At 36.4% G+C, this 57,671-nt stretch carries 53 protein-coding genes, 4 pseudogenes and 1 riboswitch (1 of these 58 running past the window's edge); of the genes and pseudogenes, 22 read left to right on the top strand and 35 right to left on the bottom strand.

All coding sequences use genetic code 11. From position 1 onward, the window contains the following. The 4 genes in view from D1B32_RS16670 to D1B32_RS16655 are tightly spaced (at most 57 nt apart) and all read left to right on the top strand, a layout consistent with a single transcriptional unit that may run on beyond the window. Positions 1-446, top strand: partial view of a PspA/IM30 family protein gene (locus D1B32_RS16670; protein ID WP_095314271.1) — the 3' portion only. The gene continues 331 nt to the left of window position 1, outside the view; the window shows 446 of its 777 coding nt (coding positions 332-777); its start codon lies beyond the left edge, outside the window; it ends in the stop codon at positions 444-446. A gap of 57 nt (positions 447-503) precedes the next feature. After that, positions 504-1,532 (top strand): TFIIB-type zinc ribbon-containing protein, encoded by a 1,029-nt coding sequence (locus tag D1B32_RS16665; protein WP_095314269.1) that lies wholly within the window; start codon positions 504-506, stop codon positions 1,530-1,532. Then, positions 1,529-2,326 (top strand): TPM domain-containing protein, encoded by a 798-nt coding sequence (locus D1B32_RS16660; protein ID WP_118889943.1) that lies wholly within the window; start codon positions 1,529-1,531, stop codon positions 2,324-2,326. The genes D1B32_RS16665 and D1B32_RS16660 overlap by 4 nt, the downstream gene beginning before the upstream one ends. A 40-nt stretch (positions 2,327-2,366) precedes the next feature. Beyond that, entirely contained in the window at positions 2,367-3,398 is a 1,032-nt protein-coding gene (locus D1B32_RS16655; RefSeq protein ID WP_095314266.1) for an SPFH domain-containing protein, read from the top strand. Positions 3,399-3,455: 57 nt separating this feature from the next. On the opposite strand, the gene D1B32_RS16650 is transcribed toward D1B32_RS16655, so the two are convergent. From D1B32_RS16650 to D1B32_RS16635, 4 genes are all read right to left on the bottom strand, one after another. Next, positions 3,456-4,586, bottom strand: coding sequence for a Ger(x)C family spore germination protein (locus D1B32_RS16650; protein WP_158586279.1), 1,131 nt, complete (start codon positions 4,584-4,586; stop codon positions 3,456-3,458). 1 nt (position 4,587) lies between these two features. Beyond that, the gene (locus D1B32_RS16645; RefSeq protein WP_158586278.1) at positions 4,588-6,036 is read right to left on the bottom strand and encodes a spore germination protein; all 1,449 of its coding nucleotides are present in this window, start codon (positions 6,034-6,036) and stop codon (positions 4,588-4,590) included. Then, a complete protein-coding gene (locus D1B32_RS16640; RefSeq protein WP_158586277.1) occupies positions 6,026-7,117 on the bottom strand; it encodes a GerAB/ArcD/ProY family transporter in 1,092 nt (363 codons plus the stop codon). The genes D1B32_RS16645 and D1B32_RS16640 overlap by 11 nt, the downstream gene beginning before the upstream one ends. A gap of 272 nt (positions 7,118-7,389) precedes the next feature. Next, entirely contained in the window at positions 7,390-8,124 is a 735-nt protein-coding gene (locus D1B32_RS16635; RefSeq protein WP_158586276.1) for a YqjF family protein, read from the bottom strand. 245 nt (positions 8,125-8,369) lie between these two features. Between D1B32_RS16635 and D1B32_RS16630 the strand changes: the two genes are divergently transcribed. Together D1B32_RS16630 and D1B32_RS16625 are read left to right on the top strand one after the other, a co-directional pair. Beyond that, positions 8,370-8,672, top strand: coding sequence for an AbrB/MazE/SpoVT family DNA-binding domain-containing protein (locus D1B32_RS16630; protein WP_095314260.1), 303 nt, complete (start codon positions 8,370-8,372; stop codon positions 8,670-8,672). Between the two features lie 152 nt (positions 8,673-8,824). Continuing rightward, complete coding sequence (locus D1B32_RS16625; protein ID WP_095314259.1) at positions 8,825-9,067, top strand: hypothetical protein; 243 nt, start codon at positions 8,825-8,827, stop codon at positions 9,065-9,067. 280 nt (positions 9,068-9,347) lie between these two features. Here D1B32_RS16625 and D1B32_RS16620 read toward each other — a convergent pair whose 3' ends face one another. Beyond that, entirely contained in the window at positions 9,348-9,965 is a 618-nt protein-coding gene (locus D1B32_RS16620) for a flavodoxin family protein (RefSeq protein ID WP_118889942.1), read from the bottom strand. Positions 9,966-10,112: 147 nt separating this feature from the next. Here D1B32_RS16620 and D1B32_RS16615 point away from each other — a divergent pair, with 147 nt between their 5' ends. The 9 genes from D1B32_RS16615 to guaA all read left to right on the top strand — a co-directional run bounded on the left by D1B32_RS16615 (position 10,113) and on the right by guaA (position 23,904). After that, positions 10,113-11,666, top strand: a complete 1,554-nt coding sequence (locus D1B32_RS16615) for a spore germination protein (protein WP_118889941.1) — start codon at positions 10,113-10,115, stop codon at positions 11,664-11,666. A 2-nt stretch (positions 11,667-11,668) separates the two neighbouring features. Further along, on the top strand, positions 11,669-12,775 hold the full coding sequence (locus D1B32_RS16610) for a GerAB/ArcD/ProY family transporter (protein WP_118889940.1): 1,107 nt from the start codon (positions 11,669-11,671) through the stop codon (positions 12,773-12,775). After that, the gene (locus tag D1B32_RS16605; RefSeq protein WP_118889939.1) at positions 12,768-13,946 is read left to right on the top strand and encodes a Ger(x)C family spore germination protein; all 1,179 of its coding nucleotides are present in this window, start codon (positions 12,768-12,770) and stop codon (positions 13,944-13,946) included. The genes D1B32_RS16610 and D1B32_RS16605 overlap by 8 nt, the downstream gene beginning before the upstream one ends. A gap of 169 nt (positions 13,947-14,115) precedes the next feature. Continuing rightward, positions 14,116-15,555 (top strand): FMN-binding glutamate synthase family protein, encoded by a 1,440-nt coding sequence (locus D1B32_RS16600; protein ID WP_379600060.1) that lies wholly within the window; start codon positions 14,116-14,118, stop codon positions 15,553-15,555. 62 nt (positions 15,556-15,617) lie between these two features. Then, complete coding sequence (locus tag D1B32_RS16595; RefSeq protein WP_118889937.1) at positions 15,618-17,135, top strand: amidase; 1,518 nt, start codon at positions 15,618-15,620, stop codon at positions 17,133-17,135. Between the two features lie 245 nt (positions 17,136-17,380). Continuing rightward, positions 17,381-18,343, top strand: coding sequence for an AAA family ATPase (locus tag D1B32_RS16590; RefSeq protein ID WP_095312422.1), 963 nt, complete (start codon positions 17,381-17,383; stop codon positions 18,341-18,343). Then, positions 18,343-19,611 (top strand): DUF58 domain-containing protein, encoded by a 1,269-nt coding sequence (locus D1B32_RS16585; protein ID WP_095312425.1) that lies wholly within the window; start codon positions 18,343-18,345, stop codon positions 19,609-19,611. The genes D1B32_RS16590 and D1B32_RS16585 overlap by 1 nt, the downstream gene beginning before the upstream one ends. Beyond that, positions 19,608-21,812, top strand: a complete 2,205-nt coding sequence (locus D1B32_RS16580) for a transglutaminase TgpA family protein (protein WP_095312428.1) — start codon at positions 19,608-19,610, stop codon at positions 21,810-21,812. The genes D1B32_RS16585 and D1B32_RS16580 overlap by 4 nt, the downstream gene beginning before the upstream one ends. A gap of 225 nt (positions 21,813-22,037) precedes the next feature. Continuing rightward, positions 22,038-22,139, top strand: a riboswitch (purine riboswitch). 229 nt (positions 22,140-22,368) lie between these two features. Next, complete coding sequence (gene guaA / locus D1B32_RS16575; RefSeq protein ID WP_118889936.1) at positions 22,369-23,904, top strand: glutamine-hydrolyzing GMP synthase; 1,536 nt, start codon at positions 22,369-22,371, stop codon at positions 23,902-23,904. A gap of 56 nt (positions 23,905-23,960) precedes the next feature. Here guaA and D1B32_RS16570 read toward each other — a convergent pair whose 3' ends face one another. From D1B32_RS16570 to D1B32_RS16550, 5 genes are all read right to left on the bottom strand, one after another. Next, entirely contained in the window at positions 23,961-25,172 is a 1,212-nt protein-coding gene (locus D1B32_RS16570) for a tyrosine-type recombinase/integrase (protein ID WP_088053189.1), read from the bottom strand. Between the two features lie 38 nt (positions 25,173-25,210). Beyond that, a complete protein-coding gene (locus tag D1B32_RS16565; RefSeq protein ID WP_018709270.1) occupies positions 25,211-25,396 on the bottom strand; it encodes a DUF3173 domain-containing protein in 186 nt (61 codons plus the stop codon). Between the two features lie 589 nt (positions 25,397-25,985). Continuing rightward, complete coding sequence (locus tag D1B32_RS16560) at positions 25,986-26,168, bottom strand: helix-turn-helix domain-containing protein (protein ID WP_107589062.1); 183 nt, start codon at positions 26,166-26,168, stop codon at positions 25,986-25,988. 468 nt (positions 26,169-26,636) lie between these two features. After that, the gene (locus D1B32_RS16555) at positions 26,637-27,662 is read right to left on the bottom strand and encodes a sensor histidine kinase (RefSeq protein ID WP_095312434.1); all 1,026 of its coding nucleotides are present in this window, start codon (positions 27,660-27,662) and stop codon (positions 26,637-26,639) included. Further along, positions 27,659-28,330: a response regulator transcription factor gene (locus D1B32_RS16550; RefSeq protein ID WP_095239542.1), complete on the bottom strand. Its 672-nt coding sequence runs from the start codon at positions 28,328-28,330 to the stop codon at positions 27,659-27,661. Before D1B32_RS16550 ends, D1B32_RS16555 begins: the two co-directional genes overlap by 4 nt. 206 nt (positions 28,331-28,536) lie before the next feature. On the opposite strand from D1B32_RS16550, the gene D1B32_RS16545 reads away from it, so the two are divergent. Both D1B32_RS16545 and D1B32_RS16540 read left to right on the top strand, forming a co-directional pair. Continuing rightward, positions 28,537-29,304, top strand: coding sequence for an ABC transporter ATP-binding protein (locus D1B32_RS16545; protein WP_095312436.1), 768 nt, complete (start codon positions 28,537-28,539; stop codon positions 29,302-29,304). Continuing rightward, positions 29,291-31,216, top strand: coding sequence for an ABC transporter permease (locus D1B32_RS16540; protein WP_095312439.1), 1,926 nt, complete (start codon positions 29,291-29,293; stop codon positions 31,214-31,216). The genes D1B32_RS16545 and D1B32_RS16540 overlap by 14 nt, the downstream gene beginning before the upstream one ends. 712 nt (positions 31,217-31,928) lie before the next feature. Here the strand turns inward: D1B32_RS16540 and D1B32_RS16530 are convergent. From D1B32_RS16530 to D1B32_RS16510, 5 genes and pseudogenes are all read right to left on the bottom strand, one after another. Further along, positions 31,929-32,183 carry a helix-turn-helix domain-containing protein gene (locus tag D1B32_RS16530; protein WP_017795849.1) on the bottom strand — a complete coding sequence of 85 codons (255 nt, stop codon included), beginning with the start codon at positions 32,181-32,183 and terminating at the stop codon, positions 31,929-31,931. Next, positions 32,167-32,604, bottom strand: a complete 438-nt coding sequence (locus D1B32_RS16525; protein WP_088053195.1) for an RNA polymerase sigma factor — start codon at positions 32,602-32,604, stop codon at positions 32,167-32,169. The genes D1B32_RS16530 and D1B32_RS16525 overlap by 17 nt, the downstream gene beginning before the upstream one ends. 467 nt (positions 32,605-33,071) lie before the next feature. Next, positions 33,072-34,223: an acyltransferase family protein gene (locus D1B32_RS16520; RefSeq protein ID WP_088053196.1), complete on the bottom strand. Its 1,152-nt coding sequence runs from the start codon at positions 34,221-34,223 to the stop codon at positions 33,072-33,074. 103 nt (positions 34,224-34,326) lie between these two features. Beyond that, complete coding sequence (locus D1B32_RS16515; protein ID WP_057983495.1) at positions 34,327-34,548, bottom strand: hypothetical protein; 222 nt, start codon at positions 34,546-34,548, stop codon at positions 34,327-34,329. A gap of 24 nt (positions 34,549-34,572) precedes the next feature. Beyond that, a pseudogene (locus tag D1B32_RS16510) lies at positions 34,573-35,285 on the bottom strand (GAP family protein). A gap of 96 nt (positions 35,286-35,381) precedes the next feature. On the opposite strand from D1B32_RS16510, the gene D1B32_RS16505 reads away from it, so the two are divergent. Continuing rightward, positions 35,382-35,987 (top strand): TetR/AcrR family transcriptional regulator, encoded by a 606-nt coding sequence (locus tag D1B32_RS16505; protein WP_088053198.1) that lies wholly within the window; start codon positions 35,382-35,384, stop codon positions 35,985-35,987. Between the two features lie 650 nt (positions 35,988-36,637). Beyond that, positions 36,638-36,865 (top strand): annotated as a pseudogene (locus D1B32_RS16495) (LOG family protein); the annotation flags it as partial. A gap of 351 nt (positions 36,866-37,216) precedes the next feature. On the opposite strand, the gene D1B32_RS16490 reads toward D1B32_RS16495, so the two are convergent. Both D1B32_RS16490 and D1B32_RS16485 read right to left on the bottom strand, forming a co-directional pair. After that, positions 37,217-37,819: a hypothetical protein gene (locus tag D1B32_RS16490; protein ID WP_095312447.1), complete on the bottom strand. Its 603-nt coding sequence runs from the start codon at positions 37,817-37,819 to the stop codon at positions 37,217-37,219. A 323-nt stretch (positions 37,820-38,142) separates the two neighbouring features. After that, positions 38,143-38,264: pseudogene (locus D1B32_RS16485) on the bottom strand (TetR/AcrR family transcriptional regulator); the annotation flags it as partial. Positions 38,265-38,480: 216 nt separating this feature from the next. On the opposite strand from D1B32_RS16485, the gene D1B32_RS16480 reads away from it, so the two are divergent. Next, positions 38,481-38,693, top strand: a complete 213-nt coding sequence (locus D1B32_RS16480) for a hypothetical protein (RefSeq protein ID WP_088053201.1) — start codon at positions 38,481-38,483, stop codon at positions 38,691-38,693. On the opposite strand, the gene D1B32_RS16475 is transcribed toward D1B32_RS16480, so the two are convergent. Continuing rightward, a complete protein-coding gene (locus D1B32_RS16475) occupies positions 38,662-39,414 on the bottom strand; it encodes an alpha/beta fold hydrolase (RefSeq protein WP_088053202.1) in 753 nt (250 codons plus the stop codon). The two genes, D1B32_RS16480 and D1B32_RS16475, sit on opposite strands and share 32 nt — an antisense overlap. A gap of 325 nt (positions 39,415-39,739) precedes the next feature. Between D1B32_RS16475 and D1B32_RS16470 the strand changes: the two are divergent. Next, positions 39,740-39,889, top strand: a pseudogene (locus D1B32_RS16470) (TetR family transcriptional regulator); the annotation flags it as partial. Between the two features lie 34 nt (positions 39,890-39,923). Here the strand turns inward: D1B32_RS16470 and D1B32_RS16465 are convergent. From D1B32_RS16465 to D1B32_RS16395, 15 genes are all read right to left on the bottom strand, one after another. Then, positions 39,924-40,835 (bottom strand): conjugal transfer protein, encoded by a 912-nt coding sequence (locus D1B32_RS16465; protein WP_088053204.1) that lies wholly within the window; start codon positions 40,833-40,835, stop codon positions 39,924-39,926. Between the two features lie 15 nt (positions 40,836-40,850). After that, on the bottom strand, positions 40,851-41,861 hold the full coding sequence (locus tag D1B32_RS16460) for a bifunctional lytic transglycosylase/C40 family peptidase (protein ID WP_187393172.1): 1,011 nt from the start codon (positions 41,859-41,861) through the stop codon (positions 40,851-40,853). A gap of 8 nt (positions 41,862-41,869) precedes the next feature. Beyond that, positions 41,870-44,020, bottom strand: coding sequence for a CD3337/EF1877 family mobilome membrane protein (locus D1B32_RS16455; RefSeq protein WP_420814767.1), 2,151 nt, complete (start codon positions 44,018-44,020; stop codon positions 41,870-41,872). A 25-nt stretch (positions 44,021-44,045) separates the two neighbouring features. Continuing rightward, complete coding sequence (gene tcpF / locus D1B32_RS16450) at positions 44,046-46,502, bottom strand: conjugal transfer ATPase TcpF (protein WP_095312457.1); 2,457 nt, start codon at positions 46,500-46,502, stop codon at positions 44,046-44,048. Beyond that, complete coding sequence (locus D1B32_RS16445) at positions 46,486-46,878, bottom strand: conjugal transfer protein (protein ID WP_095312461.1); 393 nt, start codon at positions 46,876-46,878, stop codon at positions 46,486-46,488. Before D1B32_RS16445 ends, tcpF begins: the two co-directional genes overlap by 17 nt. A 61-nt stretch (positions 46,879-46,939) precedes the next feature. Continuing rightward, positions 46,940-47,440 carry an antirestriction protein ArdA gene (locus D1B32_RS16440; protein ID WP_095312464.1) on the bottom strand — a complete coding sequence of 167 codons (501 nt, stop codon included), beginning with the start codon at positions 47,438-47,440 and terminating at the stop codon, positions 46,940-46,942. A gap of 167 nt (positions 47,441-47,607) precedes the next feature. Beyond that, positions 47,608-47,829, bottom strand: coding sequence for a hypothetical protein (locus tag D1B32_RS16435; RefSeq protein ID WP_010097509.1), 222 nt, complete (start codon positions 47,827-47,829; stop codon positions 47,608-47,610). A 26-nt stretch (positions 47,830-47,855) separates the two neighbouring features. Beyond that, complete coding sequence (mobT, locus tag D1B32_RS16430; protein WP_095312466.1) at positions 47,856-49,058, bottom strand: MobT family relaxase; 1,203 nt, start codon at positions 49,056-49,058, stop codon at positions 47,856-47,858. Between the two features lie 227 nt (positions 49,059-49,285). Then, on the bottom strand, positions 49,286-50,626 hold the full coding sequence (locus tag D1B32_RS16425; protein ID WP_095312469.1) for a type IV secretory system conjugative DNA transfer family protein: 1,341 nt from the start codon (positions 50,624-50,626) through the stop codon (positions 49,286-49,288). Further along, complete coding sequence (locus tag D1B32_RS16420; RefSeq protein WP_095312472.1) at positions 50,626-51,006, bottom strand: YdcP family protein; 381 nt, start codon at positions 51,004-51,006, stop codon at positions 50,626-50,628. Before D1B32_RS16420 ends, D1B32_RS16425 begins: the two co-directional genes overlap by 1 nt. Before the next feature lie 12 nt (positions 51,007-51,018). Next, on the bottom strand, positions 51,019-51,333 hold the full coding sequence (locus D1B32_RS16415) for a YdcP family protein (protein ID WP_095312475.1): 315 nt from the start codon (positions 51,331-51,333) through the stop codon (positions 51,019-51,021). A 91-nt stretch (positions 51,334-51,424) separates the two neighbouring features. Further along, the gene (locus tag D1B32_RS16410) at positions 51,425-51,619 is read right to left on the bottom strand and encodes a hypothetical protein (RefSeq protein ID WP_240033817.1); all 195 of its coding nucleotides are present in this window, start codon (positions 51,617-51,619) and stop codon (positions 51,425-51,427) included. Positions 51,620-51,805: 186 nt separating this feature from the next. Beyond that, positions 51,806-52,756: a DNA cytosine methyltransferase gene (locus tag D1B32_RS16405; protein WP_240033816.1), complete on the bottom strand. Its 951-nt coding sequence runs from the start codon at positions 52,754-52,756 to the stop codon at positions 51,806-51,808. A gap of 90 nt (positions 52,757-52,846) precedes the next feature. Next, positions 52,847-54,460 carry a coiled-coil domain-containing protein gene (locus tag D1B32_RS16400; RefSeq protein WP_118889934.1) on the bottom strand — a complete coding sequence of 538 codons (1,614 nt, stop codon included), beginning with the start codon at positions 54,458-54,460 and terminating at the stop codon, positions 52,847-52,849. Beyond that, on the bottom strand, positions 54,450-55,487 hold the full coding sequence (locus tag D1B32_RS16395; RefSeq protein ID WP_095312488.1) for a hypothetical protein: 1,038 nt from the start codon (positions 55,485-55,487) through the stop codon (positions 54,450-54,452). The genes D1B32_RS16400 and D1B32_RS16395 overlap by 11 nt, the downstream gene beginning before the upstream one ends. Before the next feature lie 171 nt (positions 55,488-55,658). Here D1B32_RS16395 and D1B32_RS16390 point away from each other — a divergent pair, with 171 nt between their 5' ends. Further along, the gene (locus tag D1B32_RS16390; protein WP_095312491.1) at positions 55,659-55,916 is read left to right on the top strand and encodes a hypothetical protein; all 258 of its coding nucleotides are present in this window, start codon (positions 55,659-55,661) and stop codon (positions 55,914-55,916) included. Between the two features lie 661 nt (positions 55,917-56,577). Here the strand turns inward: D1B32_RS16390 and D1B32_RS16380 are convergent. Both D1B32_RS16380 and D1B32_RS24155 read right to left on the bottom strand, forming a co-directional pair. Then, positions 56,578-57,411, bottom strand: coding sequence for a hypothetical protein (locus D1B32_RS16380; protein ID WP_077735371.1), 834 nt, complete (start codon positions 57,409-57,411; stop codon positions 56,578-56,580). 30 nt (positions 57,412-57,441) lie between these two features. Continuing rightward, on the bottom strand, positions 57,442-57,671 hold a 230-nt coding region (locus tag D1B32_RS24155), incomplete at its 5' end, for a hypothetical protein (RefSeq protein ID WP_205126991.1).

Here is a 57,671-nt window from a genome sequence, read left to right as displayed (position 1 = left end):
CTTCTGCAAACGCCCTGCAGATGAGACAAATGCATGATAAGCTTGTTTCAGATATTGGCGAGCTTGAAGCAAGAAAGAATATTTTAAAAGGAAAAGCAGCTGTTGCAAGATCACAGAAGAAAGTAAATGAATTTGCTACTTCAATGGGCGGAGCAAATCGCTCGATGTCAGCCTTTGATCGAATGGAGGCAAAAATCAATCAGTCACTTGATGAAGCAAATGCGATGGCAGAGCTGAACAAAGGAACTGGTGAAGATATCAATGATCTAACTGCTAAATATGATTCGAATGCTCAAGTTGAGAATGAACTTTCTGCATTAAAGGCACAGCTAAATGTTGATGATGAACTGGAAGAGTTGAAAGCACAATTACATGGTCAAGAACCAGTACAAAGTGAAGAACAGCTTCAAAACAAAAAGGAACAAGTAAAAACTGAAGAACAATAAATTGCAGGCTACAGTATAAACTGTAGCCTGCCTATACATCGGAAGGAGGGGATAACATTGGTTATTCATTATAAATGTCCGAACTGCGGATCTGATATGGAGTTTGATGCTGTATCGGGAATGTTATCCTGTGGTAGCTGTGGAAGAAAAGATAATATTGAAGACTTCTCTGAGGAATTTATCACCACAACATTTTCTGAAGATGAAGCGAAGCAGTATAATTGTAATAACTGTGGAGCAGTTATCATTACAGAAGCAGACACTACAGCAACCAATTGCAGTTTCTGTGGAGCGGGTGTCGTTCTTGGAGATCGACTTTCAGGTGATTTGGCCCCAGCAAAGGTTATTCCCTTTACAATCAGTAAGGAAGAAGCAATGGCTGCATTCCGTAAATGGTGTCGCAACGGTCGTCTGACGCCTAAAGGATTTATGACGGCGGATCGAGTTAAGGGAATTACCGGACTATATGTCCCATTTTGGTTGTATGATTTAGATAGTAAAGCAGATGTAAAAGCTGTCGGAACAAGGGTGAGGACGTATACGCGGGGAAATTACATCTATACGGAGAAGAAATTTTATGATGTGTACCGTGATATTGATTTAAGCTATGTAAAAGTACCTGTAGACGCGTCTGAAAAGCTGGATGATACGTTAATGGATAAATTAGAACCATATGATTATCAAAAGTTTAAAGATTTCAAGACCCCATATCTTGCTGGGTACATTGCAGAAAAATATAATTTTAGTGATGAAGAATTGTTTTCTCGGGTAAAAACAAAAGTGCAGCCCTACATAGACTCCTATATTCGTTCAACCATCAGTGGATATTCTTCGGTAAATTATAAAAGTAAAAATATCCGTACGAAAAAAACAAAAGCACATTATGTTCTTTTACCTGTTTGGATGGTTTATTATGATTTTGATAAGCAAGAACATACCTTTGCGATGAACGGTCAGACAGGAAAGATAGTTGGGAAACCACCAATTAGTCTAGGAAAAGTAGCTAGCTGGTTTGGTGGAATTGCTGCAGCTGCATTCGTCACCTTGAAAATTATCTCCTATGCTGTTGGAGGTGTTCTTTGGTGAGCAGACGCTTTCTTACATTATCAATTTTATTTACGAGTTTATTTATTTTCACATCATTTTCATTACAAGTAGTGGAAGCAAGTTCGAAACAATATATTTATGATTCAGCTGAACTTTTATCAGAAGAACAAGTCATGGAATTGGAAGGTAGCATAAAAGAATTTGGTGAAAAACAAGAAACCGATTTTATTATTCATACTACGAATGATACAAGTGGAAAAAGTATCAAAACGTATATGGGTGATTTTTATGATGAACATGCTTTCGGCTATGACCAACCTAAAGGGAATACGATTTTGTTAACTGTAAGCGTGGATCCAACCAAGAGAGAGGTTTTTCTGGCAGGATTCGAGAGGGGGGAGGAGTACTTAGATAATGAAAGAATCGAGCTAGTACTTGATAAGATTACTCCCCATCTCTCGGATAAGAATTTTTATCAGGCATTCCAACAAGCAATAAGTACGTCTAATGATTATATGGAGTATAGACCTGGAGTAAATCCAGAAAGTGTACTGTTAAAAACGTGGTTTCAACTCGTGGTTGCTCTAGCTGTTGGTGGTATTATAGTTGGTACCATGGTTTATAATTCAGGAGGGCGCGTCACAGTTACCTCCCGCACGTATTTTAACGAGAACAATACAAGAGTAAACAGCAAAAGGGATATGTTTGTTAATAAAACCGTTACGAAACGTCGAAAGCCTTCCAATAATAATAAAAGTAGAGGTGGAAGAGGTGGTGGCGGAGGAATTACCGGAGGAGGTAGTTCATTTAGTGGCGGTGGCCGCAGTTTTTAATTAAGTTTTATAGAGTAAGTTTAGAGAAAGGAATGATCAAATGTCTTTTTTTAGAAGTCAGCTCTCAGATGTAGTGGAATGGGAAGAATTTAGAGATGATATGATTTTTTGGAAATGGAGCAATCGTGAAATAAAAAAGGGCAGTAAGCTTATTATTCGCCCTGGTCAGGATGCTATCTTTTTAAATAGTGGTCGAATTGAAGGAATTTTTGAAGATGATGGAGATTATGATATTGAATCCCAAATTATTCCTTTTCTATCAACGTTAAAAGGGTTTAAATTTGGTTTTAATAGTGGCATGCGTGTGGAAGTACTATTCGTCAATACGAAAGAGTTCACCGTTAAATGGGGAACGAAAAATGCAATTAATATCCCTACCCCCACACTTCCAGGAGGCATCCCGATTCGAGCAAATGGGACGTTCAACTTTAAAGTAAATGATTATATGGCTTTGATTGATAAGATTGCTGGTGTGAAGCAAAGCTATCTGGTTGAAGATATAAAAATAAGAATTACGGCAATCCTTGATCAGCTTCTGATGAAATGGATAACACGAGAAGGAAAGGATATCTTCAACCTGCAGGCGAATGCATTTGAGATTTCACAAGGAATCAAAGAAGACCTTGACATGCAGATTATGGATAACGGCATGAGAATTACCGGATTCAATATTATGAGCTTTAATTATCCGAAAGAAGTGCAGGACATGGTTACGAAAAGCGCCTCTCATGGAATGGTTGGCGATGTAGCGAAGTATCAGCAAATAAAAATGACAGATGGAATGGCTTCTGGTAAGGTTTCTGGATCTGGTACAGCCTCTGATATGGCTGGGATGATGATGGGAATGAATATGGCAAATCAAATGATGCAAAACATGAATCAGAATACAGGGCAGCAGTCCGGGCAGCAGCAACAGCCAAATCAAAGCAACAATTTCAATCAGAATAACCAATCAAATTCATCTAATCAACAAGACTCCAGCAATAAGCAAATACCAAATTTCTGTCCGAATTGCGGACAAAAAACAACTGGAACAAACTTCTGTCCGAACTGTGGGCATAAGTTTATCTAAAATTAGAAGCAAGGGACATTCTCTTGCTTCTTTTGAATTTCGTTAGTATCAAACTTTTCAATCATATACGCCCTTACTTTCCACATGAACTGTAACCGAAATCTCATTAAGACTATCCATTGAAAGTTGATAATTGTTGACTTCTTCAAGAGTCATCCCGTTACGAAATAACCAATGCTTTAAATTATATACATCAATATCCTTATCTACACTAGCTTGAAATGTCTGCATAATATCATCTTTAACTTGTTGCGAGATTATTTTTTCTATTTGTTCTGAAGACATCTTTTCCTCGAGATCTGCAACATGTCCTCTCATTTTTAACTGGAATTGAAACATTGCCTCTTCCCCATCATTTACTTGTTTTATGGTTGCCTTTGGACTTGTAATTTGCACTACTCCTATGTGCTCACCATCCACGATAATATCAACCGGTGTATTTTTGACTTTAGCATCCATCCATCTTAGACCTATTAGTTCTTCATAGGACATCCATTCCGTAAGTTTACCTTGGTCTATAGGGAAGCTCCCATTTATTCTTAATGTTTCTTTTTGATCTTCTTTTGCAGCTATCTCCTGCCAAGCATGTGTATCAATCGATATAGAAGGGAGCAGAGCGGTGCCACCGGGCTCATTATATGTTGAAATAAACCGATGCATCCGCAAAGGCTTAATATAGGAATATACGTTATAAATTTGCTCGGGCTGAAATAAAATTGTGTAGATTGGTGGTAAATGGAAGAATCCAGAAACGCCAAATATTTTCTCAATGGATTCCTTTGTTCCGTATACCCAAGGTGTGTATCGAAACTCTCCATTTCTTCGGATTGCTTGATCAACCTTTTTGATGCCTTGTTCTAAGACTGATTCTGAATAAATAATAGATCCAACCTGCCCCCAATTAATGGGTGCTTGAGCAGTTTTATATAAATTATTCATTGCTTCATTAAAGGTTTTTCCTGAACTTTGTCCGACAAACAATGGTGCATCTGCAGATTGTTTCGCTCCCTCTTGTTTGGCTACATTGGAAAAGTCCATCATTTGCACATAAAGTACATAGTTTTCATCAACAAAATCGATTCCAATAGCGGTAGCGAAATTAACTTCCCCAATTTCCTTTTCATCCCAGCACCCGCTTAATAGGAGTAATAGTATAATCCCTAACGATAAAGCATGACATACCTTCAATTTATTTGTCCTCCTGCCTATCATCGTCCTCTGTTTTGAGAATTTTAGCACGTTCATCTTGCTGTACAACAGGAATCTTTAAAAGTGATTTAGCAAAATCTCCTTTAACAAATGGAGAGACAGGACTTAAATATGGAATTCCAAATGACTCAAGCTTTGCTAAATAGCCTACGATTAAAAATAGACTAAGGAAAAATCCATACATCCCCAGCACGCTCGCACAAAGGATGGAAAAGATTCGTAAAATCGTTACCGTTCCAAATAATGATTGATTACCTAAGGTAAACGTTGCAACGGCGGTAATGGAAGAAATCACTAGCATCGTAGGAGATGTCAAACCAGCTCGAATAGCAGCATCACCCACAATTAATCCACCTACTACAGCAACAGTCTGTCCGACAGCCTTAGGCAATCGGACACCTGCTTCACGAAAGAGCTCAAAAAGACCAATCATTAATAATAATTCAACAGTAGTGTTAAACGGGATTCCTAAGCGTGAAGCTCCAATTGTTGCAAGTAGTGAAAAAGGGATTTGATCTACATTATATGCAGATAAGGCAACCCAAAATGCTGGGAGGAAAATAGATATTCCCAATCCGATCACCCGAAGAAGAATTTCAAATGAAGCATAATAAAATGGCATATGTGTATCCTCTGACGACTTTAATAGATACCCTAAATTAGCAGGTCCCACAATGACGTTAGGGACATTATCGATAAATATTGCAAATCGTCCACGTACCAAACCGCTGACAACGCCATCAGGACGAGAAACACTTTTTAGTAATGGAAATATGGAGTAACGGGAGTCTGTTAATAGCTCTGCTAATTGATTGTCACTGTTTAAAGCGTCTAAATCAATGTTATTTAATCGTGCAGTTACCTCATTAATTATCTCTTTACTTTGGATATCCGTCATATAAACGAGACTAACCTTTGTATTACTGCGTTTTCCAATTGTAAATGACTTTGTAACGAAGGAATCTGTTTTCAGCCGTTTACGAACTAATGCGATATTGGAGCTAATATCCTCGATAAAAGCATCGCGAGGTCCCTTCACGGAGACTTCCGTAGTCGATTCCTCAGGAGACCTTTTTGGAGGACTAGATGTATTAAAAAAGTATACTGTTTTTGCTATTACAATGGCTGTGTACCCATTAAAAATCATATCTTTTATAGAGTTCTTAAAAGAAGGGTTGTCCGGATTCCAAGGGATTGAAATTGAATCACTTAATTCATTAAGGTCATTAGTATGGTGGCATTTTCGAATTTCCGGAAGGATGCTTTCTACTAATAAATCACTATTAATTAGGCCTTCGCAATAGGTAATGACAATTTCTTTATCTTTTTTTTCACGTGTTAACGGATATCTTTGAACTTTTATATCAGAAGAGTGTTGAAATAGATGTTTAAAATATGTTTCTTTTAATGCTACATTATTATTTTTCATCTGTTTCCATTCCATTCTTTGAAGTTTTGATAAGCAGTGTTAAAAATAGAATCATGACTACGGCAAAAGCGCCAGTTCCTGGATAAAAATAGTCTTTTAAAAATAAGGAAAAATGTTCATCTGATATAGGAGCTAAAACTAGCATTAAATAAAGGATACAAATGACAGCTTGAGCGATAATTCGCTGTTTCTTTTTTTTGAATGGGAAAGCTCGTGTGATTAAATACAAAATAAGAGCTAAACGAATAAATGATCCAGACAGCCATTGATAAATAGATAAAAAGTCGACATGATTAAAGTACTGACCAATATTAAGGATTCGCCATTGCAGAAATGCTGGATAGCGAAGTCTTCCAGCCTCATCCGCTCCAAAAACAGCAATACTTCCTATTAGTGGTCCTAATGTTAAAATGAACAGAAAAAAGGAAAGCAGTAAAATGTGCTTGAATGTTACTCTTCTTGCGATTTCATGCTGGATCATAATTAGCAGAAATATTTCTAGTAATGAACCAAAAACAAATATAGAGCCGTTTATGATATCGACCCAGCCATTTTCAACAAGTACAGGTGTAATGAGTGAGTAATTTTTATTTGGTATCGTACCAATCGTGACAAGCAAACCAAATAAAACGACAAACGGAAGTAGGACACCAGCACATATGGCAATAACATTTAATTTTCCATAAGAAATATATAGTGAGGTTGCAAGAATGGAAATCCCCACGACAAGCATAGGAGTATCTTGCAAATAGGTCTCATGCGTCCAGGTAACGGTTTCTTTTAATGTAATAAACCCAGTGATAAATAGGAAAATACTAATGAGAACGGCAATTATACGACGAAATGCTTTATTATAATTTGTTTCAAGCCATTCAAAAATGGATATGCTTTTGAAGTGTTTTGTAACATATACCATTAAAAGAAGGATTGGGATACTAATAAAATATCCAACGAAAACACTGATCCAAGCATCACGTCCAGCAGCATCGATTAGTAAAGGGATGACTAGTACATGATTGCTCAGACCAGTACTGATTAGGAAAATAAAAAAGAACTGGGAAACGCTAATAGGATTTTTCATGATACCTCCGCGGAATGGTGTACTTATCATATATTGTGTAAAGAAAATCTTTCGTTATGCATGCGTTATATGAAGAAGTTCTGTTAATTGAAGATAGATGGAGGGAGAGGTATAAATTAGTGTAAATAAGCGGCTGCAATATATAATTCGTTTCCAAATCCATGGATTTAGCTGAAGGAGTTTGAGGGTGGGGAGGTACGATAATCTTCAAACTTTAACCAGCTGAAAAATAGGGATATCGTAAATAGGGTCATGTCTGGGGGACAGAAAAGCTATTCAACCCTCCGAATTGGCCAAATCAAAACACGCTTGCATGAAGCGTAATGAAATAGTTGTATTTCACCATTATCATCAAAAGGGAAGGGTAACATAGTATTCTTTTCAATTATGACTTCTGCGTCATGAACTTCCAATGGTGTATGATGAATATCACCTCTGAAAAGCACCCCGTATTTGTATGTCCATAAGGCATAGCGTTCGAGCAGCCAGTTACTAAGACTGTGTTTTTCCGGATAATAGGGCTTGGAAATAGGTTGGTAACTTCCATTAAAACTATATTCAGAATGACTTTTTCGATTGGATTCAAAATAAAAAAGATCTTTCTGTTTTTTCATTTTCATATTTGCGTGAAAATACGGTAACGTAATCATTCTGGCACCAAGAACCGGAAGCAGTTTATCAGCATCCAAGCTAAAAAAGTAAACACCTGATGTTCCTTCTCGCTTTACATATGTTCGAACATTTAATTCTAAATACGCGCTTAAATAAGGAATGGCTGGCATATTGCGCAGACGCATTCCAGTTACCTTGAATGGAATAATACTAATCCATGCCATTCCGTCGTACGTATCTAATTCCAATCCTTCTGGAAGGTGGGCTTTGATTGCGTCTTTAGGGAATGGCAGGTGAATGAAAAGCAAATGATGCCACCGCTGTGTCAAAATCCAAGATCGATTAGGGAGCGGGAACTCCCGATGCTTTGTGCTTTTTAAAATAGCTTGATACAAATTTGTCACTTCCCCCAACATAATCTTAAGTTTAGTATGCGAAGGTGAGTATTCTTCATACAGGTTTAATAAGAAGAAGTAATTTGTTAAGATGGTACTATTACATGGCTGAAGTTTTTCATAATCGATAACCCAACTTGTTTAAGCAATAGAACTTGAAAAATTTACCTTAAGCTTGGTTTAATAAAAAATTTAATTCTATTCTATGAATCTGAAAAGGAATACACATGTAGGAGGAGAGTGGCATGTATTTCCTTGTGAATTATAAGTCTATTAATAAATTAGGAATGGTAAATCTACCAAAAAAATGGCGTGCTGCATTAGGATTTCAGGATGGGGAGCGCGTAGAAATACGAATGTTAAGAAACGAAATATGGATATTTCATGGAACGAATGAAAATTACGAGAACCAGCGCTTTATATCTTCAAGAGGGATGGTTAATATACCAGCCGAATTTAGAAGAATATTGGAAATTGATACAGACACAGAGCTTTGTATGTATGCAGAAGTGACACAAAATGCATTTATTATTAAGCCGTATTCTTAACATGAAATTGTTGCCCTATCTGCTTTGGTAGGGCTTTGTTTATCTTAATGTTATAGGAAACGTAGAACATATACCTCATCATAAAAAAATGGCTATCCTGCCGTTACTGGGAGGACAAGGCATTCATAAGCTATGGTGAGGAGGTGTTACCAATGTTTGAAGTCTATGATGTTGCTTTGATCGCTCTTATTGTAGGTCTAGTAGAGATTTTAAAAACTGCTGGTCTGCCTAAGAGGTGGCTTCCTATTGCGTCTGTCCTATTCGGTTTAGCTGGAGGTATCTTTTATGTGAGCCCTGGCGATTTGAAAAGCGGTATAATAATCGGACTGATATTGGGGCTTTCTGCAAGCGGACTATATTCTGGGAGTAAAAATATAGTTGTAAGGAAAAAATAACCTCCAATGAATATGAAGGCATTCGCCAATTCTTCTGGCGAATGCCTTTATTCATGCATAGGAAACTATAAAATTTGAATGCTGTGGATAACTTAGTTACCTAAACGGCTACGTCCAGCTCCAGCGCCCAGCGACTAGCGAGACTTCCCTCACCTCCGTACGATAAGTCAACATCGGCTCCCTGCGGTCGCCGTGTTTCCTTTATCTCCTCCGGATCAGTCCAGTCCGTACGTCGCTAACCGGGCGCTTGCGCTTTTGTTCATGAATTTATTGCCTTCCTTTATTCACTGACATTGCCCTCTGCAGGAATCGGATTATCCGCTAGAATCCTTGCTAGGTGTACAAGGTTATGGCTGGCAATTTGTGCATTTTTTTGGGTGAATTCATTGTTTTGTCCCTCTGCCTCAATATAGGAAGCTCCTGGACCTGCCTCACCGACCCAATAAGATAGAGGGTTAGGTGGTAAGGAGAAACCAAAGTGCCCTAAGCTAAAGAGAATATCTCTAGCTGCATGTTTGGCACCATCCTCATTTCCGGTTACCACGGCTCCGGCTACTTTATTGTAGTAGATCGGTTGGCCTTTATCGTTCGTTTCTGAACCCGATCCACTAATTCGTTCCATGACCATTTTAGCCACACTGCTCTTTTCACCAATCCATAAAGGTGTGCCAACGAGCAGGATATCTGCCTCTTTTATCTTATCTGCTATTACTGGCCACTCATCACCATTCCCCATATCTCCTTCAACACCGAACGCTATGTTGTAATCAGCCACCCGAATGGTCTCTGTAACTACTTTCTTTTGATTGAAGACATCGATGAATTCTTGTAACAAAGCGTTTGTATTGGAAACTTCATCAGATGATTTTAGAGAACAATTTAAGATAATTGCTTTCACAAAAACACTCCTTTTTTATGCTGTATAGTGTCTTTTCCCTATTTCAGCAGGATCTAATCCTATTGCCTGGTATCCCCAGATGTATAGAAAAATACTGATTTGGGAAAAAGAAAAGGAGTGACTATTTAAATGACTTGAGGGGATTAAATGGTAAGTCGGTATTTTTTTAGAAAAAAAGAGAAACAGGAAAGGAAGAATAAAGAAGAAAACTTTTCTGTGAAAAAGATTGCAAAAAAAATAGAGAATAATCTGGATAATTTAAAGGAAATACTGGATAAACCAAACGACCTTGTTATTCGAGAGTTTACAATCAAAGGATCTAAACATAAGTGTGCAATTGCTTATATTGACGGAATGGTCGATAGTAATTTAGTACATAACAATATAATGAAAAATGTGCAGCTAATTACAGGCAGAGATTCGTTGCCTAAAGCAGAATCTGAGCTGTTTGAGGAAATTTATCAGGAAATACTCTCAGTCACCAGTATTAAAAAAGGGTCTACACTAGACGATATTTCATATGCAATTCTCAGTGGGAGCACAATTTTCTATCTAGATGGCATTGATAAAGTAATTATAATGGATACGAAAGGCTGGAAGACCCGCTCAATTGAAGAACCGATTACAGAAACGGTTATTCGAGGATCAAGAGAAGGGTTTATTGAAAATATACGTACAAATATGGTTATGATTCGTCGGTATATTCGAGATCCTAATTTGCGTTTTAAGACATATCAGGTAGGAAGACGCTCGAAAAAAGATCTTGTTCTATCGTATATAGACGGAATTGTAAATCCAGATATTGTAAAAGAGGTTAATCGAAGGCTGGAAACGATTGATATGGATGATGCACCAGAATCAGGCTATATTGAAGAATGGATTGAAGACAGTTTTTTATCTCCATTTCCACAAGTCTTAAATACAGAAAGACCAGATAAAGTAGCTGCAGCACTGTTAGAGGGAAAAGTTGCAATCTTATTGGATGGTACTCCATTTGTATTAATAGCACCAGCAACCTTGGGAAATACCTTGCAATCGCCTGAGGATTATTATGAACGCTGGACAATTGGAACCTTGCTTCGAGCTTTACGTTATCTTGCTGCTTTTATTGCCATGTTTTTGCCCGCATTATATATTGCACTCGTTTCTTTTCATCCGGGAATGATCCCATCAGATTTGGCCTTTTCTATTGCTGCTTCAAGAGAGGGGGTTCCTTTTCCTGCATATGTTGAAGCATTGCTAATGGCGTTAACAATGGAGCTTTTGCGTGAAGCTGGAACAAGATTACCAACACCAATTGGACAAACAATTGGTATTGTTGGTGGTCTGGTAATAGGAGAAGCTGCGGTATCTGCTGGATTAGTAAGTCCTGCCATGGTAATTGTTGTTGCACTTAATGCTATTGCATCATTTTCACTACCATCCTATAGTGTTGCTATTTCGTTTCGAATTCTTTTATTTGGTATGATGCTTGCTGCTGCAACATTTGGACTTTATGGAATTATTCTCAGTTATATTATGCTCAATGTCCATCTTGTGAATTTGAAAAGCTTTGGGGTTCCGTACACTACTCCTTTTGCACCAAATTTCTTAAGTGACTGGAAGGATCTTATACTACGTGCACCAATTACTACAATAAAGAGACGTCCAACTTATATGCAGCCATTGGATAAAAAGTCATTGAATAAAGGAGACTCCTGACAGTGAAAAGTTTTAAATATGCAGATGAAAAAATCGGTGAGAAGGAGATTATGATTGCTGTACCATCCATGGTAATTGGTGTAGGAATTCTTTCTCTGCCCAAAGATCTGGCTTCAGCTACAGTAGCTTCTGATGGATGGATACCTTTAATAATCGGTGGTTTCATTGCAATACTTATGACATGGCTAGTAGCTAAATTTGCATCGGGTTTTGTTAATCAAACATTTCTTACCTATGCATCCAGTATAGCAACTAGACCTGTAGCAATCGTTCTAACGTTTCTATTTGCCATTCTATTCTTATTGATAACTGCATTTCAAGTTCGGCAAATTGCGGATATATCCAAGCAATATTTATTTGATCGTACGCCACTAGAAATCATCTCACTCGCATTTCTACTTGTTGTGATGTATGCGGTTTCGGGATCGAGAGCAGGTTTGTTTCGTTTAAATGTGATGTTTCTGCCGATTATTCTCTTTATAGCGCTTTCCGTTTTTGTATTTAATTTAGGTTGGTTTGATTATGAGAAATTATTTCCAGTATTCAAGACGGGCTTTAATGATTATGTAAAGGGATTAAATACAAGTGTTACTTCATACCTTGGCTTTAGTATTCTATGGTTCTACATAGCATTAGTAGATAAACCAAAGAAGGCACCGAAAATGGCTGCAATTGGCATGTGTATACCAGTTGTATTATATATCATGCTGTATCTCCTGTGCATTGGGGTGTTTGGTCGTGAAGTAACAGCAAATTTGCTTTACCCAACGGTAGAATTGGCGAAAGTGGTCGATATTCCGGGTGGTTTTTTTGAACGATTTGAATCCATTTTTTTTGTCATTTGGATTATGGCTATTTTTAATACGGCATCGATGGCTTTAGATGTAGCAGTTCTAGCTATTAACTCTATCTTTAGCAAGATGCTGAAGGCAAAGATACTTTTTATTTTAGTTCCAATTGTATATATCATCAGTATGTTACCTCAAGAGATAGTTGAAGTGAATTCATTTGGAGCGGCGATGAGCATATCCATGTTATTTTATAGTGTACTTGTTTTTGCTCTGTTGTTTGTTATCGCTAAAGTCAGGGGAGTGAAGCGGGATGAATAAACGATTACTTATCCATTTATGTTGGATGATGCTTTTGCTTTCAGGGTGCTGGGATGAAAACGATATAGAAGAGCGTGGATTTGTGATTGGTACCGCTATTGACTTAGTTGAAGATCAGCAAGCAAATGACAATCCTACGCTGAAAATGACCAATCAGTTCGTCGTGCCAGCGGGAATAGGCCTGCCCACTGGAGCTGGTAGTGAAAAAAAAGCATTTACCAATTTATCAAAAACCGGTGAAAGTTTGTTTGAGATCATCCGTTTGATGTCTACGGCAGTAGGCCGTGCACCTTATTATGAGCATCTAAAATTAATTGTTGTTTCTGAGGAAGTGGCACGCCAACCTGATTTATTTGCAGGCATAATGGATTTATTTATTCGTGATCAGGAAATGCGGAGAGAAATGAGGGTAGTTATTTCCGAGGATAAGGCTCAAAAGATACTTGAGATAGAGCCCGAAACTGAAAATCTTCCTGTCATGTATATTACGAATGTTATGGAAAACACTACTAAATTAGCGGGGTTAATTGATCCTGCCAGAATTGGAGAGATACATGAGCATTTATTGGAGCCGCAAAGTTATGTTATCCCAAGGGTCTTTTCTTCTGATGATAAAATAATTTTCAACGGGGGAGCCGTCTTTCATGGGGAAAGTAATAGACTGGTTGGAACAATAAATCTTGAGGAAGCAGCAGGATTGAATCTAATAAAAAATAAAATAGAGGGTGGATATTTCAAAATTGAAGTGGATAATAAATTAATGGTTTATGAGTTGAAGAGGGTAAAAAGTAATATAGAAATCAATGCAAACGACCCAGAGGATATTAATATAGAAATAACAATTGATGCAGAAGGTAATATTGGTGAGATGTTTGGGCAGAAAAGCCTTTTAGATAAAGCGTATCTTTCAAAAATAGAACGAAAAGTAAGCGAAAGAATTGAACAGGTAGTAAACAATACCATTAAAAAAGCACAGGAGGATCTAAAATTAGATTTTTTTGGTTTTAGTGAAATTTTAAAGCGAAAACATTATGAGATATGGAATGAAGTAAAGGAAAACTGGGACGAAGGCGATAATATTTTTGCGAATAGCACGGTAAAAGTAAAAGCAGATGCTATTATTCGAACAACAGGTGCTACTGATCGGGTCAAGGATCAAGGAAGTGAGTGACGATTATATGTGGGAAAATCTAATAGGAAGATTACCTGAAAAGTTAATCCTTCTCTGTACCGTATTGTCTTTTTTAATACCATATCTCATTTATAAGATTAATCAGAAGTTGCACAAATATGCCGATCCTCCTTGGAAGAAGGACGAAAGAAGGTAGTGATTGTAAATGATGATCATTTCAGTAGTTAATCTTATATTACTTGTTTTACTGCTTAGTATCTTATTAATATTCTTGCTAGGTTGGAGAGGTCTGCTAAAGCGGATGACGAAGAAAATGGGGAAGATTCTCTTTACAGATAGCTATCAGGAGAATTTAATCGAATTGATTCCAGGTATTAAACATATGGGATTACAAAATGTTCTTGAAAACAATTTACGTGCAGAAACAGGGGATGTCTTACACCGGCCATTAGGGTCGTCTAAAAGCTGGCCACATATGGATACGTTAACATTTATACCAGCACAGGTGGCTTCATTTCCCATAGATGGTGATGAAGATGTTGATATAAAAGTTACTATCGGTCCAAACGCTAAAAAGCCACTCGAAATTGAAATCCCGTTACTTATTAGCGGTATGGCTTATGGTATTGCTTTAAGTGAAGAAGTTCGACTGGCATTAGCGGATGCAGCAAAGCAGACAGGTACGGCGATTAATTCTGGTGAAGGAGGGGTTTTACCAGAGGAACTAGATGCAGCTGATAAGTATATTTTACAGTTCTCCAAAACGGAGTGGTCAAAGGATGAGAGCCTATTAAAGCGTGCTAATATGATTGAAATCAAGTTCGGCCAAGGAGCGCTTGTCGGAGTAGGCGGGAGAATTTCGCCTGAAAATTTAACAGGGCGCGCACGGAGCGTAATGGGGTTAAAGGAAGATGAAGTGGCAGTAATTTATGAGCATTTTTTTGATAATCAAACGTTAAAGGATTTAAAAGAATTAGTTGAGGAATTAAGAAACTTAACGGGTGGAGTTCCAATTGGAGCCAAGCTAGGTGCTGGCGGAAAAATAGAGCAGGACATCGATCAATTAATAGAAATGGGAGTTGATTATATTGCAGTAGATGGCGGGCAAGCTGCAACCCACGGAGCGCCTCCAGTATTATCAGATGATTTTGGAATACCGACCCTGCATGCAGTTGTACGTGCGAACAATCACTTGAAAAAACGTAACAAAAGAAAGGAGGTCAGCCTCATCGTATCTGGTGGTCTATTTACACCATCTGAATTTTTAAAAACGATCGCACTTGGGGCAGATGCCGTTTATCTAGGATCAGCGATGCTTTTTGCAGTAGCACATAGCCAAACGCTTGACGCTATACCGTTTGAACCACCTACACAGGTTGTATGGAATGAAGGCAAATTTAAAAATAAATTTAATAGAGAAGATGGCGCACAATCAGCAACAAAATTTTTAACGGCAAGCATAGAAGAGATGAAGGTAGGTCTAAGAGCAATGGGGAAACGTTCGTTAAAGGAAATGACGTTAAAAGACCTAGTATCTTATGACAAATTAACGAGTGAGATGCTAGGTATTCCTTTTTCATTTGAACCATGGCAAGAGAAGAATCAAGCAAAGGAATCGAATAAACAAAAAAATGCTTCCGAATCATAGTACTGGAACCAATCAACAGGTATGGTAGACTAGGGTAAAATGCTTCTGTGAGGAGTGTACATATGGATTTGGAAACATACTTAAAATTAGATGCCATGGAAATGGCGCAGTTGATTCAAATGAAAGAGGTTACCGCAAAAGAATTGATGACGGTTGCCTTCGAACGATTAAACGAGGTTCATCCTATCTTGAATATTGTCGCACACTCAAGAATGGAAAAGGCCTTAGAAGAAGCAGAGCGCATATCGATAGAAGATGCTCCGTTTAACGGTGTCCCTATTTTGCTGAAAAATATCTCTCAAAGTCTAGAAGGAGAGCTGATGACAGCAGGTAATAAACTGCTCAAAGGGAATCGCTCGAAACATGATTCCTATTTTGTGAAAAAGCTTCGCGATGCTGGTTTTCATTTCATGGGTCATACAAATGCACCGGAGTTTGGCCTGAAAAACATTACAGAGCCTGAAATTTACGGTTCCACAAGAAATCCATGGAATACCAGTTATTCGCCAGGCGGTTCTAGTGGTGGGGCTGCAGCAGCAATCGCCTCAGGCGTTGTACCACTTGCGGGTGCGAGTGATGGTGGTGGCTCCATACGGATTCCAGCTTCGTTTTCTAGTCTATTTGGTCTAAAGCCTACACGAGGAAGGACGCCAGTTGGTCCAGGAGTTGGCAGGCAATGGCATGGTGCATCGATTGATTTTGTTTTAAGCAGAAGTGTCCGAGATAGTGCAAGCATGTTGGATTTACTTCAAGTTGTGCAGCCAGAGGCGGCATTTCAGACACCATTATTCCCAGGAAGCTATCATCAAACGATGCTGGAAGATTTGAGTAGGCCGCTGCGGATTGCTTATACGACGAAATCTCCTGTGGGCACCCCAGTAAGTGCGGATGCAAAGCTTGCAGTGGAAAACACGGTAAAGTGGCTGGAAGCACAGGGACATGATGTAGAAGAAAAGGATAACGGTGTTGATGGTATCCAGTTAATGAGGGATTACTTTATGATGAACAGTGGCGAAATGAGCCTTACTGTTCAAGAACTGGAAAAAGCAATTGGTCGCGCAATTACTGCTGATGATGTAGAGATTGAAACATGGGTGCTTCGTGAAGCAGGGAAGTCCCTTTCAGCGGCAGATTTTTCTGCAAGTCTTGCATCATGGGATGTAGCCGCTGCTCAGATGGCATCGTTCCATCAAATATACGATTTTTATATTACGCCAGCTACAGCGAGCACTGCACCGGAGGTTGGCGAGCTAACCCATTCAAAAGCAAGCCAGGAAAACCTGCGATTACAAGTAAGGGAAGCAAACAAAGAAAAACAACAAGATCTTATCTATGAGATGTTTTTACCTAGCCTCACCTATACCCCGTTTACCCAGCTAGCTAATTTAACTGGTCAGCCAGCGATGTCTGTGCCTGTATACCTTTCAAGCGAGGGGCTTCCATTAGGGGTACAAGTTATGGCACCAAAAGGCGAAGAACACCGGCTATTACAGCTAGCAGTTCAACTTGAGAAATCTGACTTATGGGTGGGGATGAAGGGAAATCCATATTTTGAAGAGAGTCTGAGTAATCGGAAGTAGAGGTAAAAATTTAATCGTGTAAAATAGTCCATTCACCTACAAAAGCACCACTTAATTCTAAAGCGAAGTGGTGCTTGATATGTTTTGCATAAGTCTAGTATATAATTATCATTTTCTGGTAATGTTAGTTATATAGATGAGGTTTATAAAGATGATTAACTTCTACTTTTACTTCAACTTCTTTTCTTGATATAGTTGAAGTAGACGAATTATTTAAATAGTTTTATTAAAGGAGGGAATACAGCTTGATACATGGGACAAGTATATATAATGATAGAATTGAACGTGTAATCAATAATATAAATAAAGTAATGATTGGTAAAGAGGATGTTGCAACACTAAGTTTAGTTGCTTTATTAGCACAGGGTCATGTGTTATTGGAGGACGTTCCTGGTGTTGGGAAAACAATGCTTGTTCGTACACTTGCCAAGTCACTAGACTGTGATTTCAAAAGAATTCAGTTTACTCCGGATTTATTACCATCAGATGTAACTGGCGTTTCGATTTATAATCCGAAAGAACTAGCATTTGAATTTCGCGATGGACCAATCTTTGGGAATATTATTCTCGCAGATGAAATTAATCGTACTTCACCAAAGACACAATCATCACTTCTCGAAGCAATGGAAGAACAAAACGTGACCATTGATGGAATAACGAAACCTCTTAAGCAACCTTTCTTTGTTATGGCAACTCAAAATCCAATTGAATATGAAGGCACTTATCCATTACCAGAAGCACAGCTAGACCGATTTATTCTGAAATTGAAAATGGGCTACCCTACCTTTAGTGAAGAACTTGAAATGCTAGACCGAACCTCTAGTAATCACCCAATTGAATCAATAGAGGCAGTAATTGATAGAGATCAGTTAGTAGAAATTCAAGAAGAGGTAAAGGACGTCTATATCGATCGCAATGTACAGCAGTACATTATTAATCTTGTAACACGTACAAGAGAAAATGATGCTATCTATCTCGGAGTAAGCCCAAGAGGGTCAATTGCCTTAATGAAAGCAGCGAAGGCCTATGCTTACATATATGGAAGAGACTATGTATTGCCTGATGATGTAAAATACCTTGCACCATTTGTTTTATCGCATCGGATTATTTTAAATTCAGAGGCGAGGTATGAAGGGGTTACTAATGAGGAGACGATTGCAGCTATTGTAAAAACCACGCATATCCCGATTCGAAAGGAATTTCATTAATGAGAGGCCGGTTCAGGGTATTTGGCAATGCTGCAATAATTGCTACACTTTTTGTCGTATTATTCTCCTATGCAATGTTTCAAGGGGGATTTGTCAGCTGGTTTCTCTTTTTTAGTTTTCTTCCAATTTTCTTCTATCTTCTTGTGTTCTTATTTTATCCGATGAAGAAGTGGAATGTAACGAGAGAGGTAACGCGACCTATTATCCAAGCTGGTGACAAGATAGATGTCATGCTAAGGATAAAGCGGAATATCCCATTTCCGATTTATTATTGTATTGTTGAGGAAGTTTTTCCAGTGAGCTTAATGAAAGCTGACAGTAGTACGGAAAAATATCGCCATATGGATCACCCTGAGAAACGATTTGTAGAACGAAAAATTAAAAAGGTAGTTTTCCCCGGATTTAAGCGAAGCTTAGCTTTACCCTATACAATTGAACAAGTTCCACGAGGGGAGCATCAGCTAAAAGGAATTCGTGTGAAGCTTAGTGATATATTTGGTTTTGTAAAACGAGAGCATTTATTCCATGTATCAAATGAACTGATTGCTTACCCGACCATTCGTCCTATCACGATGCAAGAGCAATATCAAAATTTTGAACAGGGCTCTGTTTCTTCTAGCTCACATCAATTAATGAATACCAACGTCGCAATTGGTGTTCGTGAATATGTGCCAGGTGATCGTTTTTCTCGAATTGATTGGAAACAAACTGCTAGACGAAATAATGTGATGACAAAGGAATTTGAACAAGAAAAAAGTACGGATATTCTACTGATTTTAGATAGTTGTCATTATGAAGGTATGAATGCATTAGCTTTTGAAGCTTCTGTAGAGCTTAGCCTTTCTTTAATGAATGTTTTTCGGAAACAGGGGAATCAAGCAGGATTGCTTTCGATTGGGGCAGAAGCGGTCTATTTCCAATCTGAACAAAATGCAGGGGCTCAAGCGCGTATCAATCATTTTTTGGCACGAATTCAGCCAAATGGAGAGCGGTCGTTTTCGATAAGTGTAAAGGAAGAAATGAAGCAAATTAAGGCGGGACAAATGGCAATTGTAATTACAACAAGGATCGATGACTTTTTTAAACAATCGATGCTACAAGTGAAGCAGCGAACGAAGCGTATTGCTGTAATATTCATTCAAGCAACTGATTTGATTTCAGAAGCGGAAAATCATGCTGTTCTGCAGCTTCGCTATGCAGGTATTGGTGTGCAAATCATGACAGAACAACAATTGGTTCATAATCCGATTGAGGTGAATATAAGATGAACAAACAGCAAAATAAAGCAGCAATCTTATATGCCACGATTCTTTACTTTTGTGGATTCTTTTTGTTCCTTGAATGGCTCTATCCATTAAAAGATATATCGGATACAAATAATATTTTTATTTTTATTATTTATACGATGTTTTGCTTTATTATTTCAGCATTGCAACTGAAATGGTGGATTGGTTTTTTATTAAAAGGATTCGGCTTGCTTTTCATTCTAAATGGTCTCTATTTTAACGTACCAATTGTTAGTGCTATGTGGATAGAGCAAGTACAAGTCGAATTTGTCTTCAACATACAGGCATTGTTCTCACAGCAATGGTATTATTTAACACCGTTGTTCCGCAGCTTTCTATTCTTATTATTAATTTGGCTAATGAGTTATTTATTGCATTATTGGTTCGTGCAGATGAAACGGATTTTTCTGTTTGTCTTGCTGACATTCATCTATATCACGATTCTTGATACATTTACCGTATACGATGGTGCTATGTCAATTGTAAGAACTTTTATAGTTTCATTTATTGCACTTGGTATAGCTAACCTAATGAAAGAATTGAGTCAAGAGTCTATTCATTTTGCATGGGTAAAGAAATCACCAGTATGGCTCATGCCGCTAGTTGTTGTTGTGTTTATCTCCAGCCTGATTGGTTTTGCCGCACCGAAGGCAGAACCAATTTGGCCGGATCCTGTTCCATTTATTCAAAGCGCTGCTGAAAACGTTGGCAGTAATGGTAGCGGACCGGTGCAGAAAGTGGGCTATGGAGAGGATGACTCTAGACTAGGTGGATCATTTATTCAAGATGATACACCAGTGTTTTATGCCAGTACTCCAGAAAGACATTATTGGCGAATTGAAACAAAAGATGAATATACAGGGAAAGGTTGGGTGTCTTCTTCTGACTCAGAGTATGAATTACAGCCAAATGGTTCCATCGATTTAGAGACATTTTCTTCGAATGTTGAGACAGAGAGACGGGATGCTTTGGTTGAATTTCAAGAAAATGAATCGATTAATAAGCTCGTTTATCCTTATGGGATCAGTCAAGTAGAGGGGTTAGAGGGGGAAGAGGCAGTCTTTCTCGACCAACAATCAGATGCAATAGAGGCTAGAAGAAGTGGAGAGGTTACTAATTTAACAACGTATCAATTAACGTATGACCATCCGTCCTTTGAGTTGAATGAGCTGCGTGAAAGCAGTGAGCCGTACAGAGATGAACTGTTAGAACACTATACGCAATTGCCGGATACATTACCTGAACGGGTAGTTGATTTAGCCGAGGAAATAACCAATCCACATGAAACAAGGTATGAAAAGGTAAAAGCGGTCGAACGGTATTTCGCAAGCAATGATTTTGAATACCGTACAACAGATGTCCCTGTTCCAAGGGGAGATCAAGATTATGTGGACCAATTTTTATTTGATTCCAGGATAGGCTATTGTGATAACTTCTCAACTTCGATGGTTGTTCTGCTTCGTGCTATCGATATTCCAGCAAGATGGGTGAAGGGATTTACTAGCGGCCAACTAATTGGAGGAGAGAATGCAACAGAACTGTATGAAGTGACGAATGGAAATGCCCATTCGTGGGTAGAAGTGTACTTCCCGGAAACGGGCTGGGTGCCATTTGAGCCGACACAAGGGTTCTCTAATTTATCTGATTTTCATGTGGATATTGATAATGCTAGTAATACAGACTTACCGCAAACAGAGGATGATGCATTAGAAGCTCCAGAGAGGAATGATCTCCCGGAACAGCCGGAGTCAGATGTACCAACGGATGAAGCTGCTGAGCAAGAATCTGATCAAACCGATGGAACGAATTTTACATTTAAGTGGTGGTACGCAGCAATTTTGGTGGCTTTAATCGTTATTATCGGAATCGGTATCTATAAAACAAGATTCCGTTGGCAAACAAAGGCACTAGCGGTGAAAATGAAAAACGGGCAGGATGCTAAATCTTTCCAAGAAGCCTATCATCATTTAATTAAATTGTTGCGGCATTATGGATATACAAAAGACCCTGATCAGACATTGCGTGAATTCGCAAACCGTATTGATATCCATTATTCTACAGATGAGATGGGGCAGCTAACTAGCTACTATGAGCGGCTGTTATATAAAAATGAGCTAAATGAATCACAACTAAATGAACTAACTCAATTATGGAAAAATTTAATTAAACGCATAATGGGTTGACCTGGTGTGGGTTGATTAGTAGAATAAATACATGCAAAAGTGAGGGCTTAGAAGGACAACCTCTATAAGCGTGTGTTCAATAGGAGGATAAAAAGGACCAAGAAGTTCGAGGCGGCGCAGCTTCCCGTACCGGAACGTATGCAGTTGATACGTGAGGAACGGAAAAGCAAGCCAACGAAGAAATTCGAAGTGTCATTTTTACCGGACTATTTTGGACAACCTCTAAAAATTAAAATATAATGCGTTCGTATATCCTTGACAATATGGGTCAAAAGTTTCTACCGGGGCACCGTAAATGCTCTGACTATGAAGGCAGAATCTAGATGATGTAGTTTATATCATGAACCTGGATTTCTGTCTTTTTGTAGCTATATGAGTATTTATATAGCTTGCGGAAAGTAGAAATGCAGGTTTTTTCAGCAGGAAAAATGTAAGTGTTGCAGTGTGCATGTCTGGGTTTATCGCGACTCAGCATGGTTTTATTAAACCACTTACTTAAAACCTAATGGTTACCTTATTCAATGGAGACACCTTACAGCAGATAGGAGCGGAATCAATGGAAAACAACGAAATGATACTTGTACTTGACTTTGGAAGTCAATACAATCAGCTGATTACACGTCGAATCAGAGAGTTCGGGGTGTATAGTGAACTACATTCACATAAGCTGACAGCAGAAGAAATTAAAGCAATTAACCCAAAGGGAATCATTTTATCTGGTGGACCACACAGTGTTTATGATGAAAACAGCTTCCGTTGTGATGAAGCAATATTCGACTTAGACATTCCAGTATTAGGAATTTGCTATGGCATGCAGCTTATGGCACTGCATTATAAAGGAAAAGTGGAGAAATCCAAAAACCGTGAGTATGGAAAAGCACTTATCGATCTTAACCATGATCCAATTCTTTTCAAAGATACACCAACAAAGCAAACGGTGTGGATGAGTCATGGAGACAAGGTAACAGAGGTTCCTCCTACATTCCAAATTGATGCAACAAGCCCATCAACGCCAATTGCAGCAATGAGTGATCCCGAAAACAAATTATACGGCGTACAGTTCCATCCAGAGGTTCGTCATTCAGAGTATGGAAACGATTTGTTAAATCAATTTGTATTTGATGTGTGCAAATGTAAGGGTGATTGGACAATCGAAAACTTTATTGACATGGAAGTGGAGGCAATCCAGAAAAAGGTTGGCGACCGCAATGTGCTATGTGCATTAAGTGGTGGGGTTGATTCATCTGTAGTTGCAGCGTTAATTCATAAAGCAATTGGAGATCAACTGACTTGTATTTTCGTTGATCACGGTCTACTAAGGAAAAATGAGGCAGACGATGTGATGAAAGTCTTTGCTGACGATTTCCATATGAACATTATAAAAGTAGATGCAAAAGATCGCTTCCTATCTAAATTAGCTGGTGTCGATGATCCAGAGAAAAAACGTAAAATCATCGGAAATGAATTCATCTATGTATTCGACGATGAAGCGGCAAAATTAAAGGATATGGACTTCCTTGCACAAGGTACTCTATATACGGACGTGATTGAAAGTGGTACCGAAACAGCACAAACCATTAAGTCACACCATAATGTTGGCGGACTGCCTGAGGACATGCAATTTGAATTAATTGAACCACTAAACACATTATTCAAAGATGAAGTACGTGAATTAGGTACACAGCTTGGTATTCCTGATCATATCGTATGGCGTCAACCATTCCCAGGTCCAGGCTTAGCAATCCGTGTATTAGGTGAAGTAACGGAAGAAAAGCTGGAAATCGTGCGTGAGTCCGATGCGATTTTACGTGAAGAAATAGCAAACGCAGGATTAGACCGCGATATTTGGCAGTATTTCACCGTACTACCGAATATTAAGAGTGTTGGAGTGATGGGCGATGCCCGGACATATGATCATACAATCGGTATTCGTGCCGTTACATCCATTGATGGAATGACATCTGACTGGGCACGTATCCCATGGGATGTTTTAGAAAAAATTTCAACTCGTATTGTGAATGATGTGCAGCATATTAACCGTGTTGTGTATGATGTAACGAGCAAGCCGCCCGCTACGATTGAGTGGGAGTAGTTGTCGGAGAGCTGAAACCCCTTTGTTTATAAGGGTTTCGGCTCTTTACTCTATTTTCATTGCATTGTTATTGCATTATTTGTTTTTAAACCTTTACGCAGGTAACGAGCAGTGAATTGATTCTTGGGTGAAGTATCTTCATTTTCTGTTGCTGTTTGGTAAGACATAATACCTTCTAATTTATGGGCTACTTCAAAGTTACTGTTAGGATACAAATGTCCGTAGGTGCCAAGTGTCGTTTCAATATCTTCATGTCCTAGGCGGTCTTTAATGATTAATGGGTTTTCGCCCATACTAATAAGCAAAGAAGCGTGAGAATGTCTTAAAGCATGTAATCTAATTCGATGAACCCCAGCTTTTTTTGAAAAACGTGTAATGGCATTCGCTAACGTATGCTTTTGTGTGGGGATACCATTATAGCTCATTACAAAATTGGTTTGAACGACAGATTGCTGCACGTCCTTCCATTCGCTGAGTAACGTTAGTGTATCTCCATCTAATGCAATATGACGAACACTAGCCTTTGTTTTTGGTTCTACAAAAGAATAGTTATCCAAATTCTTATAGTAAAGTGTTTTATCGATAGATAACAGACCTTTGTCAAAGTCAATATCTTCCCATTGAATCGCAGTGGCTTCTCCAATTCGCATGCCTGTCATAAATAAAAACCACAATGAAATAAATAAAAAATGTTGATAATAATCTTCTTTATAGAAAAGAGAGATGACCTTTTCAAATTCTTCTTTTGTCCAAAAGTCTATTTTGGTCTTTGTTTTCTTCACATTACCTACAATTTTCGATGGATTATTTTCAGCTAGTCCTAAAACAACAGCTCGATCCATTGCCATAGAAAACAACCCTTGAACATTTCTAATATAAGAAGAACGATACTTCTTTTTAGATAATGCTAATTGCCATTTTTGAACATGGATCGGGGTAATTTCCGTTGTGATTAAGTTATTAAAAAAAGTGAAATGTTTTCTTACAGTCGGTAATCGATTATCGTACGTTCTTCTTTTTACTTGTGTTTTATACCAAGGTAAGAAAATATCTTCAATAAAATGTTGGAATAAAACGTCATCTTGCTTTTCTTCTAGTGCATCTGGTTTTGTAAGTAGTAACCTTGAATATTCTTCCCTTGCTTCTTTTTTAGTTTTAAAACCACTGCGGTACTTCTGAATTTGCTTGCCAGTGATGGGGTGATATCCTAAATTTGCCCTAAAATAATAAGTTCCGTTCTTTGCTTTTTTGACGATATCTTTAGTCATGATTTCACTCCTTACGCAATTAGTGCAAGAAGTACAAATCACACATCTAAAGTTATCCCTAATACTTCCTCTACAGCTTCTTTAGGAACACGATCTAACTTTTTAGATTGATAATACGTGTGCCCTTTTGATATCATTAATTTTTTACACTCTCTAATAATATCAGCTGAAAAAGAGGGACCATAACCTAGCGCTATCAAGTCTTTTTTAGTGACGGTAACCATATGAACTCCTTTCCATAGACTAGGATATGCTATTTGATATCTGTCTATTATTATATCGCTTCTATAAAACTAATTCTAATATGTTGCGTGAATTTGGCTCTTGCACTAAAATAAAAAGGATTTAATGTCATAACTTGATAGTTACTTTAACCTATCTTGCTAAATTGAATATAAAAAATCAGACGGCTGCTGGTGCAGCTCCACGGGAATTTCACCCCTGCAAGTATTTCTTCCAGCCCTACTCATAGCTTGCGACGGTTCAAACGCTCGAACCATGACGATAGGGGAGTATCATTATCCTAACTGATGGGTTATCGCCAGCAATCCACCACGATTACATTAGATTCATAGATTATCGCTCGTTTCTAACGAAAGTCATGGCGTATGAATCAATTGGCTCATCATCAGTAGAACGTATCTGATTTTTTGCTTATACTGCACGGCGTAATCTTCCGTGCTTTCTTTGTCAAAGAACAAATATATGATGAATGAAAGGGAAAACCTAACCATTCTGTATTCAAATTTTGAAAGTTAAAACAGATTGCATAAGCTTCGCTCGTAAGCGTTCGCGTGTATCTTCATCGATGCCTCAATAAGTGTTACCTTGTTCATCACGGAGCTTACGCATGGATAAACTTGTCATATAGCTTCTATAATGTAGAACAACTACTTTCATTGCTTCTAGCTCACCCTTATTTGCAGCTAAAATGATTGGATACGGCAAAAAGCCACGCTCATTGATTTCCGTATTAGTATTAATCATCCCATTCATCTGCATGCTCCTCCAAAAAACGTCTTGATGATTTCCCCTTTCATTACCTTCAACAAGTTTTTTTGTAAAATGCCAAAAATCAGAGAAAAAGTTTTTAAAAAACAATAACCCAACTGAATATTAACAGTTAGGTAGAATCATTTTTAATATTTAATATTAAGGACCAAAACAAGAAATACTTTAAATGTCAAACTCTATTTTATTACAATTCACATAAAAACTGATCGAACATAATAATGAATAATACAAAATAAAGTTTTTTAAATCGTGGTATTAATAGAACAATTTTTGAAAAAATCGATCAAAATATAATAAAAACCTGGTTATAGCTATTTTCAATTAATGCACTTACTATTGGCTATATTATTTAATATTTCTTAAGCCTTACGATAAACATTATTCTACTTGAACACCTTTAATTTGATACTATTTTCCGATTAACCAATTTCTTTAACCCCACCATTATACTTATAGATGATAATAATTTCTGATTTTTGGAAAGTGGATGATGACCTTCGTATATTTCCCATCTTCTGAATGAATGGAAAGGTCATGGCCTAATTTAAGAGCCATTTCTTTTGCAAGGTAGAGACCTAAACCGGTAGATTTGGCATGACTTCTCCCAATAAATCCTGTAAATCCTTTTTCAAATACGCGGCTGATATCCTCTGGCTTAATTCCAATGCCTGTATCTTGAATCTGTAGCCGCTTTTCTTTTCGATCTTCCTCAAATTGTACGGAGATTTCACCGCCTTCACCTGTATATTTTAAAGAATTTGAAAAAACTTGATCGATAATAAAACCAAGCCATTTACTGTCGGTATGGACAACCTGTTCAATATTGTCCATATGAAAACGAATTTGCTTGTTAATAAAAGATTTAGCATATTTCTTTACACTGTTTTTAGCGACTTGATCCAACACTACCTCGGAAATAAAATAATCTTTGGAAAAAGAATCGATGCGAGAATAATAAAGAGCCTGCTCTACGTAATTTTCTATTCTATCCAACTCATCTTCAAACTTGTCCACAAGGTATTCAACAGTTCTTCCATTACTGTTTTCCATAAGCAAGCGACCTGCCGCAATCGGAACCTTGACTTCATGAATCCAAGATGTAATAAAGTCTTGATGATCCATTTTTTCGTTATACAACTTTTGTAATTGATCGCCATGCACACTATTTACTTTTTTTAATAACTCAAGATATAACAGTTGTTCATCGTTTCGCGGTTTAGGCAGAGTTGCGAGAAATTCTTCATGATTACTTTCAACCAAATCATTTAATTCCCGATAAAATTCTCTATTGTAATAGTATTCGATGATTACGTATATAGCTACAATAAAAAAGATAACCATATTGGTATATACGATATTACTTACAGCGTTTCTGGAATCTGTGCTCACAATCATCATCAAAGAAACAAAGAACATAATGATCATGTTTAATATAAAGAAATTCCGTTTATCTTTTAAGTAATGAAAGAAATTCATTGAATTATATAACCTTGTCCTTTCTTAGTTGTAATAAAGTGTTCTTTTCCAAGTTCAACAAGTTTTTTACGCAGGCGAGCAATATTAACCGTCAATGTATTTTCGTCCACGAAATTTTCATTCTTCCAAAGGCTACGCATCATTTTCGTACGACTGACGATGATTCCTTTATTTTTCATAAGAATTTTTAAAATAAGAAATTCTGTTTTCGTGAGTTCCGATTTTCGATCTCCATGTAAGACCTCTCCGTTTTCAAGATTTAATATAATTCCATCATGTTCCATTGTCTGAGACTGTGTTTCCATATAGGAATACGTTCTGCGAAGGAGTGCATTAATTTTTGCAATCAATACATCCATATGGAAAGGTTTTTGAATATAATCATCTCCTCCCATGTTCATCGACATCACTATATCCATTGGTGTATCACGGGAAGAGAGAAAGATCATAGGGACCTTTGAAATTTCTCTGATTTTATTACACCAGTAAAATCCGTCAAACGATGGCAAATTGATATCCATGATGACTAGGTGAGGATCATGATTAAGAAATACCTGCATGATTTGGTCAAAGTCTTCAATCTTAACGGTTTCAAAACCCCACTTTTCTAATGTTTCCCCTACCATATCACGAATGGTCAAATCATCTTCCACAATCATGATTTTCATTCCTCTTCCCTCCAAACAATCATCCTTCTGTAACATCATATTAATTGAATATCGACCAATATACAAAGAAAACATCGTGTTTAAAGATACTTTTTATCAATGTGACGAAAATGTAAGGTTACGAGATCAAGCTGTAAGTTTATATTAAGGTTTCCTATTGTACAATTAAATTGTAGAAAAAACAGCTCTGAATGGAGGATTTATATATGAATATTGTAGTCGAAGCAAAACAAATAAAAAAAGTCTATGGTGCAAAGGGAAATGTATTTTCAGCTTTGGAGGATATAGACTTAACCGTCATGGAAGGTGAATTCGTCGGTATTATGGGTCCCTCGGGTTCTGGTAAATCAACTTTACTAAATATATTGGCAACAATTGACGAGCCGACTGCTGGTGACATCGTGGTTGATGGAATCAATTTGACAAAGATGAATGAAGAGCAATTATCTGCCTTTCGCCGTGACAAACTTGGTTTCCTTTTCCAAGACTATAATTTATTAGATACTCTAACTGTGAAAGAAAATATTATCTTGCCGTTAGCCTTGGCAAAATTGAACGTTGAGGAATTGGAACGAAGAGCAGATGAAGTGGCAGATAAGTTTGGCATTCGCGACATTTTAAATAAGTACCCGTACCAAATTTCTGGGGGACAAAAGCAACGTACGGCAGCATCACGCGCGATTATTTCAAAGCCAAACATAATATTGGCAGATGAACCAACAGGTGCGTTGGATTCGAAATCAGCAACAGACTTATTAGAAAGTTTAAAGGATCTTAATGAACAAGACAAGGCAACAATTTTAATGGTTACCCATGATGCTTATGCGGCAAGTTATTGTAATCGCGTCCTATTTATTAAAGACGGTAAAATCTTCACAGAACTTGTAAAAGGGAAAAGATCCCGCAAAGAATTTTTCAACAAGGTGTTGGATGTTCTATCCGCACTGGGGGGTGGAGCAAATGACGTTATTTAGTTTAGCAAGGAAAAATATTAAAGGTAATTTCAATAATTATTTTGTCTATTTTGTTACACTCGTCTTCAGCATGGTTATTTATTATACGTTCACTTCCTTGCAATATAGCGAAAAAATTCAGGAAAGCATTGAATTGTCGGATACAATGAGTTTCATGTTTGGGGTATCATCAATTATCTTAATTTTATTCGTAGCAATCTTTATTTTGTACTCCAATTCATTCTTCACAAGAAAAAGGAAGAAAGAAGTCGGATTGTACGCCATACTTGGTTTACGCAAGAAAACCATTGCAAAAATGTTGTTTTATGAAAATTTGATTATGGGAATCATTGCAATAGTTATTGGAATTATTCTTGGAACCTTACTTTCCAAATTATTTGCAATGATTTTAATAAAACTTATGGGTTCAATTGCCGAGGTGGACGTCGGTATTTCCATTTTAGCGATTACCCAAACAGTCATAGTCTTTATGGTCATTATTTTATTCACTTCCGTTCAAGGTTACCGTTTGATTTATCGTTTTACATTAATCGAATTATTCTATGATGAGAAAAAAGGAGAACAAATTCCAAAGGTTTCACTTATTTCGGCTGTTATCGGAGTTATATTGCTTGTCGTTAGTTACTGGCTGATATTAAAACCATTTCCTGACGAATTTACTACGGAATATTTAATAAAAAATTATGGGATTGCTTTTGTTGCTCTCGTCATTGGCACCCATTTATTTTTTCGATCTGTAACGGTCTATTTATTAAGATTATCACAAAAAAATAAGTCGCGTTATTACAGAGGAACTAGAATAATTGAAACATCTCGTTTACTGTTTCGTATTAGAGGGAATGCACGTACCTTTACAGTCATTGCATTGTTGAGTGCTGCTACGATCTGTTTCTTAGGTGCAACTTACAGTGGGTATTACAGCAACGAAAAAAGAGCTAAGGAAGTTGTTCCGTTCAGCTATTCGCATTTGTCAAAAGGTCCAGAATTTGATTCGCAGGTGGAGAGCATAATAAAAGCAGATCATCGACATCCAATAAAAGCCAAACTAGACATACCCGTCATTCAGGTAAAAGGAATACTCTCATTTCAACTGGATTATGACATAAATCCTGTGAAATTAATCTCAGAAAGTACATTTAATAAAGTAGCTAATGCTTTAAATAAGGATGAAACAGTCTCACTATCAGGAAATCAAGCAGCAGTAATCCAGCCAAGGTTTACTGAATATACGAAGTCGGTTTTTAAAGGAGAAAATATAACGATTCAATTGCCTCAAGGAAGCAGCGAACTGCCATTTGTCCATATGGTTGAAAGTAATGTGCTACCTTTCGATTATCCCGATTTCTTTCTCGTAGTCAGTAACGAAATGTTTGCCAAGATAGCCAAAAAAGAGGCACCATTAACTTATAAAGTGTATGAAGTGGAAAATGAAGTAACGGCACAAGCCACTTCAAGGAAAGTAAATAAACTGGTTGGAAACGATTTTCAAGTTTCTTCATCATTTTATACGGAGTATAAGCAAGGTAAAGAAGGAAACGCAATTACTCTCTTTATTTTTGGTTTTTTGGGACTTGTATTTTTAGCGGCAAGTGGAAGTATCATTTATTTCAAACAGTTAACAGAAGCGAATGAGGCGAAAGGACAATATGAAATCCTTAGAAAAATCGGTGTCAATAAAAAGGATATACGTAAATCAATCAAAAGACAGTCATTATTTGTGTTCGGATTGCCACTAACCGTAGGAATATTGCACAGTTGTGTGACATTGTACTTTACTAGCAACTTTATTTCTAATCTAATTGGAATCAATCTTATCTTCCCTATTCTAATGGCTATAGTCTTCTTTGTTATCATCTATGCAGTCTATTACGTATTAACTGTTAATACGTACAATCGCATTGTAAACAAATAAGAGCGAAACATCTCTCGAATGTTCGGTTCGAGAGGTGTTTTGTCATGTATTCCTTTGTTAAAAAAATCCTCATTACTCTGGAATCTAGACCGATTATATTATTGAAGTTCAAATTGAACATCCTTAAATCTTCTAACAACAAAAAATCGAATGATTGGAAATATGATAACTCCCATACAAAATGTATCGCCAATAGAAACACAATTCAGCCTGTAATATCAGAAATGATGCCATATTCTTTCATTAATTTATTTTTAACCATGTAATATTCTTACTCGGTAATTATGTACGGGTTAGCAGTTGTTTTAATATAGTAATTTGCATACCATAAGTAATCAAGTTCTGTTTCAAAAAGCCCCCCCTTTTAATTAATCAATTAAAATCAGACGGCTGTTGGTACAGCTCCACGGGAATTTCACCCCTGCAAGTATTTCTTCCAGCACTACTCATAGCCTGCGACGCTTTGAACGCTCGAACCATGACGGTAGAGGAGTATCATTATCCTAGCTGATGGGTTATCGCCAGCAATCCACCACGATTGCATTAGACTCATAGATAATCGCTCGTTTCTATCGAAAGTCATGGCGTATGAATCAAGTGGCTCATCATCAGTAGAACGTATCTGATTTTTGGTCTATACTGCACGGGGTTATCTTCCGTGCTTTCTTTGTAAAAGAACAATATATGTGAAAGGGAAAACTTAACCATGTAATCAAATCTTGAAAGCTAAAATGCCCTGCATAAGCTTCGAACGTAAACGATCATGTGTGTCTACATCAATGCCCCAATACGTATTACCACGCTCATCATAAAGTTTACGCATAGACAAACTTGCCATATAGCTTCCGTAATGCAAAATAACGTAATTCATCGCTTCTGGATCACCCTTATTTGCAGCTAAAATAATTGGATACGGTAATAAGCCACATTCGTTGTCTTTTGTGTTAGCATCAATCATCCCAGTCATCTGCATGTTCCTCCAAAAATCGCTTTAATCTTTTAAAAGAGCTTGTCCGTCTATACTGAACCGTACTACGAGGAATCTCTAGTAGTTCGGCTATTTCTACATCTGATTTATCAAAAAAATAGTATAGTAGGACTGTCTTACGCTTTTCTATTGGCAAAGTACGCAACGCTTCAGCGAGTAATTTCGGAGTGATTTTCTTTCCAGCCACTTGAAAACTTTGTCCTTCTTCTCCTTCATATTGCTGATCTAAGGTATAGAGTTGATTTTCTACTTGTGGTGTGAGATCAGAAAATGTCATCTCCTTTGCTTGTCGTTGTTGTCTTTCGTTGAAAATATTGATTGCTTCATTCTTCAATACACGTTTACAAAAAGCATTAAATGCACAGCGAACTTGCCACTCGGTACGATCTGGTTCTATCATGCATTTCCTCTCCCTTCGCAACTGCAAAGGTGGGTGATGATTTCCCCTTTCATAACCTTCAACAAGATTTTTTATGAAATGCCAAAAATAAGAGCAATATTTTAAAAAATATTCATTAAATACAAAAAAGCCCAACTGAACATAAGCCAGGTGGGAGTAAAAATTTATACATATTATTAAATGGAAAATTCTATTTCAAAAAGTTGAAAGCCTTAGTTCAAGAAGAAAACAAATTACGACAAAACAAAAAAGTAAAAGTAGTATAAGAGCAAAAGCGCGATTATCCTGTGAAGACATTACTCAAAATTTCCGGTATTCCACGTAACACTTATTATTATAAAATTAATACTTTTGAGCACTCAGATAAAAATTCAAAGTGAAAAAGGCTCATTAGTTCTATTTTTGAGAAGCATAAGGGCAGATATGGTTATCGTCGTATCCTCTTTTCTTCTTTAATATTCACCATCCTAAAGAATCTTTGACGCAAAGGGAATCTGCTTAATTATATAACTTAACAAGAAGCAAAGTGGTATCGTGATCAGAATCATAGCTAGAAACATGAAGGATGGTGGAAAGTGGATGACCTTCAATCCAGCAATAACAATAGCGATAATCGGTATATGAATGATGTAAATCACGAAAGAATGGGCTGACAAGAAGCTCCAACCTTTTCCTTGATGAAAAACTCTTTTCCGAAAGAATATGATTAATCCGAGAATGACGCCAACAGAAAATAGAGCTTCCCACAGAGAATAAACCAAAGATGTCCAGTTCCAGCCACCAGAAAACTGTAATCCGTCTACCCCAAATAACAAGACTAAGGGAAGAAGAAGAATCGATGCTCCAATTGCAATTCCAAAACCCGCCCTCCCCATAGAATCAGGAGTATTTCGAAACCAATTACGTTGGTAAGCGATGATACCCAAAATGAATAGCCCGACATATTGCGGGAGATCATAGCCACTTGCTGTAAAAAGTCCAACAAATGATTGAACCTTGGGAGATCCACCGGGTAAATCAAGAGCAGGAACCCACAGTCTTATGGTGAAGTATCCTGCTGCTAATATCATTACAAAGACTGTAAACATCCTGTAGGTGGGTGGTGTACTCTGCCGAACTACTGATAGCTTATTTTTACTCATAAACTTCGCCCAGACTGCGTATAAACAAACGAATACGAAAAGTAGTTCGACATACCACATCGGCCCGTAAGTTAAATGTGAAAAATAGGTTTGCCATGTAAATGGCTCTTCGTTAAGTATATAGGCTTCAATTGCTTGAACTTGGCTAAGAATGAAAATATAGAAGATAAATGGGATTAGGAATCGGATAGATCTATCTTTGATAAACCGAGTTGTCCCATTTCGTTCAATAGATAAAGGGACAAAGTAACCAGAAATAAGAAAAAATGTCCCCATAAAGAAAGTCTGGTTAAAAGCAAGGAATAGAAGACCCATTACAACCCCAATAGAACCTTGTGTTAATACCTCGTTATAAATGGAAAAATACACCAAATGATGAAGCACAACCAACACTGTAAGAGCTCCTCTTAGGTTATCAATAAAATATAATCGTTCTTCCTTTTGGGGAGACAAGCTCCCTATATGTCTTAAATTCATAATAATTCTTACGTTCCTCTCTATAAACATTTAAAAATTTATTTCAACGGAGCATCCGCCAAACTGGACGGCTATGTATAAACCGTCCTATTTACTCTATATTTTAATTTTCTCCTTTAGTTGTTCCGCCTATTTTCCAAGAGGCTAAACTTATGACCCCACCAACTACAATAAAAATAATGTCCATAACAATTTCAAATCCCTGAAACGCATTAATATAATTTACCAAAAACCAACTTTTTCCACCATTAGTCAAATGATTGATTAATCCGCCTACTCCCTGTATAACGAAAAGTAGACCAAGTCCACTGATAATTTCTTTCATGATGAACACCTCATTAATAATTTTTTAATTTAATATGCCTCTAAGACCGATGTTGAAAAAAACCGCACCTACGACTCCTATCGCTACCAAGAGTGAGGAAATCGGAGCTTCATTTAATTTTGATCTAATTTTATTTAAAAATTGTTGCAGTCTCTCTTTAAACATAATATTAACCCCTAACAAAAGAAGAGAAGGAAGCACCATTACAAGATTGTAGCCAATTATAATAAAGATAGAAGAGGAAGGCTCAATTGTTAGGTGATTCATTAACAAAATGGAATAAAAGTAAGGCAAAGCAGTTACAAATTCAATTAGAAAAACAATGATACCTAACATGATCATCCCTTTCATCGTTGTTTTTGGGGTATAAATGAAATTAAACGTTTTTTTGTATTATCATTTGGTTTACAGAAGCTAATTAGAGCCATAACTGCTCCAAAAAGGAGATAAAACCAATTGATAAAGTCAAATTCAGATAATTCTCCGATTCCTTTCAATAGTGAATCTCCACCAAAGTATAGGAATAAGCCCACTACGAAGTAGCCAAACTGCGTAATAAACAAAAAAACAAGCAAGCGAGAAGATAATTGATTAGGCTGTGTCAATAATAAATAAGCTGTTACAGCAAGTACACCAGGACTTAATATATCAATTAATGCGCAAATAGAAATAATTAGCAAAGCTATCGATGTGTCTATTGATGAAGAAGGCATCAATGCTTCAATACTTTCAATCAAATATAGAGTCCCTCCTTTTTATATGTTATAATTTAAATAACACAGTGTGTTAAAGTTATAATAACACACTGTGTTAAGAAAAGGAAGTGATTTTTTATGCCAAGGATTGTTAATCATGAAAAAAAGAGGAAGTCAATTGCTGAGGCCGCTTGGAGTATTATTAAGAAAGAGGGAATCGAAAAAGCATCTATAAGAAGAGTTGCTATTGAAGCAGGTATGTCTGCTGGAGCGTTAAGACATTATTTTTCAACTAAGGATGAAATGTTATTATTTATCATGGATTATTATCTGGAAGAAGGGAAAAAACGTTCTCAAAGTAAAAGTTGGTCAGACAATCCATTGCAGGCGGTTGCGGAAGTTTTATTAGAGCTTATACCAATTGATGAAGAAAAGAAAATCGAAACGAGTGTTTGGTGGATCCTTGCACTTCAGTCACTTACAAGTGATACTTTAAAAGAAAAAAAAGATGAGATGACTAACGGTATGTATGAATTAGCAAGTTCAATGATCGAGATATTAGTTCTACAAGGGATTTTATCTGATTCAACTAATGTAAAATTAGAAAAGAGTAGGCTAGCGGCATTAATTGATGGATTGTCCATTCATGCTCTGTTAAGACCTGATGTCTACTCTCCAGAAAAGGTGAAGGAAGTAATCCGTTATCATTTAGAAACACTCTGCGATGAAAGTAAATTGAGTTAATTGATCATGTATCTGAAGTTATAGTCCATTTGTGTTATAACGAGATGCACTTTAAAGGGGCATTTTGTTGAACAGTTGCATGAAGTAGGCTTTAGTATATTACAGCTTTTCCTTCCATTACAGGCATAGCCGTCATATTTTTAGTGAAAATACAGTTCACGGATAAGCTTGTAACTAAGTTAAAAATAAATTATTTTAGAATGGCAGTAAATTAGATGAAAAATTCACATTTTTAATCATAGGTTTAAAAAATAGTTACTTTTCAATAAAAATCTGATAGGAAGTGTGAAAATATGTTGGATACTATATGTTTTTTCTGCAAAAATAAATTTACGATTAATCATTCTGATTCACAATATTATAAAATCAAAAAAGGAGAAAATAAATATTATATATGTAAAAGTTGCAATAATTCATTTCAACAAGAAGCGATTAATAAAACTGGAATAAGTCCGGATCAAATTGATGATTATGATAAGTTTTTCCGGTATAAATAAAACTCTCTTTAATATCGCGTAAATGTCAATTTTCTCATCATTCTTACAAAACTTCCTGTAGAATATTCTCAATGAGGGGATCGGAACGAAAGCGATTAATCGTGCGATAGCTTAGTTCGTAACCCTGCACTAGCCACATCATGCGAACACTGTGGAGCAAGTGTTGGTGTTATGGGAGCAGTTGCGGATGCTGTCTTAGATGAAGATAGACAAGTTATTGGAATTATGCCTAGTTTTTTAGAGCAGAGAGAAATATCGCATAAAAGATTATCCAAGCTGATAGTTGTCGAATCTATGCATGAGAGAAAGGCTAAATTGGAAGAGCTTGTAGATGGCTTTGTCGCTTTGCCAGGTGGACCAGGAACATTAGAATGTCACTTTAGGAGATATATTGCACACCATTTAAACGCTATTTTGCATTAAGTAAATATAAAAGCCTAATTTCTCAACTTTAAAATTGAGAAATTAGGCTCATAGAAGGACATTAAACCCTTTCGATCATGATGCATAATGTCCCAGGTTTTTCTAAACTTCATATTCCTCTTTGCTCTGGTTAAATAAACAAATAATAATTTACTCTAGAAGTTTTAGGTGACTGATTATTCACAAAGTAGCCTGTTTTTTGAACTAAGATCAATAATTAGGACTGTGAGTTTGTGATACCATCCAAACACAGAAATGTTGAATGGTTGTTTTAAGATTCCCTTTTTTTCGTGGACATTACCGTTTTTCTCATCTAAGTCGATAAGATGAGACTTGGTCGTTCCAAGAAGTAGTACCAGACATTCCCCAAGAAGTTAAATTGGTGGTAAAGTATTTGTTTGGATAACTTACAAGAGTTAAATAATGACCACCATAATAACGATTTTGATAGAGCCTAATCCAAGAACCAGGAGCTACAGATACAGCAGATATTCTGTTATCCCATGCAGTACTCAGAGAAGTGACCTGAGTTCCAGGATACGCAATTAATGATCTTCCATATCCATGACCCGAAGTATGTTCATATAAATAAGTTGGTCTTGCCATTATACCTATTGACTGACTAGATAATCCCTCTGTAACTTTTTGATGATATGCTTCATATTTTTCTGGAGTAGAGAAGCCATGTACCTTTTCTCCTTGATCAGTTGCTTCAACTACCATTCCAACAATTTTTTTATGTTTATCTGGTGTATATTTTATTCCATCTACTGTGTCAACTTTTAGATCCTGATCTGGATTCGATGTTAAACTAGCTGCATTTGTTCTACCTTCAAAACTAAAAACTAAAGAGAAAAATCCTACTAGGGCTATTAAAGCTAAAGACAGATTACGAATCAATTTTCTTTTCATCAAAGTTCCTCCTCTTAAATTAAAAGTCAATCTATTGTAGTGCAACTTTTTTCAAAACGGTTAAACTTTATTTTAAATCCACAACACGATATTCTTTAACTTTTTCCGCTTGAACCTCACCTTCCTTTTTGTAATAATATGACTTAATTTTCACCTCCTTAATAATTGACTGGCTTTTCTGGTAATATATGATATTTACATAGACCTGCAACTACTTGTCCCATGTTTTTAAAAGTGATTTCAACATATGAATGGCATGTTTCTGCTTTTTAGGATCCAACGGTTTCTGCCATCGAAGTTGCCCTTCTAATAAAAGCATCATTTTCGATTAGTTGTTCCTTCGATGTAAAGTGGTTTTGTATAACGTCATAGTAGCTACATTTGCTTCCTCAATAATTTTCTTTATTCCAACAGCATGAAAACCGTGATAGTTTCGAGCATTCATAAACACTCCTTATTAATAGGAAATCCTTTAATCTCTTTTAATGTATAAAAAAGAAACAGTGGTACCACTGGCTCTAGTCATGCTGTTTGAGAATAGCCATTACTTTTGTCATTTAATTTCTCACCAACTGATATAAAGACGTGAAGGTGTCATAAGTTATCAATATTCTTTAGGTGGAGACAGCCCCATGGATTCATTGACTGGAACAGGGGTAACATGGCACTCTATTTTATTGAGTATGATAAAAATTTTAAAAACTTCAATGAAGAAAATATAAAAATCATAGATATACTTAATGAAAATACAGAACCAGGTGAATGGAAAACCTTAGATTTTGCTAGTTTTGGCGCAAGTGGTTTAGAATTATTTGTCTATGGTGATAAGATGTCATTTCTGATTACCATTCTGGTAAGCTCAAAAAAAGACTGATATGGTCGGAAACTTCCTCAGGGTGGGTCAAAGTTATGATATGATTAGCACCAGGTATACGCACAAAGTTAATATTGGGAACTTCCTTATATAATTGTGCGATTTTAAAGAGATCTCCTGAGTCCTTCTCGCCTATGATAAAAAGTGTCTTCGTTTTAATTTCTCCCAATCTTTCCATCGCTGAATTGGAGGAAACAGTTTCGAATGTTTTCCAATCAAAAGTCTTTTGAATATTGTGTATCATCATTTCGCGCAATAAATCGTATGCTTTTCCAAAAGAAACGCTCCAGGAAGGCTCGCTTAATATTATATTAGTCATTTTCTCGACATCTGGTGCAACTTTAGAAACTCGGCTCTCTAATTCCGCATGTTCGGAAGAAAATTTAAACCCCGACAGGCCTGGAGCGACCAATACCAGTTGAGACACCCTTTTTGGATAGGTCAGAGTAAAATCAGTTGCAATTTGTCCACCTAGGGAATGTCCAACGAGGGCACCTTTCTTAATTTTAAGATGGTCCAAAAGTTTTCTAAGATCCTCAACATAATCAATGGGTTCATTCGGAATGGGTGACCTTCCTGCACCCCGGACATCAAGAGTGATTACTTTGAACGACTTTGAAAGATGTGGTGTGATGAATTCCCAGTCACGTGAATCCATAGCTCCACTATGAAGTAGTATAACTGGCTTTCCTCTTCCTTTAATTTCGTAATGAAGATCCATCTATTTCAATCTCCTTTCCCTGAAAAATGTAGGCATTGCCCATGACTATCTTCGTTTCATTTCTAAGATTCCTTTTCTTATTATCTCCTAAACTGTTCACAAAACCATTTAATAAACTTGTTCGGTTAAAAAGGAAGTTTAATGTACCATTACAAATGATTTAATTGCTCAAGAAGGTCCTATTTCACCACTTTTATAATGCCCATCCTCTTTAATGTTCCAATAAGTGATTTCAATAATTTAAACATCCCCCTTTATTTATTCCACACACTGTGATGAAATGATAATAACACAGTGTGCTAAATAAAAGCAAGAGGTGATTTGAGTGCCGAAAATAGTTGATCATGATCACAAAAGAAAAATGATCGCTGAAACAGCTTGGAAAATTATTGAAACGGAAGGCATTGAAAAAGCATCTATCCGAAGAATTGCATCTGAAGCTGGAATGCCTACCGGAGCAATTGATCAAACCTTTATTCTAAAGCTACAGTAAATAAACTAAATCATTTTTACTCGACAATCATCCAATTTGTATCTTTTTCTAACGTGAGTATATATTGCGAATACTGTGTGGCTTTTGTTGCTTCGTCAATATATTTAACAGTAACCCATACTTTTATTTGGTTCTCTATTGTCTGGAATACTGGCTTGACTAGCCCTGAAAATAGATAATCCTTACCAATCGGTGGTAAAGCATTATTTTTCACATAATAATCAAGTTCCTGTTCTGTTGCAGTCGGATAAAATGTAAAGAATGTCTCCAAAAACTCTGTCACTTCTTGCACCGTATCAGAGTCAACTGTTCCATTACTTTCAGGTTGTTGTGGCTCATAATCTGATTTATTCGGTAAGCTCCACAAGGTAGGGCTTTGTATAATTACTAAGTTTCCTACATTATCTTGATGTAATAAGATTCGATAGGTGGATCGGACCATTTCGCTATTTTTATCTTCCATAATTTTTTGATCTACCGAATAAACAACCGCATAGGTATTATCATTTTCTGGTGACACTGACCAGATATCAATATTACCTACGTTGGAACTAGTAGGAATATCATCTCTTACGGTATCGGTATTTAATGCTTGTAATTCCTCTGTCAAATAGTGACTGATCTTTTCCACCCGTTGTTCAATGGAATCTTTTTCATTTTGCCATGTGTAGTAATCTTTCACAAAGTTTTTCGTAAAGCTTTCAATCGCATTCATATCCATGATCTTGGTTTCAATGATTTCTCTTTCATGAACGGTATGTTGATCAATTGCTGTAAAGTTTTTATAGATTCCAAAGGCTAGGCTACCAATAAGTAATATCCATAAAAGAGTTACTGTTTTTTTACGTGTACCGACAGTCCGTACTTTCATTTTTCTGGATTTTGTTTCGGTCGTTTGTTTTTCTTTTCTTTTAAAAAATCTTCTCATTTGATTCAAACCTTTCTATTGTTTAATACGTCCAGCTCCAATTAAGTGTTTTTGCCAGTAGGCAGTAGTTAAATCTGCATAACCGATTGGATCTCCAGCATTATACATTTGGTTGTTCCCAACATAGATCCCAACGTGAGTGACATAGGTTCCTGCATTATATGTGGAATGAAAGAATACTAAATCACCAGGTTTTGCTTCAGACAAGGGTATATGCTCGGTCACGTCATACTGTTCCTGCGCTGTTCGGGGCAAGTTAATACCCGCCTTTCGATAACTCCATTGTGTTAATCCGCTACAATCAAAAGAAGTATTTGGATTATCTCCCCCAAAAACATAAGGAAACCCTTCATACTTTAAAGCTTCATTCATCACGATCTGAACCATTTCATCATCGAAGTGAGGCGATATAAAATATTGACTGACTAAATCGACATAAAACATATTGCCATAACGGTAACGCCAACCACCATTTTTCTTTTTGGTTATTGGATTTGAATAAATGACTCTGCTACCGCCTGAACGTTCTTTCGCAAAACTTTCGGCTAGTCCAAAACTATATTGTGTGTCTCTTTTTGCAACGTAATCAATAAAAGCACCGCCATAGTTATATGCTTGAATGACTGTATTCTCATCGACACCGCTTGCTTTTGCGGAACGTAATAAATCCGCAAAGTATTTTGTCCCTTGTTGAATCGATGCTTCGGTATCCAATGTGTTTGGTGGTAATCCCAATGATTCACTACTTTGCATCACATCTTTTAACTTGCCGCCGCTTTCTACTTCAATAATGGCAAGTAGAGTAGAAACATACTCAAGAATGCCATATTCTTTCGCATATTTTTCTACCATTGCTTGATGTTTTAGCACATCCGCAGAAACAGATATACCGCCTATCTCATCAATGGAGTCATCACTATCTAATGAGTGTTCTTCATTCGATATAAAAATCGCTACAAAGGCCAATAATCCTAAAAAGGCAAGAAAGCCTAATCCCAAAGCAATGAACATGATTTTTAATTTCATGACTTTCATTAGCGTTTCCTCCTAGTTGCATGGATTGGACGCTTAGTGATTTGTTTCTGGTTTGTACGTTTCAACGGTTTAGAAGGACGCTCGATGATTGTCCGACTATTTTTTGATCGAGAACGTTCTTCATTGGGAGATCGGTTTTCTTTTTTTACTGGTTGTTTGGGATTATCTGTAAAATACACTTTTCTGTCTGGACTCGATAACTGTCGTTGTAATTTGAATTGCTTCATATGCTCGCTTTTTGCGACAGGTCTTATCTTTTCTTTTTGTTGAACAGTTGGGTTCTTTAATCTGTCTTGATGTGCTGATTCATTGACATCATGCGTGACTGGTCGTTCATAACTAGCAGTCTTTAGAGAAGGGGTACGTTTTTTATCCAATGCTTGCCGTCTATCTGCAATGGTTTGACGATGTTTTGCTTGACGGTCTGCATGTGTTTTTTGTCTCTTTTCCTTTGCTTGCTTCATGCCTTCTTTAAAATTACGGGTAGGCTTTGTAAGCTTTTCTTTTCCTTGCATCACCGCATATTGAGCAGTAGTAGGTAAATCATGCAGTTGTTCTTTACGATGAACTATATTTGCACGGAACTGACTTTTCGCACCAAGCATTTTTCCTGTGACTTGACCTACTTTCTGGCTCAAAGTTGTTTGTTTTGTATTGCCATTTGAGCGTTCTTTATTGTTATTTGCAGTTGATGTCAACCGCTGTAACGGTCGAATAGGGGGGAAGGCCCCTTTTGTTTGCTTTGATTTTCCAACCATTGCCCCGACCGTTGCTCCAGCTGTTGCTCCTGCAAGGGTGCGTCCGATTGTTCGCTGTAATCGCCGGCTGCCACGATTAAACATTCGGTAAGGGCGACGCATAACTTGACGTCCAACTTGTTGCGAGTCACTACTTTGCAGTTTAAACATGCTCATAATGTCACCAAGTTTCATGTAAATGCCTGCAAACGTCACAATCTGCAAAAAGGCAATCAAGAAAAATGGATAACTTGTTGTTAAGCTGTAAAGCATGGATGAAACACTAAAAGCAACTGTAATAATGAGCGTAATACCAGCCCGAAGCATAATCACATTAAATAGTTTCATAATCGCCTGTTTTCCCATGTTTTCAAAAGTCGGTATCATCGACAGTAAAAAACTGATGGGTAAAAACATCGCATAGATAATAAACAGAATTTGCGAGAAGATCATAATTCCCGAAAGAAGAAACACAAAAATTGAAATCCCAATATTGAATAGAAATAAAAAGAAGACCATTCCTAAGCGAGTGGTCGTTTTCGTAATCGTTAAGTTTTTATTGTCATGGTCTTCAATTTCTGCTTTGACAGCATCTTCACGATCTTTCCCGTTATTCGTATCAGGATTGATAGAAACTAAGGTTTCGACACGTTCTTCGCCAATTGTTTCTTTATCCGAATCACCAAATTGTAATAACATCCAAGGCTGTTCCACTTGAATGGAAAAGAGGTTATTCCGTATCAGATCAACGCTGTCTTTTCCTTGACTTGTAGAGTTAGGCATCAAAATTTTAGTTCCTAAATCTAAACTTGCTTGACTAATATCTGCTGAAAAATCATTGATTTTAGCAATATATGTTGGAGCGTAAGCGATAAAAGAAGCTGACAAAATAAACACGACTAAAAAGTTTAGGATTGCCCGAATCGCTTTCGTCGTTTCCCGTTTCATTAATCCTGTATATGCCACGTAAATCCCAATCACTAAAATGAAAAGAAGCAAAAAACCTACATAAAATCCAGAACTACTGAACCCACTTGCTGTAATTCCAGCTAATGTTTGCATGTTTTTCCCGATAGCGTCTGCTGTTTGGGAAATGAAGTCGAGAGAATAAGCTTGTTGGATTAAGTAGCCTGTCGCATTTGATAAATACAGGCTAATAATCCAAATGAAATTCGTGATTGTGTATAGTCCATACATCACTTGTTTTCCAATGCCATCATTCCAATTCCATGGCAGCCAATCCCAACCTGTGTCTACGTAAAAATCGAGTTGGTAATGATCAAGCGGATATTTAGAATACAGATTGTCTTCCGATATCGTATCATCAACCAACCCAGCAGCTTGGGCAAATGTTCCAAGTAAAAGAAGGTATAGAAAAACGGCAGTACCAATAAGTACCACCGTTAAGACAATCTTTTTCCATTTTTGTTTGTTCAAATTAATCGCCACCTTTCTTCTCCTGTGAAGGTGGACGCGTGTCAAAAGCATAAAATAAATCTTCAAAGACAGGGTGGACTTGAATAATCCCCACACGTCCATACAAATCTTGAATTAAACATTGACCGTTCTCCAGTTCCCGAAGTTTCCTTTGATTCCCTTCATCTTCTTTATCTACTCCAAAAAATTCAAGTGTCTTTTTTATTTCATTTATATCCCTAGAGCGAAAAGCAAACTTCACACCAATGTTATTTTTTAGTTTTTCATCGGTTAGATCAGCCGCATTTTGCGTGACGAAGTACACACCCGCATTCATCGCACGCCCCGCTCGCACTAGTTTGTTAGATAATGTCTTTCCTTGTGCTACTTGCAAGAATGACCAAGCTTCGTCTAAATCTACAATTTTGAATACACTGCGATCCGAATGGATAAAATCTAATGCAAATGTAGAAATGACAATGAGCATAGCGACACTAAGTAACTCCATCGTCGTATACTCTTCAAAATTTGTTTCTGCATCTGGTAATACTAAGTCTGCCACTTGGATGATATTTAATTGTTTTTCTAAGCTAATCGAGTTTTTCACTGCTCCATCTGAAAACAGAAGGTGGGCGAAGTCATAATCCGTAAAACTTTCGATATGGTCAGCAATAGGGCCTGCTAAAGGATTGGGATCACTTCTTAGTTCATGGATCACAAGAAGTAAACCACGTTCTTCCTGTTGGCCGACGGCTCGAATCGCTCGTCGTAATACCGGGAATTTATCTCCATCTCGACTCGATATACCCGTGAGAAAGGTAAGAATATCAATTGCAAGACTTTCCGAGTCTTTTTTCTTTTTCATAATGACAAAAGGATCAAGTAATCCTTTATTGCTTTCCTCACTCGTTAAATTGACAGTATTTATTTCATGAGCAATTTCGGGCAATGTTTCTTTCCAGTTTCCTCGTTCCGCCTTGGGATCAACAATGAGAGCTTGACCACCAAAGAGAACCGAGTAATAAACAAGTAAGTTGTTCGAGAATGATTTTCCACCACCCAGTGAACCTAGAAAAGCGGAAGCTAACGCATTGGTGACGGAACCTTTTACACCTTGACTGGCTAAGCTTGGATTTAGGTATACATTTCTTCCCGTATCTAAGTTGTAACCAAAATATATTCCTTCTGTTTCTCCCAGCATTTGTGTAGCTCCAAATCCGAGTCCTGCTAAAAAGTCAGAAGTTACGTACTGGATATAATCATTCATATACCGTTTACTGGCTGGGATAAATTCACTGTGTAAACCGATCATATCTCCAAATGGACGAACAAGTTTTACGTTCAAATCATCATAAAAATCTTTCACCTCATTACAACGCTGTTTGAGTTCATCCAAGTTAGGGGCAGATACTCGAATGACATAGCTTAACTTATACATTGATTCTTTACTTTGGTCGAGCACATCTTCTAGTTCATTGACCTGTTCCAGCGCGTCGATGACATTGCTACCTGTTTCGTTATCGGATTCCCAGGCATGGTTATCCAGGTCTTTGAGTTCCTTTTTCTTATTCCGAACGGTAGACAATGCTTTTTTATTCGTTACAATTTCTACGTTCATGGAAGTATCGATTGGAAAATCAAATTGTTGTTGTTGATAATAAAAGATTTCATCCGATGGAAACTCAAGATCACCGACAATGGAATTAATCGTAAAGTAGGCCACATATGTTGTTTGTTCTTCCTGTTCGATTTTTAAATAGCGTTGGTTTTCCTCAATTAAACAACGGGACGGTTTAATCAGATCATATCGTTTCACTAACGTTTCCCTTTTTAACTTCTTTAGGGGAAGAGCATAATCATACTCGTCATAAGCCATTCCAGTTTGGCCGTGAAGATGTTCAATTAGATAGCCAAAGTCATTTTTATCTAATGGGCGTACCTTAAAACGTCTCGAAATTTTGTTTTGTAATAACGATTCCATTTTAGAGAAACGTCTAATTTCATCATGAGGCATGGAAACAAAATCTCCCATCAGATGATGATTCACATCACGGACAAATGAAGATAGTGAATTTTTAATGTTTTTCCCCATTGATTTCATACTGACTTCTTCTTCATTCAGTAACAGCTTAAACCCAATAAAGAAACGATAATCTACTTGATGTTCACCAATCATGGAAACAAGGGCTTCCGTTTGGTCGTCAATCCGTTCATAAGCAACCTCTTGTAATCGCCCTGTGACTAAGTCTTTGCTTCGTTCTTGTACCGAGCGAATACTACTTGCGGTACTAATCTGTAAAGCATGTATTTTCCCGTCTTGATTTTGTGCAATCAATTGACGGAAATGGTCATGAACCTGTATTTTCTCATCCTCCGATAAAAAGGAATAATTATATGGCAACAGCTCATAATACGCAAAACATTCGCCGTCATGATTGAAAACAAGATTGTTTTCAAGATATTTAATCGGATAACGCATGGATTTCACTCCTAACAGCCGTTAAGCTTTCATTTACCTTTACATGTTGTAGTTTGATAGGTTTTCCTGCATACGTAACTTTAGGTCGAAACCAATAGGTCAATGCAGACTTGAGAAAGCTGTACGGTTTTTTGCCATCAAATGTTTTCTGGCTCATAAACCATGTCAAACCAACTGGTATTCCGACATATTTTAATAATGCACCATTAATCAAAGATAACGGGGGAAGATTTCCTAACAACATGACAACTAAGAGCGAAAGTACAAACCATGACATTTGATTGAATGTTACGGGAAAAGGTAAACGAAAATCATTAATGGCATAAATCACTTTTTCGACTGACCAAATACGAGTATAACTTTTGAGTTTTTTCATATAAAATCATCCTTTCGTACATAGAAAAAGCAGCCTGTACGAGAACAAGCTGCTTCTTCATCTATTGAACATATTCAAATACACCATGTGACGTCACGAGAAAGCTGCCTTCAATTTCAAGGTCACGTCCAAAAGCTCTGTAATCAATATAATTCTGTAAGTTAGCAGGGACTTCTCCAAGTACGCCTGTTTCTTCTATCAAGTATCTCGCAACATCTTCCATATCTTCACAATCAGAATAACAAATGATGTCATCCTGATGTTCCAGTAATTCTTCCAAACTATCAAACCAATAGCCTTGCACTTCTGATAGTGCATCATATAAAGGAGAGCCTTCGATTTCTTGAACCATTGCACATAACCGATTGATTTCAGAAATCGGCGTATATTCATCCACCTCAAAGGGCAACTCGAAATCATGAATTGCATATTCTTCATATTCGTCATTTAAACCAATACGTTCTTTCACATCTTCCATATCAATGGGTGGGGTAAACCAAGCACCAACCAATTCACCCTCATTATATTTTCCGAGGTTAGCTATATAGACCTGCATTTCCATTGGTTATCACATCCTTTTTATTAAAAATAGCCATAAAAAAAGCAGCAGCGTTTTATCTGTTGATACACAAATGAGGCTTGTTAATCCCTACCGCACTACCGTTTGGTCCACCATTTTTTTGCAGAACATAAGAAGACCACTTATCTTCCACAAAAAAACGGTATAATTTAAGCCCCTATGATTCGATTAAAGAGGTTTAACAACACATCTTTCACTCCGGCCGCATTAAAGACTAATCCAACCGCAACCAAAGCAATAATTAAAAAGCCTATCAATTTGGAAAACTCTCGTTTAAAGCCTAAATAAATTCCAATCACGACAATTGCCATTAATACTAACGATTGTGCATTACTTAGAAACCAGTTGTATAAATTCTGCCCAAAATTCATTTGGATTTTCTCCCTTCAAAAGTTAATCATTCGTTATCTGATGATGGTTGAATCACTTTCTCTATAGGAATGGTTTGTTGCATGAGTATTTTTTGATGGCGCTTGGATAACTCTGTCTGTTCCAACATATCCTTAATTACACTCGTTTGATTGAGTTCATCTATCTTTGTCGCTAGTTTCCAAGTGGGGGCGACTTGATGAGCTAGCCATCTGAGTGTCTTATCAAAAGTGTAAGGTTCGGGCTTTGTCGTTAATGAAATTTTTCTATTCACACCCAAATCCAAAAATCGTTGCCATTCCTTATTCATTTTCCAACTACTGCGACGTTTTTCCTCGTCCTTATCGACAAAACGAATATACCGATTAATGATCGAAAAGGCAGTCCGTCCAGCGTCTTCATACATCATTAGATCGACAACCGCATGGTAAGCACGATCATTCTTTAATCGAATTTCAAAGCGATTTTTCACGTCCGTATCTTCGAGTGATGTTCCAAATTTCACGTATTGTTCATAATCCTTTTCATACGCACAAAAGTACACGTCACTTTTTAAAGAGCCAATATATAACGTATTTCCCATGTCAGGCTTGTCTTCACTCTGCACAAGTTCACCAGAACGATAGCTTTTAAAACTACGGAAAACAGAGATACATTCTTCATTACGACATTTGTTAGTCAGAAATGGAATATCCAATATCCCTGTTTTATCGTTTATCGCAAGATCAATTCGTTTGAAAACTCCGCCAACACGAAACACGTCCATAAAAAAATCGAACCATGTTCGTTGCTGTGCTAGTAAGAAATTCTCAAATTGTCTGCATCCCTTTCCTTTAAGTTCAAGTAAACAGCCTTTGTCCTCATCAGGTGAAACCATCACCACAATATCACCAAAAACATATTGTTCCATATAGGAATAAAACGCATAATCCTCATGTAACATGTACTCCATTTTGAGTTTCAAAATCTCTTCAATGACAGGCTTCGGGTTTATCGTTAAAAATCGAATTCGTACATAGTCAAACAAGATTTCTAATGGAGCGTCTGGATTAAATTGCTCTAAAATATCGAACAAGGTAGCTTGTAGTGAATCGGAAGGTGTTACTTTTCCCGTTTCAATTTCACTCATATATTGTCTTGAAATCCCAATATGAGTAGCTAGTTTATTTTGCGATACACCGTATTCCAATCGTTTTTCTTTTAACCGTTGATACCAAGGTACTTGATTCATGTGCATTCCTCCAAACTAAAAAAAGATGTCAACTAAAGGTTAAAAGCTGACATCTTCTTGATATGCTCCAAACCGTTGCGCCATCAGGTGTTATTGGCTTTTGGAACAGTTTCTTATTGTTTTTCTACCCCCCTGTTAGAATTGGGGGGTTAAGGCGTGGCTGTCGCCACGCAGGCTTAGCCCAGCACGTCGGCTTTCGCTTCGCACGCCGCCGCACTGGGCAGCCTTTATGACACTAACTTTCCAATTTCTTTTAGAAAATCATGTCCTTTGGGGACAAGAGGTGTGTAAAATTCAGAAATGACACCATCACCTTTATCGACATACCCGCGTCCTTTAATTTGTTTTAGGAAAAATTGTTTTTGGACATCCGATCCGAACATCATGCCATATCCTAGTTCGGACATTCTGCCTAAAGCAACGCGAAAATTAAATTGATCACGAATCCCATCGCCTAAATACTTTGCATCTGGCCGCTGACAGGCGAGAATAAGAAAGAAACCGGCTTGACGACCTAACATTACAATTTGTTTTAGTTTCGTTAATACAGCTGTACTTTCTTTAGAAGCAAGCATTTCCATAAAAGCTACGTATTCGTCAAACACTAGAAAATGGGGAGGTAAACCCAAGTAAGCATAATTTTCCCCTGTTTTATATCCTTGCATTTGTTTCATTTCTTCACTTCGAGCCATCATATCTTCATAAAATTGGTTAATACATGCCATCATGTCTTCTTTTTTATAATATACTCCAGGCATGACAGTAGTTAGATCGGCTAAATCTGCATTTTTCGGATCTAAAATATATAACTTCGCATTCGTTTTTAACAACGCTTCAATCAATGTAAGAATAAAATACGTTTTTCCGCCACCTGTTCCGCCAGCAATCAACATATGTGGCAGCTGATTGTATTCCCAATCCATTGATTTCATGAGCTTTAAACGACCGTTTTGCGCAATGACTTCATCAATTGAAATACGGTTCGAAATCATATCATAAAAAAGCACATACTCCACATAGGAATCATGTAATTCCTTTGTCACTAACTCACAATACAAGCCACTTTCTAACTTTTTTTCCAAATTTAAAAGTGGCTCTTGATATTTACCAAGTGTTATTTCTACTTGAATATGAATCATGCCTTTTTCATACCGATAATACATCTTTGGAAAATGAGTCATTTTTTCCTTCGCCTTACTAGATGGGATATCTTTGAAAAATCCTTCATTTATCACTTGTTTTGTTTCATACCACTGATTGTCTAAAATCATCTTTGCGAGCTTTTGACGATGCATCAACTGTTTTAGATGGTTATAACGATACCGATAATAAACAAATGCACAGATTGCCATCAATAGCAAACTAATAATTAGGGAACTGAATCCATACGTACTTATAAAGTGAGTTTGAAATGGATCAACTTCCCACGTTGTCGAAAGTAAAAACTTTATATGAAAAGGGATAAAGAAAACGAGCCATACACCAAACAACCCAAAAAAGATAAATTGAAAAAAGAGAGAGGCGTCACTCGGTCGAATTCGCTTCCCTCTTTTTTTGTAAAATTTCATTATTTATCTTTGGATGGAGTGGATTTTTGAGTGTTAGTGCCTGGCGACGCTGTTTTCCCTTTTAAAACCAAGTCATCTGCCTTGATATACCAATCCACATCCGCACCACGAAAAGTTGCATTTGCGACTGTATCTGCGACAGGATTAATCAGTTCCACTTCTGCATTATAATCAAAGTCTTTTAATGGAACGGATGCAGGAATACTTACTTGAATCATACGTCCTTGTTCACGAGACTTTAAATCATACGTGCGTTCTTTTACTTCTGTTGATACCGTTCCATCTTCATTTTGCAAAAACACTTCCCGACGTAATGACGAAAACTTTAATAATCCGAATGTCTTTTCTTTATCAATGACAATTCCTTCTGCTAACCTCATGTTTTTTCCTCCTTATGCTTTGACCATATCGTCAGCATGTAAAATGTATTTTGTAAAACCGCGATCACCAATTTTATAACCTTCTGCGGTAATTTTTGCATTGACCAATTTCACTTTTTCTTCATGTTCAAAGAATTTCTCTCCGGCTTCTTGAGGCAAGATTACCTCAATATCATCTGCACGTTGAATATCGGAGTACAAATTATAACTACGTGACAATGTTGTCATGCGCCCATTAATACGGCGTTGTTCCACCTTACCTTCACCAGCATATTCTAAATTTCCAAACGTTTTTTCCATATTTGGAATGACATGTTTTAACTCCATTATATAGACCTCTCTTCTTGTTTTAATTTTTGTTATTTATTAGTAAGCAAGGGGAGAAGGGAGGGGAACGGGGAAAATACTCTTTCATTTGTCAATCACTCCTATGCTTCTTGTAGTCGATAATCCACACGTCCATAAATACACACCAAAAAACAACCATCGTTTCTTCATTTTTATCACGTATCAATTTTCCATGAGGAAAAAACGGAAAGTCTTCAATCTTTATCTCATTTAAAACAAAATGGTCTTCAATCCAATCCATTACTTTCGTTTCAATTTCTTCCATATAAATCACACCACCTTATTTTGGGCAATAAAAAAAGCATGACAGATAGAATTTGTCATACGTTGGTTTTATTATCTATAAAACTTCAGCAATACCAGCCATAATATATTCCGCACATGGTACAGCAATCGCATTTCCAATTGCCTTATATCTAGCATAATCACTAATCGCTTCACCTTTGTTCCCTTAGGCTGTCCAACCCTCTGGTAAACCCATTAAACGTTCGCATTCCAATGGAGTAAGCTGCCGAATATAGCCTTCATTTTCTTTCCCTTCGTACCAAAAAGAAAAGTTATTGACAGAGCCCGCTAACAAAGTAGGGAAGGGATCGTTTGTTTTTCCGAAACTTCCATGAAATCCTTTTTTGTTTCTTTCTTTAGCTGTACTTCGCATGCGTCTTTCTTGAAAGGGGCGGACGATGGGTATTTTCCCCCCTGCTTTTTGAGAAGATATTCTACTGGTAGTGGGGGAGGACAGCCTGCTTTCTCTGCAAGACGTAAAAATCGATTGCAAATCGCGGGCTTTAAATAGTATTTCTGTGGCACGTGTTCCTCCAAAATCTGCCACGAGGAAGATACGTCTTCTTCTTTGAGCGAGTGTGGGCTTTCCCCAATATTGGGCATCCAACAATCGCCAAGCGATATCAACATCATTCCCTCGGACCATTCCAGCGTTTGCCCAGACTCCAGAAGTAGGCATTGAAATTTCGGTATTTGTGAACGATTCAAGCACGGCCTTAAAATCCAGCCTGTTATTTGATGAAAAAGCTCCCATGACGTTTTCCCAAACAGCGATAACTGGATATGTTCCATTCGTTGCGCACCTCATTTCTTCTATAATTCGTATTGCATGATAAAATAAACTGGATTGACTTCCAGTAAGACCTTCTCGTTTACCAATATTGGATAGGTTCTGACAAGGTGACCCAAATGTAATGATATGAACAGGTGGAATTTCCCCACCATTTACTTTAGTAATATCTCCAAAATGAATCATGTTAGGAAAGTGTCGTTTTGTAATAGATATAGGTGCTTTTTCAATCTCACTTGCCCATGTTGGACTAATTCCAAAACGGGAAGCAGAGAGGGGGAAGACACCGATTCCATCAAAAAGGCTACCAAGTGTTAAATTTTTCATTTTAATCAACTCACTTTAAAATAAAAAAGACACTTCGGAATGAGAAGTGTCTAATTAAAATACTTTTAGAAATTTTAAAGATATTAAATTTTAATTCAAAATATCTACCATCAATTTTTTCGTTAGTATAGTAAATTCATCTACATATTCTTTTCGAAGGATTTTGCTGGGAATGTGAGAACTGTAATCAATATGGTTTATCTCTGAAACATTATTATACTTTCCAATTTCCTCCTTTTTTAATGTCGTTGTAAATATTACTTGATTATCTAGCTGGTTAAATAAATCAATTACAATTTGTTCTCTATCTGTTGATAAATCTTCAGCTCGAAAAGAATCAATAACAATTGGATAGGGATGTTTCAGAACTTTAGCAAGAGCATAAGTTTTAGCTAAATGAAATTGAGTCGCTTCACTTCCGGAAAAAACTTGACTTTTCTTAGTAAATATATCGTCAAAAATCAAATTTCCATTAGGATCAATTTGTTTATATACATCATTCATTACCTTTAATATATCTTTCATGAGTAAATTTTGTTTATTAATAGTTTCTTTACTATTCGATTCACTCTCTTTAATAGATGAGTTTATCCCCGAAATTTGTTTTTCTAAAGATTCTAACTTTACTTCAATTTTATCAATGTCAGTTACATCTTCTTTGTAAAGAATGATTGATTCTAAAGAAATGTCTTCATCAGATAATAGTTCTTGAAGCTGTTGTTGATAGATATTTATTTCACTAGTTTGTTTATCTAGTTCTTCAGTATATGAATCTATTTTTTCAGTGATAGATTCAATAATTTGGTTTCTAACCTCTTTAGTTGAAACATCAAAAGTAAAACTTTTTTTGATGCTAGAAGAGTACCCTATATGAGTAGAATGACAATCTAAGCATTGTAATTCACCTGTTGATATTGTTCTATTCAAAGAGTTGAGTTCTTTTAAAGTATTTTCATATTTTATACGACGATTTAATGTTCGATTCCTGTCATTTTTTGAGAGTACTAAATTTTTCCTCACATTTTCAATCTGTTTTATTTTATCTTCAAAGGCTACTCTATCGCTATGTTTACTTATATAAGTCATAGACTGATCCTTTGAATTTAAAATTTTATTTTTTTCCAAAAGAATCTTTTTTTCTTCTTTCAAGCTTTTTAATTTAGCTTTTTCAAGTGAAATTTCTGCCAAACTTAGTGTCTTTCCCCCTAGACTAGCAAAAGAATAGAGGACATTATAAAAGTCCTTTTTTGTATAAAACCCTTTATTTGAAATATTTGAAGAATCCTTTTTATCCTGACCAACAAAGAAAATTTGATTAAATAAATCAGGATCTACAATTCTTTGGACTCCATTTTTTATAATTTCAGGCAGTGGATATATGTTTTTTGTCCAGTATCTTTTTAGTTCGGAAACATTATCAAATATTAATATTGATTTTTCTACATACAATACAAAAGTGTCTTTTTTTCTTGAGATAATGTACGTAGTGCTATTAAATTCAAACTCAATAATATAATAATATTCTTCAAATTTGAAAGATGATGGAAAAACTGGTTCGCTACCAAGACAATACATCAAAGACTGTATAATAATAGTTTTTCCTTTGTTGTTGTCATCACTTGAAATAACGTTTAGTTCTTTTGTTAACCTTTTTTCTATATATGCTTCATGTGAATTTCCCACAGCAATCTTTTTAATTATCATTTTGTAAACCCTCTTTTACAGTTGCAATAAAGTATTTTAAAGACAAGTTATCAAAGTCAGGACAGTTTTGCTTTGTGTTTTTATCTAGTAAATTAAATATTTCTTCTACACTTTTATTTGGATAATCAAGTATTTTATTATATGTTTCGTTAAATAATACCCAAAATTCTTCAGCACAGTTTTTATTGAAAAGAGCTCTTGAGAATGCAATTTTACACTCCTCTAATGCATCTTTTCTTGATTCAGGAGGAAAAGAAGTGTAGATATCTATAAAAGGAACAGGACACCCTTTTTCAAATGGGTTCTTATTAATTAATCTACCTATTACAAGTGTTTTTATTTGACCACTAGTTAAATGTCGATAGTAGTATAAGGATTGATCGATAGAAGTAATGGTAACGCCTTCCACTGGGTCTGTATTTTTCTTATCCGATTGAATTTTCCGAATTTCATTAAAAATTGCTGTTAGTTCGTCATTTTTTGGTATTAGAGCAATATGATCTTTAATAATAGATTTTACGTAATCACTGGGTTCTTTATCATCTATCACGAAAAGAACGTTGTTCAAAAATTCCTCAATTCTTTCAACGGAAATATCAGAAGAATTAATATAATTTTTTGATTGAGCCTCTTCGACTAATCCCTCTTTTAATTTTTCACGTGCATTCACTTGAATGTTATCGATTTTAAAGATGTTTTTTGTTGAATCAATACGAACAGTGGATGACACGCCCCCAACAAACAAAATATAACTGTCAAATTCAAAATAACTAACAAAGTTTTTATATAATGTTACAAGTTCTCTTCCTAGTGCTTTTGGGGAGTTGTTTTTTGCTCCTTTAGATTGAATATCCCAAAGTCTATCTGCCATTCGATCCATTCCAGTTAAATCATTAAAAAAATCCACAACAAAATAGTGAATATCATCATTGTTTTCATGAAAATTCATTAAATAAAGTAGCGCTTTCGTTTCCGAATCTGCTGCGGATTTTCTTAATTTTTCCGAGGAGGAGACAGTATAGACCATAATATTTTCCCTTTCTAGCAACAGTTTTAATTTCATTGTATATTAAAGGTAATAAACAATCTAATAATTCAAATTAAATTATTCACTAAATAAATGCTTCATCATTATTCGTAATGTTTTTCTTGCTAATAATTAATATAATCAATATATATGTCTTTGGAGGTACCTTAAATGAAATTTAAACTATCAGCCTCAATATTATTTATTGGAATTTTTCTGTTAAGAATATTGAAACCAGAGTTAAATATCGATTCGATTTCGGTAATGCTAATTGTATTAGCGTTAGTACCTTGGTTTATTCAATACATAAAGTCTTTAGAAATAAATGGTCTTGGTAAAGTTGAGTTAATTACAGAAGACCAAAAGCAAGCAATCCAGAAGAATGCTGATGAAGCAGGAATTTTACTGGTACTAAAGAGAATGAAATAAGTAATAATTATACATTTTACAATTTAAGATATGAAGATCCAAAACTTGCCCTTGCAGGTTTAAGAATTGAATTAGAAAGCACATTGATTAAATTAGTTGAAAAGAACTCTCTCGATGGTCAACGATTTGGTCTAAATAAAATGACTAATATTTTATCAAAAAACAATATCATTACTAGCGGTGAAAGTTCATTGATATATGATATTTCAAGTGTTTTAAATCGTGCTGTTCACAGCCAATTGGGTGAGTATAACAGTGAAACTTTTGACTGGGTTTTTGACGTGGGTTTGAAACTGTTAGACTCACTTGGAAAAAAGTTAAGTGACTAGACAAATGAAAAGATGTTCAAAGACTTGAACGCCCTATTAAGAATATTTAAGTTTAGGCTCTATTTCCAGATAGTAAATAGAAATTCCGATTTGGAACAACTGGCATTTTTTACTTTTTTCTATGCGGCTTAATTGTTTTCATATGCTCCCAAACTCCATGATACTACTGTGTTTTTCTTTATATGATGTACGTTTACAACAGACTGGGAGTAGAGTAGTAATAGCGGGGCTAGAAATCTTTGTATATCAAAGAATTTAGATTCTTTTTTTATTCTACAAGTAATCTACATTAAATTATTTTAGGAGAAGGATCATAGATTTGTTTTGATTCCTTAAAAGTAAATATCTTTAAATACATGATCATTGAATGATTCAAACTTAGTACCATTTTTGATTAGTTTACCTCGATAATAGACAACTACTTTTTTGTTTGTGTCTAAGAATTTTTTTAAATCAGACGTAGACTTATTCTCAGATACCGATTTTATATTTGAAAAAATTTTTGGTAATTTACTATTAATGAATTCAATTTCTAACATATTATCACCAAACTTAGCGGTTCTAATTAATGCTTCCCCGTAGATTATTCGTGTACAGTCATACGGAACAAAGTTATTTTTACTTTCCAAAAATAATTCGTTCAATGAAATTTTTTCATTTTCGATAGCGATGATTTGTGAATCTTTGTCTAGTCCAGGATCTTCAAATAAATTAATAAAACTGGCAATAGGGTAGACGTGTCTTGCTTCGCTTTTCACTTTATTATTCGAATTAGTTGTTTGATTAGTTTCCTCACTGGAGAATTCAGTTTTTAAATTAGTTTTATCATTACTTTTTGCTTTACCAATCGATTTTGTCATCTTAATTAATCCATTTTTTTGAATAGATTCCTTGGCAAGATTGCTTTCAAGTTTTTCTTGTTCTTTAATTTCCTCCTCCGACAATTCACTACATCCAATGACATGAAGCTCGTCTTGAGATGATGGTGTAAAAAAATATCGTATTCCTTTTTTGTTCCAGTTTGTGCAAGTCATATTAATTTGACAGTTTGGATTACTACATTGAAATGCCCGCCTGTCGTGTAATCGTCCCTTGATCGAAAAATTACTCGCTTGTTTTGCACTTATATTTCTATTTAATTCTAAGCTGTAAGCACGTTCTGACACACTATACCTCCTCAAGTGTTTCTATTTTTATTATAACATTACTTTTAAGGTCTGTTGGGTATAGTGATAAAGTTGTATCCTTTTTTGAACAGGTGGTGCATAAACAATATTTATAACATTTGTTCCACCAAAAGAGGCTGGGACAAAACCCCAGTAATTAAAAAGAGTGGTACTCGCCAATAAGTTGGTGAGTACCGCTCTTTTTATGCATACAAAAAGGACACCTTTTGATAAAATTAAAGTTACCAGACAATAATTTT

Origin of the sequence: Oceanobacillus profundus (assembly GCF_003515705.1) — a bacterium.
GTDB lineage: Bacteria > Bacillota > Bacilli > Bacillales > Amphibacillaceae > Oceanobacillus > Oceanobacillus profundus.
Note: the sequence above shows the minus strand (reverse complement) of the source record. Positions and strands in the feature narration are given on the sequence as shown.

What these genes read in the sequence shown, in the direction of transcription:
- D1B32_RS16530 (WP_017795849.1), bottom strand. Translation starts at nt 32,183, where the DNA reads ATGACTGGGATGATTGATGCTAACACAAAAGACAACGAATGTGGCTTA.
- D1B32_RS16425 (WP_095312469.1), bottom strand. Translation starts at nt 50,626, where the DNA reads ATGAAATTTTACAAAAAAAGAGGGAAGCGAATTCGACCGAGTGACGCC.
- D1B32_RS16460 (WP_187393172.1), bottom strand. Translation starts at nt 41,861, where the DNA reads ATGAAATTAAAAATCATGTTCATTGCTTTGGGATTAGGCTTTCTTGCC.
- D1B32_RS16480 (WP_088053201.1), top strand. Translation starts at nt 38,481, where the DNA reads ATGGCACTCTATTTTATTGAGTATGATAAAAATTTTAAAAACTTCAAT.
- D1B32_RS16410 (WP_240033817.1), bottom strand. Translation starts at nt 51,619, where the DNA reads ATGGAAGAAATTGAAACGAAAGTAATGGATTGGATTGAAGACCATTTT.
- D1B32_RS16540 (WP_095312439.1), top strand. Translation starts at nt 29,291, where the DNA reads ATGACGTTATTTAGTTTAGCAAGGAAAAATATTAAAGGTAATTTCAAT.
- D1B32_RS16615 (WP_118889941.1), top strand. Translation starts at nt 10,113, where the DNA reads ATGGTAAGTCGGTATTTTTTTAGAAAAAAAGAGAAACAGGAAAGGAAG.
- D1B32_RS16645 (WP_158586278.1), bottom strand. Translation starts at nt 6,036, where the DNA reads ATGAAAAATAATAATGTAGCATTAAAAGAAACATATTTTAAACATCTA.
- D1B32_RS16555 (WP_095312434.1), bottom strand. Translation starts at nt 27,662, where the DNA reads ATGAATTTCTTTCATTACTTAAAAGATAAACGGAATTTCTTTATATTA.
- D1B32_RS16605 (WP_118889939.1), top strand. Translation starts at nt 12,768, where the DNA reads ATGAATAAACGATTACTTATCCATTTATGTTGGATGATGCTTTTGCTT.
- D1B32_RS16405 (WP_240033816.1), bottom strand. Translation starts at nt 52,756, where the DNA reads ATGAAAAATTTAACACTTGGTAGCCTTTTTGATGGAATCGGTGTCTTC.
- D1B32_RS16435 (WP_010097509.1), bottom strand. Translation starts at nt 47,829, where the DNA reads ATGAATTTTGGGCAGAATTTATACAACTGGTTTCTAAGTAATGCACAA.
- D1B32_RS16580 (WP_095312428.1), top strand. Translation starts at nt 19,608, where the DNA reads ATGAACAAACAGCAAAATAAAGCAGCAATCTTATATGCCACGATTCTT.
- mobT (WP_095312466.1), bottom strand. Translation starts at nt 49,058, where the DNA reads ATGAATCAAGTACCTTGGTATCAACGGTTAAAAGAAAAACGATTGGAA.
- D1B32_RS16585 (WP_095312425.1), top strand. Translation starts at nt 18,343, where the DNA reads ATGAGAGGCCGGTTCAGGGTATTTGGCAATGCTGCAATAATTGCTACA.
- D1B32_RS16545 (WP_095312436.1), top strand. Translation starts at nt 28,537, where the DNA reads ATGAATATTGTAGTCGAAGCAAAACAAATAAAAAAAGTCTATGGTGCA.
- tcpF (WP_095312457.1), bottom strand. Translation starts at nt 46,502, where the DNA reads ATGCGTTATCCGATTAAATATCTTGAAAACAATCTTGTTTTCAATCAT.
- D1B32_RS16390 (WP_095312491.1), top strand. Translation starts at nt 55,659, where the DNA reads ATGAAATTTAAACTATCAGCCTCAATATTATTTATTGGAATTTTTCTG.
- D1B32_RS16630 (WP_095314260.1), top strand. Translation starts at nt 8,370, where the DNA reads ATGTATTTCCTTGTGAATTATAAGTCTATTAATAAATTAGGAATGGTA.
- D1B32_RS16565 (WP_018709270.1), bottom strand. Translation starts at nt 25,396, where the DNA reads ATGGTTACCGTCACTAAAAAAGACTTGATAGCGCTAGGTTATGGTCCC.
- D1B32_RS16640 (WP_158586277.1), bottom strand. Translation starts at nt 7,117, where the DNA reads ATGAAAAATCCTATTAGCGTTTCCCAGTTCTTTTTTATTTTCCTAATC.
- D1B32_RS16520 (WP_088053196.1), bottom strand. Translation starts at nt 34,223, where the DNA reads ATGAATTTAAGACATATAGGGAGCTTGTCTCCCCAAAAGGAAGAACGA.
- D1B32_RS16415 (WP_095312475.1), bottom strand. Translation starts at nt 51,333, where the DNA reads ATGGAGTTAAAACATGTCATTCCAAATATGGAAAAAACGTTTGGAAAT.
- D1B32_RS16395 (WP_095312488.1), bottom strand. Translation starts at nt 55,487, where the DNA reads ATGGTCTATACTGTCTCCTCCTCGGAAAAATTAAGAAAATCCGCAGCA.
- guaA (WP_118889936.1), top strand. Translation starts at nt 22,369, where the DNA reads ATGGAAAACAACGAAATGATACTTGTACTTGACTTTGGAAGTCAATAC.
- D1B32_RS16420 (WP_095312472.1), bottom strand. Translation starts at nt 51,006, where the DNA reads ATGAGGTTAGCAGAAGGAATTGTCATTGATAAAGAAAAGACATTCGGA.
- D1B32_RS16400 (WP_118889934.1), bottom strand. Translation starts at nt 54,460, where the DNA reads ATGATAATTAAAAAGATTGCTGTGGGAAATTCACATGAAGCATATATA.
- D1B32_RS16505 (WP_088053198.1), top strand. Translation starts at nt 35,382, where the DNA reads ATGCCAAGGATTGTTAATCATGAAAAAAAGAGGAAGTCAATTGCTGAG.
- D1B32_RS16560 (WP_107589062.1), bottom strand. Translation starts at nt 26,168, where the DNA reads ATGAATGGGATGATTAATACTAATACGGAAATCAATGAGCGTGGCTTT.
- D1B32_RS16550 (WP_095239542.1), bottom strand. Translation starts at nt 28,330, where the DNA reads ATGAAAATCATGATTGTGGAAGATGATTTGACCATTCGTGATATGGTA.
- D1B32_RS16475 (WP_088053202.1), bottom strand. Translation starts at nt 39,414, where the DNA reads ATGGATCTTCATTACGAAATTAAAGGAAGAGGAAAGCCAGTTATACTA.
- D1B32_RS16625 (WP_095314259.1), top strand. Translation starts at nt 8,825, where the DNA reads ATGTTTGAAGTCTATGATGTTGCTTTGATCGCTCTTATTGTAGGTCTA.
- D1B32_RS16595 (WP_118889937.1), top strand. Translation starts at nt 15,618, where the DNA reads ATGGATTTGGAAACATACTTAAAATTAGATGCCATGGAAATGGCGCAG.
- D1B32_RS16515 (WP_057983495.1), bottom strand. Translation starts at nt 34,548, where the DNA reads ATGAAAGAAATTATCAGTGGACTTGGTCTACTTTTCGTTATACAGGGA.
- D1B32_RS16490 (WP_095312447.1), bottom strand. Translation starts at nt 37,819, where the DNA reads ATGAAAAGAAAATTGATTCGTAATCTGTCTTTAGCTTTAATAGCCCTA.
- D1B32_RS16600 (WP_379600060.1), top strand. Translation starts at nt 14,116, where the DNA reads ATGATCATTTCAGTAGTTAATCTTATATTACTTGTTTTACTGCTTAGT.
- D1B32_RS16525 (WP_088053195.1), bottom strand. Translation starts at nt 32,604, where the DNA reads ATGATAGAACCAGATCGTACCGAGTGGCAAGTTCGCTGTGCATTTAAT.
- D1B32_RS16445 (WP_095312461.1), bottom strand. Translation starts at nt 46,878, where the DNA reads ATGAAAAAACTCAAAAGTTATACTCGTATTTGGTCAGTCGAAAAAGTG.
- D1B32_RS16570 (WP_088053189.1), bottom strand. Translation starts at nt 25,172, where the DNA reads ATGACTAAAGATATCGTCAAAAAAGCAAAGAACGGAACTTATTATTTT.
- D1B32_RS16655 (WP_095314266.1), top strand. Translation starts at nt 2,367, where the DNA reads ATGTCTTTTTTTAGAAGTCAGCTCTCAGATGTAGTGGAATGGGAAGAA.
- D1B32_RS16440 (WP_095312464.1), bottom strand. Translation starts at nt 47,440, where the DNA reads ATGGAAATGCAGGTCTATATAGCTAACCTCGGAAAATATAATGAGGGT.
- D1B32_RS16465 (WP_088053204.1), bottom strand. Translation starts at nt 40,835, where the DNA reads ATGAGAAGATTTTTTAAAAGAAAAGAAAAACAAACGACCGAAACAAAA.